This window comes from Kitasatospora sp. P5_F3 (assembly GCF_054049135.1).
This window is the reverse complement of record NZ_JBFUMY010000059.1, coordinates 1-45788: the sequence shown is the minus strand read 5'-3', so window position 1 is coordinate 45788 and position 45788 is coordinate 1. Positions and strand designations below refer to the sequence as shown.

48 protein-coding genes, 1 tRNA gene and 3 pseudogenes are annotated in these 45788 nt (G+C 70.6%); 17 read left to right on the top strand and 35 right to left on the bottom strand.

From position 1 onward, the window contains the following. Nucleotides 1-54: 54 nt before the first annotated feature. Complete coding sequence (locus ACXJMZ_RS27980; RefSeq protein WP_457032814.1) at nucleotides 55-2439, bottom strand: chitinase C-terminal domain-containing protein; 2385 nt, start codon at nucleotides 2437-2439, stop codon at nucleotides 55-57. A gap of 393 nt (nucleotides 2440-2832) precedes the next feature. On the opposite strand from ACXJMZ_RS27980, the gene ACXJMZ_RS27975 reads away from it, so the two are divergent. After that, nucleotides 2833-3693 carry an HNH endonuclease signature motif containing protein gene (locus ACXJMZ_RS27975; RefSeq protein ID WP_457032812.1) on the top strand — a complete coding sequence of 287 codons (861 nt, stop codon included), beginning with the start codon at nucleotides 2833-2835 and terminating at the stop codon, nucleotides 3691-3693. A 24-nt stretch (nucleotides 3694-3717) separates the two neighbouring features. Then, a tRNA-Leu gene (locus ACXJMZ_RS27970) sits at nucleotides 3718-3792 on the top strand. A gap of 64 nt (nucleotides 3793-3856) precedes the next feature. Here ACXJMZ_RS27970 and rdgB read toward each other — a convergent pair. The 4 genes from rdgB to ACXJMZ_RS27950 form a co-directional block, all read right to left on the bottom strand. After that, nucleotides 3857-4465, bottom strand: a complete 609-nt coding sequence (rdgB, locus tag ACXJMZ_RS27965) for an RdgB/HAM1 family non-canonical purine NTP pyrophosphatase (protein ID WP_457032811.1) — start codon at nucleotides 4463-4465, stop codon at nucleotides 3857-3859. Nucleotides 4466-4485: 20 nt separating this feature from the next. Beyond that, nucleotides 4486-4872: a hypothetical protein gene (locus ACXJMZ_RS27960; RefSeq protein ID WP_457032810.1), complete on the bottom strand. Its 387-nt coding sequence runs from the start codon at nucleotides 4870-4872 to the stop codon at nucleotides 4486-4488. A 165-nt stretch (nucleotides 4873-5037) separates the two neighbouring features. Continuing rightward, on the bottom strand, nucleotides 5038-5763 hold the full coding sequence (gene rph / locus ACXJMZ_RS27955; RefSeq protein WP_457032809.1) for a ribonuclease PH: 726 nt from the start codon (nucleotides 5761-5763) through the stop codon (nucleotides 5038-5040). Between the two features lie 104 nt (nucleotides 5764-5867). Next, the gene (locus tag ACXJMZ_RS27950) at nucleotides 5868-6101 is read right to left on the bottom strand and encodes a glucose PTS transporter subunit EIIB (RefSeq protein WP_057237617.1); all 234 of its coding nucleotides are present in this window, start codon (nucleotides 6099-6101) and stop codon (nucleotides 5868-5870) included. Nucleotides 6102-6446: 345 nt separating this feature from the next. Here ACXJMZ_RS27950 and ACXJMZ_RS27945 point away from each other — a divergent pair, with 345 nt between their 5' ends. From ACXJMZ_RS27945 to ACXJMZ_RS27935, 3 genes are all read left to right on the top strand, one after another. Beyond that, entirely contained in the window at nucleotides 6447-7736 is a 1290-nt protein-coding gene (locus tag ACXJMZ_RS27945) for a PTS transporter subunit EIIC (protein WP_457032808.1), read from the top strand. 241 nt (nucleotides 7737-7977) lie between these two features. Beyond that, nucleotides 7978-9228 carry a PTS transporter subunit EIIC gene (locus tag ACXJMZ_RS27940; protein WP_457032807.1) on the top strand — a complete coding sequence of 417 codons (1251 nt, stop codon included), beginning with the start codon at nucleotides 7978-7980 and terminating at the stop codon, nucleotides 9226-9228. 287 nt (nucleotides 9229-9515) lie between these two features. Then, nucleotides 9516-10790 carry a PTS transporter subunit EIIC gene (locus ACXJMZ_RS27935; protein WP_457032806.1) on the top strand — a complete coding sequence of 425 codons (1275 nt, stop codon included), beginning with the start codon at nucleotides 9516-9518 and terminating at the stop codon, nucleotides 10788-10790. A gap of 71 nt (nucleotides 10791-10861) precedes the next feature. Here the strand turns inward: ACXJMZ_RS27935 and ACXJMZ_RS27930 are convergent, their stop codons facing one another. Together ACXJMZ_RS27930 and ACXJMZ_RS27925 are read right to left on the bottom strand one after the other, a co-directional pair. Further along, nucleotides 10862-11608: an MBL fold metallo-hydrolase gene (locus tag ACXJMZ_RS27930; protein ID WP_457032805.1), complete on the bottom strand. Its 747-nt coding sequence runs from the start codon at nucleotides 11606-11608 to the stop codon at nucleotides 10862-10864. Between the two features lie 188 nt (nucleotides 11609-11796). Next, nucleotides 11797-11991 carry a helix-turn-helix transcriptional regulator gene (locus ACXJMZ_RS27925; protein ID WP_457032804.1) on the bottom strand — a complete coding sequence of 65 codons (195 nt, stop codon included), beginning with the start codon at nucleotides 11989-11991 and terminating at the stop codon, nucleotides 11797-11799. Nucleotides 11992-12175: 184 nt separating this feature from the next. Here ACXJMZ_RS27925 and ACXJMZ_RS27920 point away from each other — a divergent pair, with 184 nt between their 5' ends. Continuing rightward, entirely contained in the window at nucleotides 12176-12589 is a 414-nt protein-coding gene (locus tag ACXJMZ_RS27920; protein WP_457032803.1) for a type II toxin-antitoxin system PemK/MazF family toxin, read from the top strand. Nucleotides 12590-12653: 64 nt separating this feature from the next. On the opposite strand, the gene ACXJMZ_RS27915 is transcribed toward ACXJMZ_RS27920, so the two are convergent. The 7 genes and pseudogenes from ACXJMZ_RS27915 to clpS all read right to left on the bottom strand — a co-directional run bounded on the left by ACXJMZ_RS27915 (nucleotide 12654) and on the right by clpS (nucleotide 17145). After that, nucleotides 12654-13622 carry a PLP-dependent cysteine synthase family protein gene (locus ACXJMZ_RS27915; protein ID WP_457032802.1) on the bottom strand — a complete coding sequence of 323 codons (969 nt, stop codon included), beginning with the start codon at nucleotides 13620-13622 and terminating at the stop codon, nucleotides 12654-12656. Nucleotides 13623-13680: 58 nt separating this feature from the next. Next, entirely contained in the window at nucleotides 13681-13953 is a 273-nt protein-coding gene (locus ACXJMZ_RS27910) for a MoaD/ThiS family protein (protein WP_057237604.1), read from the bottom strand. Nucleotides 13954-14045: 92 nt separating this feature from the next. Then, a pseudogene (locus ACXJMZ_RS27905) lies at nucleotides 14046-14114 on the bottom strand (putative leader peptide); the annotation flags it as partial. A 45-nt stretch (nucleotides 14115-14159) separates the two neighbouring features. Beyond that, nucleotides 14160-14591, bottom strand: coding sequence for a Mov34/MPN/PAD-1 family protein (locus tag ACXJMZ_RS27900; protein ID WP_457032801.1), 432 nt, complete (start codon nucleotides 14589-14591; stop codon nucleotides 14160-14162). A gap of 44 nt (nucleotides 14592-14635) precedes the next feature. After that, nucleotides 14636-16078 (bottom strand): amino acid permease, encoded by a 1443-nt coding sequence (locus tag ACXJMZ_RS27895; RefSeq protein WP_457032800.1) that lies wholly within the window; start codon nucleotides 16076-16078, stop codon nucleotides 14636-14638. A gap of 171 nt (nucleotides 16079-16249) precedes the next feature. Then, the gene (locus tag ACXJMZ_RS27890) at nucleotides 16250-16813 is read right to left on the bottom strand and encodes a DUF2017 domain-containing protein (protein ID WP_457032799.1); all 564 of its coding nucleotides are present in this window, start codon (nucleotides 16811-16813) and stop codon (nucleotides 16250-16252) included. A 38-nt stretch (nucleotides 16814-16851) separates the two neighbouring features. Next, nucleotides 16852-17145, bottom strand: coding sequence for an ATP-dependent Clp protease adapter ClpS (clpS, locus tag ACXJMZ_RS27885; RefSeq protein WP_057237597.1), 294 nt, complete (start codon nucleotides 17143-17145; stop codon nucleotides 16852-16854). A gap of 128 nt (nucleotides 17146-17273) precedes the next feature. Here clpS and ACXJMZ_RS27880 point away from each other — a divergent pair, with 128 nt between their 5' ends. Next, on the top strand, nucleotides 17274-18590 hold the full coding sequence (locus ACXJMZ_RS27880; protein ID WP_457032798.1) for a nicotinate phosphoribosyltransferase: 1317 nt from the start codon (nucleotides 17274-17276) through the stop codon (nucleotides 18588-18590). Nucleotides 18591-18688: 98 nt separating this feature from the next. Next, nucleotides 18689-19264 (top strand): annotated as a pseudogene (locus tag ACXJMZ_RS27875) (isochorismatase family protein); the annotation flags it as partial. 18 nt (nucleotides 19265-19282) lie between these two features. On the opposite strand, the gene ACXJMZ_RS27870 reads toward ACXJMZ_RS27875, so the two are convergent. Continuing rightward, complete coding sequence (locus ACXJMZ_RS27870) at nucleotides 19283-20317, bottom strand: hypothetical protein (protein WP_457032815.1); 1035 nt, start codon at nucleotides 20315-20317, stop codon at nucleotides 19283-19285. A gap of 317 nt (nucleotides 20318-20634) precedes the next feature. Between ACXJMZ_RS27870 and ACXJMZ_RS27865 the strand changes: the two genes are divergently transcribed. After that, nucleotides 20635-21066: a hypothetical protein gene (locus ACXJMZ_RS27865; RefSeq protein WP_457032797.1), complete on the top strand. Its 432-nt coding sequence runs from the start codon at nucleotides 20635-20637 to the stop codon at nucleotides 21064-21066. Between the two features lie 225 nt (nucleotides 21067-21291). On the opposite strand, the gene ACXJMZ_RS27860 is transcribed toward ACXJMZ_RS27865, so the two are convergent. Beyond that, the gene (locus ACXJMZ_RS27860) at nucleotides 21292-22290 is read right to left on the bottom strand and encodes a cation diffusion facilitator family transporter (protein ID WP_457032796.1); all 999 of its coding nucleotides are present in this window, start codon (nucleotides 22288-22290) and stop codon (nucleotides 21292-21294) included. A gap of 225 nt (nucleotides 22291-22515) precedes the next feature. On the opposite strand from ACXJMZ_RS27860, the gene ACXJMZ_RS27855 reads away from it, so the two are divergent. Then, nucleotides 22516-22926: a hypothetical protein gene (locus ACXJMZ_RS27855; RefSeq protein ID WP_457032795.1), complete on the top strand. Its 411-nt coding sequence runs from the start codon at nucleotides 22516-22518 to the stop codon at nucleotides 22924-22926. A 119-nt stretch (nucleotides 22927-23045) separates the two neighbouring features. Beyond that, nucleotides 23046-24113 carry a DUF2332 domain-containing protein gene (locus ACXJMZ_RS27850; RefSeq protein ID WP_457032794.1) on the top strand — a complete coding sequence of 356 codons (1068 nt, stop codon included), beginning with the start codon at nucleotides 23046-23048 and terminating at the stop codon, nucleotides 24111-24113. A 9-nt stretch (nucleotides 24114-24122) separates the two neighbouring features. Here the strand turns inward: ACXJMZ_RS27850 and ACXJMZ_RS27845 are convergent, their stop codons facing one another. The 3 genes from ACXJMZ_RS27845 to ACXJMZ_RS27835 all read right to left on the bottom strand — a co-directional run bounded on the left by ACXJMZ_RS27845 (nucleotide 24123) and on the right by ACXJMZ_RS27835 (nucleotide 25842). Then, entirely contained in the window at nucleotides 24123-24656 is a 534-nt protein-coding gene (locus tag ACXJMZ_RS27845) for a DinB family protein (RefSeq protein WP_457032793.1), read from the bottom strand. An 83-nt stretch (nucleotides 24657-24739) separates the two neighbouring features. Continuing rightward, nucleotides 24740-25252, bottom strand: a complete 513-nt coding sequence (locus tag ACXJMZ_RS27840; RefSeq protein ID WP_457032792.1) for an N-acetyltransferase family protein — start codon at nucleotides 25250-25252, stop codon at nucleotides 24740-24742. Nucleotides 25253-25338: 86 nt separating this feature from the next. Beyond that, complete coding sequence (locus ACXJMZ_RS27835) at nucleotides 25339-25842, bottom strand: GNAT family N-acetyltransferase (RefSeq protein ID WP_457032791.1); 504 nt, start codon at nucleotides 25840-25842, stop codon at nucleotides 25339-25341. Between the two features lie 84 nt (nucleotides 25843-25926). Between ACXJMZ_RS27835 and ACXJMZ_RS27830 the strand changes: the two genes are divergently transcribed. Further along, nucleotides 25927-26502, top strand: coding sequence for a GNAT family N-acetyltransferase (locus tag ACXJMZ_RS27830; RefSeq protein ID WP_457032790.1), 576 nt, complete (start codon nucleotides 25927-25929; stop codon nucleotides 26500-26502). A 292-nt stretch (nucleotides 26503-26794) separates the two neighbouring features. On the opposite strand, the gene mycP is transcribed toward ACXJMZ_RS27830, so the two are convergent. The 4 genes from mycP to ACXJMZ_RS27810 all read right to left on the bottom strand — a co-directional run bounded on the left by mycP (nucleotide 26795) and on the right by ACXJMZ_RS27810 (nucleotide 31006). Beyond that, nucleotides 26795-28204: a type VII secretion-associated serine protease mycosin gene (gene mycP / locus ACXJMZ_RS27825; RefSeq protein ID WP_457032789.1), complete on the bottom strand. Its 1410-nt coding sequence runs from the start codon at nucleotides 28202-28204 to the stop codon at nucleotides 26795-26797. A 97-nt stretch (nucleotides 28205-28301) separates the two neighbouring features. After that, a complete protein-coding gene (locus ACXJMZ_RS27820) occupies nucleotides 28302-29630 on the bottom strand; it encodes a WXG100 family type VII secretion target (protein ID WP_457032788.1) in 1329 nt (442 codons plus the stop codon). Nucleotides 29631-29676: 46 nt separating this feature from the next. Next, nucleotides 29677-30159, bottom strand: a complete 483-nt coding sequence (locus tag ACXJMZ_RS27815) for a hypothetical protein (RefSeq protein WP_457032787.1) — start codon at nucleotides 30157-30159, stop codon at nucleotides 29677-29679. 163 nt (nucleotides 30160-30322) lie between these two features. Continuing rightward, nucleotides 30323-31006 (bottom strand): endonuclease V, encoded by a 684-nt coding sequence (locus ACXJMZ_RS27810; RefSeq protein WP_457032786.1) that lies wholly within the window; start codon nucleotides 31004-31006, stop codon nucleotides 30323-30325. Nucleotides 31007-31181: 175 nt separating this feature from the next. On the opposite strand from ACXJMZ_RS27810, the gene ACXJMZ_RS27805 reads away from it, so the two are divergent. Next, nucleotides 31182-31430 carry a hypothetical protein gene (locus ACXJMZ_RS27805; protein WP_457032785.1) on the top strand — a complete coding sequence of 83 codons (249 nt, stop codon included), beginning with the start codon at nucleotides 31182-31184 and terminating at the stop codon, nucleotides 31428-31430. Between the two features lie 69 nt (nucleotides 31431-31499). Here the strand turns inward: ACXJMZ_RS27805 and ACXJMZ_RS27800 are convergent, their stop codons facing one another. Beyond that, nucleotides 31500-32198, bottom strand: coding sequence for an RDD family protein (locus tag ACXJMZ_RS27800; protein ID WP_457032784.1), 699 nt, complete (start codon nucleotides 32196-32198; stop codon nucleotides 31500-31502). Nucleotides 32199-32290: 92 nt separating this feature from the next. Beyond that, a complete protein-coding gene (locus ACXJMZ_RS27795) occupies nucleotides 32291-33550 on the bottom strand; it encodes an RDD family protein (protein ID WP_457032783.1) in 1260 nt (419 codons plus the stop codon). 228 nt (nucleotides 33551-33778) lie between these two features. Between ACXJMZ_RS27795 and ACXJMZ_RS27790 the strand changes: the two genes are divergently transcribed. Continuing rightward, on the top strand, nucleotides 33779-34195 hold the full coding sequence (locus ACXJMZ_RS27790; protein ID WP_057237567.1) for an SsgA family sporulation/cell division regulator: 417 nt from the start codon (nucleotides 33779-33781) through the stop codon (nucleotides 34193-34195). A gap of 112 nt (nucleotides 34196-34307) precedes the next feature. On the opposite strand, the gene ACXJMZ_RS27785 is transcribed toward ACXJMZ_RS27790, so the two are convergent. From ACXJMZ_RS27785 to ACXJMZ_RS27770, 4 genes are all read right to left on the bottom strand, one after another. Beyond that, complete coding sequence (locus ACXJMZ_RS27785) at nucleotides 34308-35699, bottom strand: glycosyltransferase 87 family protein (protein ID WP_457032782.1); 1392 nt, start codon at nucleotides 35697-35699, stop codon at nucleotides 34308-34310. Between the two features lie 166 nt (nucleotides 35700-35865). After that, nucleotides 35866-37407, bottom strand: coding sequence for a cellulose binding domain-containing protein (locus ACXJMZ_RS27780; protein ID WP_457032781.1), 1542 nt, complete (start codon nucleotides 37405-37407; stop codon nucleotides 35866-35868). 332 nt (nucleotides 37408-37739) lie between these two features. Next, entirely contained in the window at nucleotides 37740-39101 is a 1362-nt protein-coding gene (locus tag ACXJMZ_RS27775) for a sensor histidine kinase (protein ID WP_457032813.1), read from the bottom strand. Nucleotides 39102-39145: 44 nt separating this feature from the next. Beyond that, on the bottom strand, nucleotides 39146-39856 hold the full coding sequence (locus ACXJMZ_RS27770; RefSeq protein WP_457032780.1) for a response regulator transcription factor: 711 nt from the start codon (nucleotides 39854-39856) through the stop codon (nucleotides 39146-39148). A gap of 156 nt (nucleotides 39857-40012) precedes the next feature. Between ACXJMZ_RS27770 and ACXJMZ_RS27765 the strand changes: the two genes are divergently transcribed. Then, complete coding sequence (locus tag ACXJMZ_RS27765) at nucleotides 40013-40528, top strand: hypothetical protein (protein WP_457032779.1); 516 nt, start codon at nucleotides 40013-40015, stop codon at nucleotides 40526-40528. Nucleotides 40529-40567: 39 nt separating this feature from the next. Here the strand turns inward: ACXJMZ_RS27765 and ACXJMZ_RS27760 are convergent, their stop codons facing one another. Further along, nucleotides 40568-41098 (bottom strand): VOC family protein, encoded by a 531-nt coding sequence (locus ACXJMZ_RS27760; protein WP_457032778.1) that lies wholly within the window; start codon nucleotides 41096-41098, stop codon nucleotides 40568-40570. 181 nt (nucleotides 41099-41279) lie between these two features. On the opposite strand from ACXJMZ_RS27760, the gene ACXJMZ_RS27755 reads away from it, so the two are divergent. Together ACXJMZ_RS27755 and ACXJMZ_RS27750 are read left to right on the top strand one after the other, a co-directional pair. Beyond that, nucleotides 41280-41762, top strand: coding sequence for an Lrp/AsnC family transcriptional regulator (locus tag ACXJMZ_RS27755; protein WP_057237553.1), 483 nt, complete (start codon nucleotides 41280-41282; stop codon nucleotides 41760-41762). A 146-nt stretch (nucleotides 41763-41908) separates the two neighbouring features. After that, entirely contained in the window at nucleotides 41909-42670 is a 762-nt protein-coding gene (locus tag ACXJMZ_RS27750) for an IclR family transcriptional regulator (protein WP_457032777.1), read from the top strand. 113 nt (nucleotides 42671-42783) lie between these two features. On the opposite strand, the gene ACXJMZ_RS27745 is transcribed toward ACXJMZ_RS27750, so the two are convergent. From ACXJMZ_RS27745 to ACXJMZ_RS27725, 5 genes and pseudogenes are all read right to left on the bottom strand, one after another. Further along, nucleotides 42784-43590 carry a hypothetical protein gene (locus ACXJMZ_RS27745; protein ID WP_457032776.1) on the bottom strand — a complete coding sequence of 269 codons (807 nt, stop codon included), beginning with the start codon at nucleotides 43588-43590 and terminating at the stop codon, nucleotides 42784-42786. A gap of 42 nt (nucleotides 43591-43632) precedes the next feature. Next, on the bottom strand, nucleotides 43633-44283 hold the full coding sequence (locus tag ACXJMZ_RS27740; RefSeq protein ID WP_057237549.1) for an IclR family transcriptional regulator: 651 nt from the start codon (nucleotides 44281-44283) through the stop codon (nucleotides 43633-43635). A 332-nt stretch (nucleotides 44284-44615) separates the two neighbouring features. Then, nucleotides 44616-45023: a DUF2752 domain-containing protein gene (locus ACXJMZ_RS27735; protein WP_457032775.1), complete on the bottom strand. Its 408-nt coding sequence runs from the start codon at nucleotides 45021-45023 to the stop codon at nucleotides 44616-44618. A 71-nt stretch (nucleotides 45024-45094) separates the two neighbouring features. After that, nucleotides 45095-45328, bottom strand: a complete 234-nt coding sequence (locus ACXJMZ_RS27730; protein ID WP_457032774.1) for a TM2 domain-containing protein — start codon at nucleotides 45326-45328, stop codon at nucleotides 45095-45097. A gap of 320 nt (nucleotides 45329-45648) precedes the next feature. Further along, nucleotides 45649-45788: pseudogene (locus tag ACXJMZ_RS27725) on the bottom strand (IS5/IS1182 family transposase); the annotation flags it as partial.

Here is a 45788-nt window from a genome sequence, read left to right as displayed (position 1 = left end):
GCGGTGCACCCCCCGACCGGGTGCACCGCCACCGCCGTCTCTCACCTCGTCAGGTCAGCAGACCCCGAGGTCGTTCCAGACGCCCCACTGACCGGTGGTCGAGGGGTCCTCGCCGGTGGTCCACCACTTGTTGGTGTAGTGGTGGCCCTTCCAGGACACCTTGGTGCCGGTGGTGGCGTAGATGGCGCCCGCGCTCCAGCTCGGAGCGGTGCAGGTCCCGGTGGAGGGGCTGGCACTGGTGCTCGGGCTGGTGCTGGGCGAGCTGGACGGCGAGCTGCTCGGGCTCGACGACGGGCTGCTCGACGGGGAGCTGCTCGGCGAGGAGGACGGGCTGCTGGACGGGCTGCTGCTCGGGGAGGAGGACGGCGAGGAGGTCGCGCCGCTGGTGCCCCGGGTCAGGTCACCGGTCAGGCCGTACAGGGTGCCGCCGACGTTGACCGTCCAGTTGGCGGGGGTCGAGACCGGCAGGTAGTAGGTGAAGTCCATGGTCAGGGACGCACCCGGGGCCAGCGACTGCCAGCTCGGCAGCTTGACCGAGGCCCGGTTGTAGATGCCCTTCAGGCCGCCGACGTTGTTGCCGGTGTGGTCCTGACGGATCGTCGTGAGACCGAAGCCCGAGGAGTCCTTGGCGTTGCCCGGGGCCGAGCTCGAGTAGTCGAACTGGAACTCGGTACCGCCCGGCAGGGTCACCGTGGAGTTGTTGGTGATCTGCAGCTTCGGGCTGATCGGGTAGTTGGCGTCACCCAGCGCGAAGCTGTTGAACTGGACGTCGATCGGCAGGGTCTGGGTCGGCAGCGCGATGGTGGAGCGCTTCGCGCCGTACGCCGAGGCGGCCTTGAACTTGTCGTACATCAGCGAGGTCAGGGTCGAACCGGGGACGTACTGGTTCTTGGCGGCGTCCCACTTGTAGTCGCCGGCCAGCTCCCAGATCATCGCGCCGCCGATGCCGTTGTTCACGACGTAGTCGGCCTTGGCGCCGACCGACTGCTCGTCCTCGGTGGAGAGGAAGACCTTCTTGGTGGCGTTCCACAGCCACGGCGCGACCAGGGTCGAGTCGTAGTTGCGGGTGTAGGTGCCCTGCAGCGCGGTGTCGGTCACGCCGTACTTGGAGAGGTAGTCCGGGACGATGCCCTTCTCCAGGTTCTTCGCGTGCCACATCGGGTTGGAGCCCGCCGGGGACTCAACTCCGTTGGTGTCCTTGTCGTTCCAGATGTTGTCGATGCCGCTCGCGCCGTCACCGCAGGTGGTCAGGCCGGAGCCGGCCGGGCAGGTGTTGGTCGAGGAGGTGCCCCAGAGGCCGTTGGTGCCACCGGTGACGTTCTTGAACCCGCGGGTGTAGTACGGCAGACCGACGTTGATCCGGCCGGCCGTCATCGCGCCACGGAAGTAGTGGTACGCCCAGTCGGTGTTCAGGTAGCCGATGCCGCCGTACTGCGTGGTGCCGTAGACGTTCGCGGCCGCCAGCTCGGCGTCCTTGCCGTCGTCGAACAGCGAGGCGTTCGGGCCGACGTACTTGTTCCAGGCGCCGTGCAGGTCGTACGACATGATGTTGACGTAGTCCAGGTACTTCGCCATCTGGTACGTCTCCATGCCGCGGAGCAGGTACCCGGAGGACGGAGCGGCGACGGTCACCATGTAGTGCTTGCCGTCGGCGGCGCCGGCCCGGTCCATCTTCTCGCGCAGGGTCTTCAGCAGGACGTCGAACGCCTTGACCAGCGAGCCGCGCTTGGCGTTCGCGGTGGTCCAGTCGAGCGGGTTGCCCGCGTCCTTCATCGAGGTGGCGTACTCGTAGTCGATGTCGACGCCGTTGAAGCCGTACTTCTTGATGAAGTCGACGGCCGAGTCCGCGAAGGTGTTGATGCCGGCCTGGTTGACCGAACCGTCCGCGTTGACCGTGGTGGAGTAGAAGCCGCCGGAGTTGACCCGGTTGCCGTCGGCACCGAAGTAGCCGCCGGTCTCGGCCCAACCACCCACCGAGATCAGGGTCTTGACGTTCGGGTACTGCTTCTTGTACTTGGTCAGCAGGTTGAAGTGACCCTTGTACGGAAGCGTCGGGTCCATCTCCGCGCCGGCCACGCCCGGGAAGGTGATCCCGGTGGCCTCGTTGGTCGCGGTGTCGTCGCCGACCGAGAGCTTGTTGTTGCCGTCGATGTGCCCGAACGCGTAGTTCAGGTGGGTGACCTTGTCCCAGGGGATGTTGTTCACCAGGTAGGCGGGCGTGCCGTCCTTGCCGGTACGCCAGCCGGTGAAGTACCCGATGATGCGGCGCTGGTGGTCGGCGCCCATCTTCTCGCGGCCCTCGGCGTCGTACACGCTGCAGTAGGGCACGTCCACGCCGGGCGTGGTGTACATACCGTCGGGGCGACAGGACTGGTTGTCGACAGCCGCGGCAGCCTGCGAAGGCGCCGTGCCGAGCGTGGCGACCAGCAGACCGGCCATCACGGCGGCGGCAGCGGTGGCGAACGCCACCCGCCTGCCGGACGTCTGACGGCCCGCAGCGGTGGGACGCTGCTCCGTCGTGGATCGGATCAACACTCGGTCCTCCAGGGGAGAGTGCCGGCGCGCTGTGGGGGCGCGCAGTGGGGGAGGTAGGGCAGCCTGCACCTGACGACCGGTCAACACCCCGGCTGCCGCGCTGCAGATTGGCGCGAAGCTATGTGGTCTGAACCACATAGGTCAATAGGTCTGTACCAATCGGTAGTCATCCGAGATCCTCGGCTGCCCATGACTCTCATCACACGTTCATCTTCCGGATCGCCCGTGCCCTTTCACCCCAAGGCTCGTTCGTATCCATGGGGGACGGGCGCACAACTTGGCCCGGGAGGCACAGACATGACAGTCAGGTACACCCGCGAGCTGCTCGCCGCAGTGGTCGCCGAATCAACGAGCGTGAACGACGTGATGCGCAGGCTCGGCGTACCCATGGCCGGCGGCACCCACAGCTACCTCAGCAGGCGGATCAGGTACTACGGGATCGACACGTCCCACTTCAACCAGGGCCGGCCCGACTACGGGCGTCACCGCTACCCCCGGGAGCTCCTGGCCGAGGCCGCCGCCAACAGCACCAGTATCGGTTCGATGCTCCGCTTCATGGGCGTCGAACCGTACGACAGCGCGTACTCGTACCTGAAGCAGCGGCTCACCGAATTCGGCATCGACACCTCGCACTTCGCGTTCCGCGGCGCAGCCGACTCGCCGCTCCCGCGAGAGGCACTGGCGCTGGCCGCGACCTCAAGTCGCAGCGTCATCGGCGTCGTCCGTGCCCTGGGTCTGCCCGAGACCAATGCTTCGCGCCGGAAGGTCGCCGACAGCATCACCCACCACCGGCTCGACACCGGCCACTTCACCGGCCAGGCGCACAACCGGGGCTGCCGCGGTCCTCGACTCCGGCCGGACGAACTCCTCAGACGGCGGCCGGAAGGCAGCAACCGGATCCCCGGCGATCGCCTGCGGACCATGCTGCTGTACACCGGCCGGCCGGACCTCTGCGCGATGTGTGGCACACCGCCCACCTGGCAGGGCCTGCCGATGACACTGGAGGTGGATCACGTCAACGGGGACTGGCTGGACAACCGGCCGGAGAATCTCCGTCTGCTCTGCCCGAACTGCCACTCCGTCACCCCGACCTACTGCGGTCGCAACCGGCACAGCCGGAGCATCGCTCGGGCAATCTCAGTACCGGACCAGGCTTGACAGACGGTAGGCTTGCCGCACCAAGCGCCTGTACCCCAGCTGGCTAGAGGGGTGCGGTTTAGGTCCGCATTGTCGTGGGTTCGAGTCCCACCGGGCGCACACGCACAGGGCCCCGGCTGCCGAAGGCAGTCGGGGCCCTGTCGTCTCTCCGGCCGATGCACCGTCAGCCGAGGAGCTCGCGGACCACCGGGGCGAGGCCGCGGAAGGCCTGGCCGCGGTGGCTGATGGCGTTCTTCTCGGCGGGGGTGAGCTCGGCACAGGTGCGGGTCTCGCCGAGCGGCTGGAGGATCGGGTCGTAGCCGAAGCCGCCGTCGCCCGAGGGGGCGGTGCGCAGGGTGCCGAGCAGCCGGCCCTCGACCACCCGTTCGGTGCCGTCCGGCAGGGCGAGTGCGGCGGCGCAGGCGAAGTGCGCGCCCCGGTGGGGGGCGGCGATGTCGCCGAGCTGGGCCAGCAGCAGCTCGAGGTTGGCGCGGTCGTCGCCGTGCTTGCCGGCCCAGCGGGCGGAGAAGATGCCGGGGGCGCCGTTCAGCACGTCCACGCAGAGACCGGAGTCGTCGGCGACGGCGGGCAGGCCGGTGGCGCGCGCCAGCGCGTGCGCCTTCAGCAGGGCGTTCTCGGCGAAGGTCACGCCGGTCTCGGGCACGTCCGGGATCTCCGGGTAGGCGTCGGCGCCGACCAGCTCCACGTCGAGTCCGGCCGCGCCGAGGATGGCACGCAGCTCCGCGACCTTGTGCTGGTTCCGGGTGGCGAGGACGAGGCGTCGGGTAGTCATGCGCCCCAGCCTATGCGGCGTCAGCCGGTGCAGGCCTTGGTCAGGTTGGAGGCCGCGTCGCCGAGCGGCTTGAGGTCGGGGACCTGCTTGGCGTTGATCGCCTGCTGGGTCTTGTCGACCTGGGTCTGCAGGTCGGTGATCGCCTTGCTGACGTCGGTGTCGCTGGAGTTGCGGCCCAGCTCGTCCAGGTCGTTCTTGAGCGTCTGCAGCGCCTGCCCGGCGGCCTGCGGGTCGTTGCCCGCGTTACCCCAAGCCTGGCTCACCGCGGCGAAGTCGCTGCTGATCTTCACCGCCGTGTTGCCGCAGTCGAGTGCCTTCTGGGCCGCCGAGCAGCCCACGCCGAGCGGCAGCAGGAGCGCGAGCGCGGCCACCGACAGGGTGGCGGAACGGTTGATGCTGAGGGGCATCGAAAGGTCCTCCGTTGTGAAGACGCTGGGGCAGGTCCGACGGTCAGGAGGACGACGGCGTGGCCGCCGCCGGTTCCCGTACCGGGCTGACGGCCCGAACCGTACGGGCTCCGGGCCCCGCCTGTACAGCGGCCGGCCCCGGAGCCCGTACGGTCTGACGACCGGTCAGCCCTCGAGCACCTTGCGCTGGATCTCGTCCAGCTCGGCGCAGCCCAGCGTGCCCAGGTCGAGCAGCTGGTCGAGCAGCGCGCGGTTGAACGGCGCGCCCTCGGCGGTGCCCTGCACCTCGACGAAGCGGCCGTCGGCGGTGCAGACGATGTTCATGTCGGTCTCGGCCCGGACGTCCTCCTCGTAGCGGAGGTCGAGCATCGGGACGCCGTCGATGATGCCGACACTGACCGCGCTGACGCCGCCGGTGATCGGCTGGCCCTTTGCTCGGAGCAGCTTCTTGTCGCGGGCCCAGGAGACCGCGTCCACCAGCGCCACGTACGCACCGGTGATGGCCGCGGTGCGGGTGCCGCCGTCGGCCTGGAGCACGTCGCAGTCGAGCACGATGGTGTTCTCGGCGAGCGCCCGGTGGTCGATCACCGCGCGCAGCGAACGGCCGATCAGGCGGCTGATCTCGTGGGTGCGGCCGCCGATCTTGCCGCGGACCGACTCGCGGTCGCCGCGGGTGTTGGTGGCGCGCGGGAGCATGGAGTACTCGGCGGTGACCCAGCCCTCGCCGCTGCCCTTGCGCCAGCGGGGGACGCCCTCGGTGACGCTGGCGGTGCAGAGCACCTTGGTGTCGCCGTAGGAGACCAGGACGGAGCCTTCGGCGTGCTTGCTCCAGCCTCGTTCGATGGTGATCGGGCGGAGCTGATCGGGGGTGCGGCCGTCGATGCGTGACATAGGCACCGAGCCTAGCCGCTCCCGCCGATGGCCCGGGAAACACTGCGGCCCGTCCACCCCTGGCGGGGTGACGGGCCGTCGCGGTGAGACCGCTGCGTCTCAGCTCACATCATGTCCTCGATGTCCGCGGCGATCGGGTCGGCGTCGGTGCCGATCACGACCTGGATCGCGGTGCCCATCTTGACGACGCCGTGGGCGCCGGCGGCCTTCAGTGCGGCTTCGTTGACCAGGGAGGCGTCCTTGACCTCGGTGCGCAGGCGGGTGATGCAGCCCTCGACCTCTTCGATGTTCTCGATGCCGCCGAGACCGGCGACGATCTTCTCAGCCTTGCTGGCCATGTCTTTCTCCCTCTGTCTCGGCTCCCGGCAGCTCTGCCCGGTGCCGTACCGCTCGGTGCTGGTGGCTGTCGTCGGAAGGTGACGCGGACTCAGTTGCCGCGCCCACGACGGCGCGCGACCAGCATCGCCCGAGTTCGACCGACTTGCCACGTTAGTCCACTTTTGGCCCAGCAGGACGCGCGCGCTGCCGATCTTCATCACAGGATGACGATCAGCAGGACCTTGGACCCGGCGCGCCCACTCTGCTCGTAAGTGGTCTACACCAATATTAGGTGCACTTCGGACAACGCGGAAACGCCCGCCGGTGTTCCGGGCCCGGACACATCCGGCACTCGGAGGACGATGATGAGTTCGGCAGGCGCCACCGCCCCACAGACGCAGTGGTGGCACGGGTTCTACGGCGGCCTCCAGAAGATGGGCCGCAGTCTCCAGCTCCCGGTCGCGGTACTGCCGGCCGCCGGCATCCTGAACCGGCTCGGCCAGCCCGACGTCTTCGGCTCGGATGGCCTCGGCTGGGACAACGTGGCGAAGGTCTTCGCCGCCGCCGGTGGCGCTCTGCTCGACTCCAGCCTCGGTCTGCCCCTGCTGTTCTGCATCGGGGTCGCGATCGGCATGGCCAAGAAGGCCGACGGCTCGACCGCACTCGCGGCGGTCGTCGGCTTCCTCGTCTACTACAGCGTGCTCCACGCCTTCCCGGAGGACTGCACGGGCACCACCGTTCTGGTCGGGAACAAGTGCGTGGACTTCAGTTCGCGGAATGCGGCGAGCGCCATCTACCAGAACCCCGGCGTGCTCGGCGGCATCCTGATCGGCTTGGCGTCGGCCTGGCTCTGGGTCCGCTACCACCGCAAGCAGCTGGTCGACTGGCTCGGATTCTTCAACGGCCGCCGCCTGGTCCCGATGATCACGGCCCTGTTCGGCCTGGCGTTCGCCTGCCTCTCCGTATGGGCCTGGCCGCCGATCGGCGACGCGATGACCGACTTCAGCCAGTGGCTGGCCGACCTGGACGCCTGGGGTGCCGGCCTGTTCGGTCTCGCCAACCGCGTCCTGCTGCTGATCGGCATGCACCAGCTGCTGAACACCTTCGTCTGGTTCCAGTTCGGCGACTACACCAAGCCGGACGGCTCGGAGGTCCACGGCGACATCCCGCGCTTCCTGGCGGGCGACCCGACGGCCGGTCAGTTCACCACCGGTTTCTTCCCGATCATGATGTTCGCGCTTCCCGCCGCCGCGCTGGCCATCGCGCACTGCGCCAAGCCGCACCGCCGCAAGGAGATCACCGGCCTGATGCTCTCGGTCGGCCTGACCTCCTTCGTCACCGGCGTCACCGAGCCGATCGAGTACTCCTTCGCCTACATCGCCCCCGCGCTGTACGCCGTGCACGCCCTGCTCACCGGTGCCTCGATGGCGGTCTCCTGGGCGCTCGGCGTGAAGGACGGCTTCAGCTTCTCGGCCGGCCTGATCGACTACTGCATCAACTGGACCCTGGCCACCAAGCCCTGGCTGATCATCCCGATCGGACTCTGTTTCGCGGCGGTCTACTACGCGCTCTTCCGCTTCATCATCACCAAGTTCAACCTCAAGACTCCCGGCCGCGAGGACGACGAGGACGTCGAGGACGTCACCAAGGCCTGACGCTCCGCCAATTCCCAGGAAAGGCCCTCGGACCACTGGTCCGGGGGCCTTTCGGCGTTCCCGGAACGGGACCAACGACCCTATCGGAATCACACCGGTCAATCGCCGGGCATTCGGTGTCGGATTTTTTTCAGTTCCATGTCGGCAGCGTGTTAGAAAAGCTCTGCACCTCGAATTGGTGTAGACCAATCGGCGCCCTGCCGATCGGTGCGCAGAGTCGCCCACCGCCGAAGGACAGCCCATGAGTTCGACCACCGCCCCCGCCAGGAAGCCAGGCGCCGGGCTCCTCCAAGGACTGCAGAAGGTCGGCCGCAGCCTCCAGCTCCCGGTCGCCGTGCTCCCGGCCGCCGGCCTGCTGGTCAGCCTCGGCAACCTGATCGCCTCGTACCTGCACGGTGACTTCTGGGACAAGGTCTCGGCCGTCCTACTGGCCGGCGGCACGTCGATTCTGGACGGGGCCTTCGGCCTGCCACTGCTGTTCTGCATCGGTATCGCGATCGGCTTCGCCAAGAAGGCCGACGGCTCCACCGCGCTGGCCGCGGTGGTGGGTTACCTGACCTTCTCCAAGGTGCTCCAGGCATTCCCGGTCACCGAGGGCCACATCGAGGGCGAGAAGTGGGTCGCCGCGACCTACCAGAACCCCGGCGTGCTCGGCGGCATCATCATCGGTCTGCTGACCGCCGTGCTGTGGCAGAAGTACCACCGCACCAGGCTGGTCGACTGGCTCGGCTTCTTCAACGGCCGCCGCCTGGTCCCGATCATCATGGCTTTCGTCGGCACCGCCCTGGGCGTACTGGTGGCGCTCTGCTGGGGCCCGATCGGCGACGGGATCAACGCGTTCAGCGACTGGCTGATCGGGCTCGGCTCGTTCGGCTCGGCGATCTTCGGTGTGGTCAACCGTGGCCTGCTGCCGGTCGGTATGCACCAGTTCGTGAACACCTTCTTCTGGTTCCAGGCCGGCGACTTCACCGACTCGGCCGGCCAGGTGCTGCACGGCGACATCACCCGCTTCCTGGGCGGCGACCCGACGGCCGGCCAGTTCACCTCCGGTTTCTTCCCGATCATGATGTTCGGCCTCCCGGCCGCCGCCCTGGCCATCGCGCACACCGCCAAGCCGCACCGGCGCAAGGAGATCACCGGCCTGATGATGTCGCTGGCGGCGACCAGCTTCATCACCGGCGTGACCGAGCCAATCGAGTTCTCCTTCATGTTCCTGGCGCCGCTGCTCTACGTGGCACACGCGATCCTGACCGGCATCTCGATGTTCGTCACCTGGGCGCTCGGGGTGCACGCGGGCTTCAGCTTCTCGGCCGGACTGATCGACTACGTCACGCTCTGGCACCTGGACACCAAGCCCTGGCTGGTGATCCCGATCGGGCTCTGCTTCGCGGTGGTCTACTACCTGCTCTTCCGGTTCGTGATCACCAAGTTCAACCTCAAGACCCCCGGCCGCGAGGACGACGAGGAGATCGAGGACGTCACCAAGGACTGACCCCTCGTCAATCCGAAACCCGCTCCCGACGGCCCCGCCGCCGGGAGCGGGTCTTTTTGTTGCGCAACTCGCCAAAATGGCGATTACGGCGGGTAGTCATGATCATTAATCCAAAAGAAGGTTTCGATTTCATAGCGCTTCCCACCTGCACGGCTTCCAGGGGTTCCGGCTCCTCTCCGGGCGTGCTAGAAAACTGGTCTACACCACTAGTGGTGTAGACCAGTTCGCGGTTCGGCCCCCGATGCTCCTCCCCCGACCGATCCGCCCTGCCGTTAGGAACCACCCCCATGACTACGACTGCGCAGGCACCGGCGCCCGCCGCGGCACCGGTCCCCTCGCCCGGCAAGAAGTTCGGGCAGAGCGTGCTCCAGGGCCTCCAGAAGATCGGCCGGAGCCTCCAGCTCCCGATCGCCGTCCTCCCGGCGGCCGGTCTGCTGCTCCGCCTCGGTCAGGACGACGTCTTCGGCAAGGACGGCCTCGGCTGGGACAAGGTCGCCGCGGTGTTCGCCACCGCCGGTGACGCCGTCTTCTCCAACCTGCCGCTGCTCTTCGCGGTGGGCATCGCGATCGGCTTCGCCAAGAAGGCGGACGGCTCCACCGCGCTCGCCGCCCTGGTCGGCTTCCTGGTCTACAAGAACGTGCTGACCGCGTTCCCGATCACCGAAGGCGCGATCAAGGACGGCAAGTGGGTCGCCGCGACCTACGAGAACCCCGGCGTGCTCGGCGGCATCGTGATCGGCCTGCTGAGCGCCGTGCTGTGGCAGAAGTACCACCGCACCAAGCTGGTCGACTGGCTCGGCTTCTTCAACGGCCGCCGCCTGGTCCCGATCATCATGGCCTTCGTCGGTACCGCCGTCGGCGTCGTGTTCGCGCTCTGCTGGGGCCCGGTCGGCGACGCCATCAGCAGCCTGAACAACTCGCTGATCGGTGCCGGGGCCTTCGGTGCCGGTGCGTTCGGCCTGGTCAACCGTGGCCTGCTGCCGGTCGGCATGCACCAGTTCGTGAACTCCTACGCCTGGTTCCAGACCGGTGACTTCACCAAGGCCGACGGCACCGTGGTGCACGGTGACCTGACCCGCTACTTCGCCGGTGACCCGACGGCCGGTCAGTTCATGGCCGGGTTCTTCCCGATCATGATGTTCGCGCTCCCCGCCGCCGCCCTGGCCATCGCGCACGCCGCCCGCCCCGAGCGCCGCGCCGCCGTGATGGGCATGATGATGTCGCTCGCGCTGACCTCCTTCGTCACCGGTGTCACCGAGCCGATCGAGTTCGCCTTCGTCTTCATCGCCCCGGCCCTGTACGTGATCCACGCGGTGCTCACCGCCGTCTCGATGGCCGTCACCTGGGCCCTCGGCGTGCACGCCGGCTTCACCTTCTCGGCCGGCCTGATCGACTACCTGCTCGGCTGGAGCAAGTCCACCAACGCCTGGATGATCATCCCGATCGGTCTGGTCTTCGCCGCCCTGTACTACGTGCTGTTCCGCTGGGCGATCGCCAAGTTCAACCTGCCGACTCCCGGTCGCGAGAGCGACGAGGAGCTCGAGGAGCTCACCAAGGCCTGACCGCCTGACCGCTTCAACGGACGGACCCCGCTCGGCAACTGCCGTGCGGGGTCCGTCCGTTGTCCTGAGGGTCAGAGCTGGTAGACCGCGCCCGGGCGGGCCAGTTCGACCGGGCCGCCGTACACCGCTGCGGCGTCGCGGCGGTTGGTCTCGGGGTCGGTCCACGGCGGGATGTGGGTGAGCACCAGGCGGCCGACCCCGGCCGCGGCGGCGTGTTCGCCCGCCTCGCGGCCGTTCAGGTGGACGGCCGTGAAGGTCTCCTTGCCGTGGGTGTAGGCCGCCTCGCAGAGGAACAGGTCGGCGCCCCGGGCGAGTTCGACCAATTCCGGGCACTCGCCGGTGTCGCCGGAGTACACCAGGCTGCGGCCGCCGTGCTCGATCCGGAAGGCGAAGGTCTCCACCGGGTGGCTGACCCGGGCCGTCGTGACGGTCAGCGGACCCAGCCGGAAGCTGCCCTCTGTGAGGGTGTGGAAGTCGAAGACCTCGGTCATGCCCGGCTGCTCGGGCATGTCGTACGCCCGGGCCAGCCGGTCGGCGGTGCCCGCGGGCCCGTACACCGGGACGGACTCGGGGCAGCCCTCCAGCCGGTAGTTCCGGGCGACCCAGTAGGCGCAGAGGTCGATGCAGTGGTCCGCGTGCAGGTGACTGAGCATCACCGCGTCGATGTCGTACAGGCCGCAGTACTTCTGCAGGGCGCCGAGCGCGCCGTTGCCGAGGTCGAGCACCAGCCGGAAGCCGTCGGCCTCGATCAGGTAGCTGGAGCAGGGCGACTCGGCGGACGGGAAGCTTCCCGAGCACCCCACCACGGTCAGTCTCATGCCGAGCCCCTCCACCCCGATGGGTCATGGTCCGTGCCTGCGGAGCTACCTGGTGGTAGCGGCCGGCTGCCAGACGAGAGTAAGGGCCGGGAGGCACTTTGCCCCCGTCTCCGTGCCGTGCTGTGGCTGATGTCACCAGAACGGGCCGCGCCGGGCGCGGGGCGGAGACGGGGGCCGGGTGAAGCGCCTCAGCGGTTGCCGGGGCGGTTCCGGGCCCAGGCGCGGATGGTGCCCGCGAACCAGCGGGGGTGGCCGCTGCCGTCGATCATGTCCGGATCGGGCAGCAGGCCGTGCCGACGGTAGTTGCGAACAGTGTCCGACTGGACGTTGATATGCCTGGCGATCTCGGCGTACGACCACAACTCATCGCTGTGTGAGGACATCTGGGCCACCTTCAGGGAGGGTTCCGAGGGTTGCTGTCGGGAGGTCGCGATCAGCTTTTCCGGCCCAACGAGGATCTTTAGCCCAGAAGGGACTCTGTGGTTGTTCCGTGACAAATCAGCAGCACCAAACGGATAAATGCTCAACTGTCACAGTCGACCCGAGACGTGGTTGTACGGTCTGCGGATGGAGAAATGGCTGATAGCCGCGTTGGTCGTGCTGGTCCTGCTCGCGGTCCTGGTGGCCGTCCGCCGACGGCGGCCCTCCGCCCCGGCGGGCGGTCCGGCGGGCGGTCCTGCGCCTCGCGAGGTGTGGTGGGCCGAGGTGCCGTTCGAGGACGGGCCCGGCACGAAGGACCGGCCGTGCCTGGTGCTGCGGGTGAACCGGCGGACCGCCACCGTCGCGAAGATCACCAGCAAGCGGCACGACGACCGTGCCGGTGTGCTCGCCCTGCCGCCGGGCGCGGTCGGCGACCGGCAGGGCCGGGCCAGCTGGCTGGAGACGGACGAGCTGCGCGAGGTGCCGCTGCGGGCGTTCCGCCGCCGGGTCGGGCCGCTGGACGGGCCGACCTGGGCGAAGGCTCAGCGGGCGCTGCGCTGAACGACGGACGGCGCGGCCCCCGCCCAGCGGGGACCGCGCCGTACCGCATCCGACTGACGGGCCGTCAGGCCCAGAGCTGGCCCTGCAGCGCCTCGACGGCGGCCTCGGTCGTCTCGGCCGTGTAGATGCCGGTGGAGAGGTACTTCCAGCCGCCGTCGGCGACCACGAAGACCACCTCGGCCCGCTCGCCGGCCTGGGCGGCCTTGCGGCCGACCCCGATCGCGGCGTGCAGGATGGCGCCGGTCGACACGCCCGCGAAGATGCCCTCCTGCTGGAGCAGTTCGCGGGTGCGGCGGACGGCGTCGGCCGAGCCGACCGAGAACCGGGTGGTGAGCACCTGGGCGTCGTACAGCTCGGGGACGAAGCCCTCGTCCAGGTTGCGCAGCCCGTAGACCAGGTCGTCGTAGCGCGGCTCGGCCGCGACGATCCGGACGCCGGGGACCTTCTCCCGCAGGTAGCGGCCGACGCCCATCAGGGTGCCGGTGGTGCCCAGGCCGGCCACGAAGTGGGTGATGTCGGGGAGGTCGGCGAGGATCTCCGGGCCGGTACCGGCGTAATGCGCACCGGCGTTGTCCGGGTTGCCGTACTGGTAGAGCATCACCCAGTCCGGGTGCTCGGCGGCGATCTCCTTGGCGATCCGGACGGCCGTGTTGGAGCCGCCTGCCGCGGGCGAGGGGATGATCTCCGCGCCCCACATCCGGAGCAGCTCGCGGCGCTCCTCGCTGGTGTTCTCCGGCATCACGCAGACCATCCGGTAGCCCTTGAGCTTGGCCGCCATGGCGAGTGAGATGCCGGTGTTGCCGCTGGTCGGCTCCAGAATGGTGCAGCCGGGGGTGAGCAGCCCCGCCGCCTCGGCCCGCTCGATCATGTGCAGGGCCGGCCGGTCCTTGATCGAACCGGTCGGGTTGCGGTCCTCCAGCTTGGCCCAGAGGGTCACCAGACCGTCCCCGTTGCCGGGCACGGCGGCGGAGATCCGGGGCAGCCGGACCAGCGGAGTGTTGCCGACGGCTTCGAGCGGGCTGTCGTACTTCATCTGACGGAGCCTCCGGCAGTCGAGGAGCGGGGCGGGGTGTGGCTGGTCTCGGCGGGTCTCAGCCGCCGGCCACGGCGGGGAGGATGGTGACGCTGTCGCCGTCCGTCAGGCCGGTGCCGATGCCCTCCAGGAAGCGCACGTCCTCGTCGTTCAGGTAGACGTTGACGAAGCGGCGCAGCTCGCCGCCGTCCAGCAGGCGGGCGGCGATGCCCGGGTGCCGGGCGTCCAGGTCGGCGAACAGCTCGCCGAGGTTGGCGCCGGCGCCCTCGACGGCCTTCTGGCCGTCGGTGTACGTGCGGAGGATGGTCGGGATGCGGACCTCGATGGCCATGGCTGCGCTCCTGATCGGGTGTGAGTTCGGGTGGCCGCGGGCGCGGCAGGGGAGGGTGGCCCCGGGGCGGGGAAAAGCGGTTGGTGCCGAGGTCAGCGGACGTCGGCGGGGCCGGGACAGATCGCGCTGGCGAGCCGGCACAGGTCGACGTGCAGGCGCGCCGCCGTACCGGCCTGGTCAGGCGGGTACGGCGGGCCGGGCGTCGGTCAGGCTGCGTACGTCTCGACGATCTCGACGTCTTCCTCCGTGATCACACCGTCCACGATCCGGAACGAGCGGAACTGGAACGGGTCGCCGGGCTCGGTGCCCTCCGCGGTGGAGACCAGCACGTAGTGGGCCTCCGGCTCGGAGGCGTAGCTGACGTCGGTCCGCGACGGGTAGGCCTCGGTCGCGGTGTGCGAGTGGTAGACGATCACGGGCACCTCGTCCCGGTCGTCCATCTCCCGGTAGAGCTTGAACAGGTCACCGGAGTCGAACTCGTAGAAGGTGGGCGAGCGGGCCGCGTTGAGCATCGGGATGAACCGCTCGGGGCGGTCGCTGCCGGCCGCGCCCGCGACCACGCCGCAGGCCTCGTCCGGGTGGTCGGCACGGGCGTGGGCGACGATCGCGTCGTGCAGCTCTCGGGTGATGGTCAGCATGCGGTCAGGATAGCCAGCCGTCCGAGCGGTCCCCACCGACTGTCTCAGTCACCGGACTTGGCGTGGACGTGGTCGTGCCCGTGCGCCACCACGGCCTCCGGCCTGCGGCTCTTGAGCACCTGGTAGCCGATCACCAGCAGCAGGGCCCAGACCGGGAAGACGTACAGCGAGATCCGGCTGTCCTCGTCGATCGCGATCAGCACCACCACCATCACCAGGAAGGCCAGCGAGGCCCAGCTGGCCGTCGGCCCACCGGGTGCCTTGAAGGTCGGCGCGGGCAGGTGGCCGGCCTTCCAGGCGGTCCGGTAGCGGATCTGGCAGATCAGGATCATCGCCCAGGTCCACAGGCCGCAGACGGTGGCCACCGAGGTGATGTACTCGAACGCCTTTGCGGGGGCGAGGTAGTTGAGCACCACGCCGAGGCCCATCAGCAGGCAGGAGACGGTGATCGCGGCGGCCGGGGTCTTCTGCCGGTTGAGCGCGGTGAGCTGCCCGGGCGCCTGGCCGCGGATCGCGAGGTCGCGCAGCATCCGGCCGGTGGAGTACATCCCGGAGTTGCAGGAGGAGAGCGCTGCGGTGAGCACCACGAAGTTGATGATCCCGGCCCCCGCCGGGATGCCCATCTTCTCGAACGCGGCCACGAACGGGCTGACGCCCGGGGCGAACTCCCGCCACGGCACCACGGACAGGATGACCACCAGCGCGCCGATGTAGAACAGCGCGATCCGCCAGGGCAGCGTGTTGATCGCGCGCGGCAGGGTCTTCTGCGGGTTCTCGCTCTCCCCCGCCGTGACGCCGACCAACTCGACGCCGAGGTAGGCGAACATCACGATCTGCAGGGTCATCACGGTGGCGCCGATGCCCTTGGGGAAGAAGCCGCCGTCCGACCAGAGGTTGCTGAGCGCGGCGGTGTCACCGGCGTCGCTGAAACCGAGGGTGAGCACCCCGATGCCGATCAGGATCATGCCGATGATCGCGGTCACCTTGATCATCGAGAACCAGAACTCGATCTCGCCGAACAGCTTCACCGAGATCAGGTTGGCGCCGTACAGGATCACCAGGAAGACCAGCGCGGAGATCCACTGCGGGATGCCGGGCGCCCAGAACTTCACGTACACGGCGGCGGCGGTGGTCTCCGCCATGCCGGTGACCACCCAGAACAGCCAGTACGTCCAGCCGGTCACGTAGCCCGCGAACGGGCCGAGGAACTCCCGGGCGTACTCGGCGAAGCTGCCGGAGACCGGACGGTACGTCAGCAGCTCGCCGAGCGCCCGCATGATCACGAAGATCACCAGACCGGCCACCGCGTAGCTGAGGATCAGGCTCGGGCCCGCCTTGGAGATGGCGGTTCCGGCGCCGAGGAAGAGGCCGGTGCCGATCGCGCCGCCGATCGCGATCATCTGGATCTGACGGCTGCCCAGACCGCGGGCGTAGCCCTCCTCGTCCGGTACCGGATCGGTCACCTCGTCGAACTCCTGCTGGGCCATCGGCCACCGTCCTTGACTCGTGGGGAGTGGCAGTCGTACCACGGTCCGCCCGGATAACGGTGCATATCTGAGCGATATTTGAGCATGTGATGTCAGGTTTGGTGGTGCTGTGCCGGAAATGCCGGAGCCCCCGTCCCAGGGTGTGGGACGGGGGCTCCGGAGCGGTCCTGATCAGTCGGCCATCGCCTCCAGCAGCGACTCCTGCAGGGCGCCGAGCCACAGGTACGCCATCGCCAGCGGCTTGGCCGGGTCGTCGTCCGGCAGCGCGAAGTAGTCGTCCTCCTCGCTGACCTCCAGCCGGGTGCCGAGGATCAGCCGCAGGTCGTTGGTGGCGCCGAGCCAGCGCGGGCACTCCTCGGCCGGCAGCACCAGGTCCTCGCCCGCACCGAGGCCGTCCAGGGCCCGGATCACCGCCAGCACGTCGTCCCGCTTTCGGGTCCGCAGGTCGGGCTCGGTGTAGCGGCGGAACTCGGCCGAGGCCGCCTCCGCCTCCTTGTCGTCCGGCTTGCCGGGGTCGCCGTAGGCGTCCGGGAACAGCCGGGCCAGCGCCGGGTCGGCGGGCGGCCTGCTCGGCCCCTCGGCGAACAGCGCGGCCAGCGGGTCGGCATTCGCGGCCGGCCCGGGGCCGATCATCTCCAGCACCTGCATGAACAGCGAGCGCAGCAGGGTGGCGTCGCCCTCGTCCAGCGCGGCCCGCGCGCCGCCGTCGCCCGTGCTCTCGAACAGCCGAACCATGATTAGTCGTCAACCCGTCGTCGTGGTGGGGTGGTTGGTCAGTCGTGCTGGAGCGTGGCCCACAGGCCGTAGCCGTGCATCGCCTGGACGTCCCGCTCCATCTCCTCACGGGAGCCGCTGGAGACCACGGCGCGGCCCTTCTGGTGGACCTCCATCATCAGCGTCCTGGCCTTCTCCTTCGGGAAGCCGAAGTAGGCCTGAAAGACGTACTGGACGTAACTCATCAGATTGACCGGGTCATTGTGGACGATCGTGACCCAGGGGGTGTCGGGCTCCACCGCTGGAATGCCTTCGACCTCCGGGCGCTCGATCTCCACGGGCGCGACACTCACGGCTGCACTCCTCGTCGGGACACGGTTTACCGTCTCTCATGCTTCCATCCGGGGGACGCACGAGCGAATCCGGGTCGATCGGTGAGAGAAATCGTCAAAGTGACGCTAAGTCCAGTAGCATCATCCCCATGGATGCCGACACCGTGCGCCGCTCCACGGCGCTGCTCACCGACCGCTACGAGCTGACCATGCTGCAGGCCGCCCTGCGCAGCGGCGCCGCCCACCGGCGCTCGGTCTTCGAGGTGTTCACCCGCCGACTGCCCAACGGCCGCCGCTACGGCGTGCTGGCCGGGGTCGGCCGGGTGCTGGACGCGGTCGAGGACTTCCGCTTCACCGCCCCGCAGTTGGACTGGCTGGCCGACCAGAAGGTGGTCGACGAGACCACCCTGCGATTCCTGGCCGACTACCGGTTCTCCGGCGACATCCACGGCTACCCCGAGGGCGAGGTCTACTTCCCCGGCTCGCCGCTGCTCACCGTGGAGGGCAGCTTCGCCGAGGCGGTGATCCTGGAGACGCTGATCCTGTCGATCCTCAACCACGACTCGGCGATCGCCGCCGCGGCCTCCCGGATGACCAGCGCGGCGGGCGGGCGGCCGTGCATCGAGATGGGCGCCCGCCGGGCGCACGAGGACGCCGCCGTGTCGGCCGCCCGGGCCGCGTACGTGGCCGGCTTCGGTGCCACCTCGGACCTGGCGGCGGGCTTCACCTACGGCATCCCGACCACCGGCACCGCCGCCCACGCCTTCACCCTGCTGCACGACAGCGAGCGGGACGCCTTCACCGCGCAGATCGACTCGATGGGCCGGGGCACCACCCTGCTGATCGACACCTACGACCTGAACGAGGCGGTCCGCACCGCCGTCGAGGTGGCCGGGCCCGGGCTGGGCGCGGTCCGGATCGACTCCGGCGACCTCACCCTGCTGGCCCACCGGGTCCGCCGCCAGCTGGACGAACTCGGCGCCACCGGCACCCGGATCATCGTCACCTCCGACCTGGACGAGTACGCCATCGCCGCGCTGGCCGCCGCGCCGGTGGACGGCTACGGCGTCGGCACCAGCCTGGTCACCGGCAGCGGTGAGCCGACCTGCGCGATGGTCTACAAGCTGGTCGCCCGCGCCACCGGCCCCGACGGGCCACTGGTCTCGGTCGCCAAGCGCTCCTCCGGCGCCAAGTCCAGCGTGGGCGGCCGCAAGTGGGCCGCCAGGCAGCCCGACGCCGAGGGCGTGGCGATGACCGAGGTGGTCGGCACCGGTCCGGTGCCGGCCGAGCTGGAGCCGTACCTGCTGCACGTGCCGCTGATCCGCGACGGCAAGGTGGTCGGCCGCGAACCGCTCACCGCCGCCCGGGACCGGCACCTCCGGGCCCGGGACTCGCTGCCGCTCTCGGCCACCCAGCTCTCCAAGGGTGAGCCGGTGCTGCCCACCGAGCTGCGACTGGCGCCTTGACGGGGCGTCGCCCCTTCCGCCTACGCGCGTAACTGCCTACAGTGGCCAGCATCGAGGCCCACCACACCGCCCCTGGTGGCGGAGAAGGAAGCAATCCCATGCATCGGGCACTGATCGTCGTGGACGTGCAGAACGACTTCTGCGAGGGCGGCAGCCTGGCGGTGGCCGGTGGCGCCGAGGTGGCCGCCTCGATCACCGATCTGATCGCCGAGTCGACTCCCGGCTACGCGCACATCTGCGCCACCCGGGACCACCACATCGATCCGGGGTCGCACTTCTCCACCGAGCCGGACTACGTCGACTCCTGGCCGGTGCACTGCCTGGCCGGGACGGAGGGGGTGGGCTTCCACCCGAACTTCTCGCCCGCGGTGATCTCGGGCGCGATCGAGGCGGTCTTCGACAAGGGCGCGCACGCGGCGGCCTACAGCGGTTTCGAGGGCTTCGACGAGAACGGGGCGACGCTGGCCGACTGGCTGCGCGAGCGGGGCGTCACCGAGGTGGACGTGGTGGGGATCGCCACCGACCACTGCGTCCGGGCCACCGCACTGGACGCCCGGCGGGAGGGCTTCACCACCCGGGTCCTGCTCGACCTCACCGCAGGTGTCGCGGCCCCGACCACCGAGGCCGCGCTGACCCAACTACGGGAAGCCGGAGTCGAGTTGACCGGGACGCCGGGGGGGGGCCGCGGCCGTTCACTCATGACCGGTCACCAGCAGCTCGACCACATCGGTACCGCCCGCCAGGAACGCCTCCCGCAGCTCGTCGCCGACCACGTCCGGCTCGGTGGCGAGCCGGGACCCCGACACGTACACCACCCGGACCCCGAGGTACTCCATCCGGTGCTGGCCGCCGCGCACCCAGGCCGCCTCGCCCTCGCTGACGCAGCGCAGCTCCGAGTCCACCTCCACCGCAACCGCGGCGGCCGGCCAGTACAGGTCGGGTACGGCCACGAAGGTGCCACCGCGCATCCGCAGCTCAGGACCGGTCAGCGGGGTCGGCAGCAGCCACTCGTCCACCAGCTCGCCGATCCGGCCGAGCACCGACTCCCGCTCCGCCGCCAGCAGTTCGTCCACCGCGGCCCGCACCCGCTCCTCGCCGAGCAGGTCGGCCTCCCGCAGCTCGGCCAGCAACTCCCGTAGCGTGCAACCCGGTTCGGTCTTCGCCAGCGCCTCCCGGAGCACCGCCCTGAGCTGCCCGGCCGGCACCTCGCCGGTGTCGAAGGCACCCGCGTCGGTCCACTCCCGGAGCGTGTCGGCCACCGCCCTGGCCACCGGAGCGCAGGCCAGACCGTGCACCGATCGGGCCACCAACTCCCGTTCCGTACGCCGGATCCGGACCTCCCCGGCGTCCTTCAGCCGACGCTGCCGGGGCACCAGCACCTCCACCCCGGTCACGGCGGGCAGGCGGGGCGCGGAGCTGAATCCGTACAGGGCGAGCGCGGCCGCACCGGTGATCACCGCGCCGTCCCGGCCGCCCTCCTCGCGCCCGTTCTGCGCGGCGTACAGCAGTGCGGCCCACATCCGCTGCTCCGGCGTCGGCTCGCCGCCCTGCAGCAGGTAGACCTTGGGCAGCAGCCGCTGCCACGGGCCGCCCTCGCGACAGTGGCCGCTGACCACCCTGGTCGGCACCCCACGGGCACGGAGCTGGCTGGCGGTGATCACGTTCTGCTGGCGGCGGGCCAGCTCCTCGAGGGAGGGCGACTGCGACGGAATCTGGTAGCTGCTCATGCCGACAACCCTCCCCACCCACCCCCGCTCCGCATCCACGACCTGACGCACCGTTACCCAACCGTCGCGAAACCGGGACTCACCCGCACTAAAGTCCCCATACCCTCACCCATTTGGACCAATGGATGTTCAGCCGTATGCCGGTATGGATCGGAGTTGGCCTGTACCATCCGATTTTCCGCACGGCGGTTGTACGGCCATCCCACCCCGCCGAACACCCTTCCACCTGCAGTGGCTGACCCAGAGTGACGAGCGCCATACGCCTCCCCCCCGTCCGGGGGTCACGGCAGCCCCTCAGGATTGCCTAACATCGCTTCATGCCACGTGACGAATCCGCCACCCTGCGGGCTGCCCAACTGCGCCTCGGTCGCCTGCCCGGCTACGTCCGCCAGCCGGACCTGGCCCGGCGCAGCGGCGACGACGGCCACATGTACAAGAAGGGCTGGGAGGTCCGCTTCACCGCGCGGACCGAGGAGGAGATAGCCGAGATCCGAGACCTGGTGATCGCGGCGGGCTTCGCCCCGGCCCGGCCGTTCTTCAAGGGCAACCAGCTCATCCAGCCGGTCTACGGCATCGCCGCCGTGCACGCCTACCTCGAAGCGCGGGAGGCCGCCGAGGCCACCGGCCTCCCGGAGCAGCCGAACCGGCGCGCCGCCGCAACCGCTGCGGCCGCAGCCGCAGCCACCGCAGCCGGCTCCGCCGCCAAGCGCGCCCGCCACAAACCCGAGGAACCCAACCGCACCTGCTGAACCTTCCGCAGCTGCCCAGCCAGGTGAGCCCAGGGGCTCGGGGCTCCGCTGATGTGCGGCTCCGCCGCGTGGGCGACGCCGACCTCGTACAAGGTCACCCGTACGTAAGTGGCCAGGCACTTTCGCAGCGACCCGAACGCCAGATCTCCTCGCCCCGCGGCGGAGCCGTAAATCAGCAGGGCCCCGAGTCCCTGGACCGTAGACGGTCAAGCACGTGCGGACGCATCAGGAATACGGGTCCAGGTGGACAGTGGCCGCGCGGAGGCGGGGGACGGCGCGGATCAGGGCGCGCTCGGCGGCTTCGGCGACCTGGTGCCCGGCCGCCACGGTGAGGCTGCCGTCGACCAGGACGTCGGCCTCGGCCCGCAGCGAGTGCCCGATCCACCGCAGCCGCAACGCACCTACGCCCCGCACCCCCTGAACCGCCCGCAACTCCCGTTCCGCCGCATCCATCAGCGCCGGGTCGACGCCGTCCATCAGCCGTCGCCCGACCTCCCGCGCGGAGCTCCGCAGCGCCAGCAGGATCGCCCCGGTGATCACCAGACCGACCACCGGGTCGGCCAGCCGCCAGCCGGCCGCGCTGCCCGCCGCGCCGAGCAGGACGGCCAGCGAGGCCAGCCCGTCCGCCCGGGCGTGCAGGCCGTCGGCGACCAGCGCGGCGGAGCCGATCCGCCGCCCGGTGCCGATCCGGTAGCGGGCCACCCACTCGTTGCCCAGACAGCCGACCAGCGCCGCGCCGACCACCGCCCACAGCTGGCCGACCGGCTGCGGGTGCAGCAGCCGGTGCACGGCGGTGACCGCCGCGAACACCGCCGAGACGGCGACCACCACGACCACCGCCACCCCGGCCAGGTCCTCGGCCCGGCCGTAGCCGTACGGGTAGCGGCGGCTGGCCGCCCGGCGGCCGAGCAGGAAGGCCAGCCCGAGCGGCACCGCGGTCAGCGCGTCGGCGAGGTTGTGCACCGTGTCGCCGAGCAGCGCGACCGAACCGGAGAGCGCCACCACCGCCGCCTGCACGCCCGCCGTGAGCGCCAGTACCACCAGCGAGATCCAGAGCGTGCGCAGACCCTCGGCGGAGGACTCCAGGGTGCTGTCGAGCCGGTCGGCGGCGTCGTGCGAGTGCGGCCGGAGCAGATGCGACGGCCGGTGCTGGTGCGAAGGTCCGTGGGAGTGGTCGTGGTGGTGCTCGTGCGGGTGTCCGTGAGGGTGTCCGTGCGGCTCCATGGGGGTACGGTGGCACATCAACTCCCTTGCAGCCACTGCCGTTCTACCCACTCTGACCAGGTGCGCAGCGCTCGCAACTGACAGACCGTCACACAACGGCTCAATCCCACCGCTTCCCGAGTATCTGATGGGACTTGTCACTCAAAGCAGCCGCCCGAGGCCCTAGAGTGAGCATGGGCACCCGTCACCCGCCATCCGCCACCCCGTCCGAATCGAGAGGCTGATATGACCAACCGTCATGACCCGGCCTCCTCAGTGGAGTTCATCGCTTTTCGGGAGCTGCACCACCCCCGGTACCTGAGCTATGCCCGGGTCTGGTTCCGCGAGGGCGGGCTGGCCGCGTCGGTGGTGGAGGAGGCCTTCGGGGCGATGGCAGCGGGCTGGGCGGAGATCCTGGGCAGCCCCAACCCGACAGCCGCCGCCTGGCGGATCCTGCGGGCCACCGTCGCCGACCGGTTCGACCCCACCCGGGTGCCGGCCCAGGCCCAGCGGGTCAGCACCGCCGACGAGGACCTCGCCATCCTGCACTACGTGGTCGGCCTGGCCACCCCGGAGATCGCCGACGTGGTCGGCACCGACACGGCGAACGTGGCCAGCCAGCTCCGGCACGCGCTACGGGCGGCGGCCGACTGGTGACGGTGACTGCCCACCGGTGATCGTCGTCACCCCGGTGGAGGCTTCACCTCGGCCGCACGCAGGCCAATGATGGGAGACACCGCCCCTGACGGGTGGTCACTCGACCGAGGAGCCCGCCGGTGCCACTCCCCCACGCCGCCGCAGTGATCGACCGGCAGGCCACCGCATGCGGTGAACTCGGCTCCCCGCTCTACGAGTTCCTGCTCCGCCGGGCTGCACTGGACGTGGCGGCGGGCGGCCCGTGCGCGGCGGCGATCGCTGGTTACGAGCAGGCTCCCGAGCCGGACGCGATCGCGCTGCGGCTGCTCGGCGGGGTGCACGCGCTGGTGCTGACCGGCCGGGCCCCGGCCCTGGCGGCGTACTACCCCAGCGCGGGCGGACAGTTCGCCCTGCCCGTCCCGGAGGCCGCCTGGACGGCCTTCCGGGCCACCGTCGCCGAGCATCTGGACCAGGTCAGGAGCTGGCTCACCAGGCCCCCGCAGACCAACGAGACCGGCCGGGCCAACCTGCTGATCGCCGGGCTGCTGCACGTCCTGGCGGACGCCCCGCTGCCGGTCCGGCTGTTCGAACTCGGCGCCAGCGCCGGTCTCAACCTGCTCGCCGACCAGTTCCGCTGCGAGTGGTCCGGCGGTGCCCATGGCCCGGCCGACTCTCCCGTCCAGCTGACCGACGCCTGGCGCGGCGACCCGGTCTTCCCGCTCGACCGCCCGCTGCCCGACCTCGAGTTCACCGAGCGGCGCGGGTGCGACCTGACCCCGATCGACCCGCTCTCGCCGGAGGGCGCGCTCGCGCTGCGCTCGTACGTCTGGGCCGACCGCCCCGAGCGGGCCGCCCGGCTGAACGGTGCGCTCGCGCTGGCCGCCAAGCACCCGGTGGAGGTCGAACGGCTCGGCGCCGCCGAGTTCCTCGGCCGGGTCTCGGTGGCCGAGGGCACGCTCACCGTGGTCTGGCACTCGATCATGCGGCAGTACGTCCCGGCAGCCGAATGGGCCCTGGTGGAGGCCGAGTTGGCGCGCCTTGCGGCCGCCGCCACCCCGACCGCCCCGTTCGCGCACGTGGCCTTCGAGCCCAGCCGGGTGGCCGGTTCGGACCAGCGCCGGTTCGTGCTCACCGTCCGGACCGGGCCGGGCCCGGAGCAGGTGCTCGCCGAGGCCGTACCGCACGGGCTGCCCGCCTGGGCCTGGTAGTGCGGGCGGCTACCCCTTGGCGGCGGTGACGTCGTACAGGTGGTGCACCGGGTCGTGGATCAGGTACCGGGCGAACGACTCGACGGTGAACCTGGCGCCGTCGCTGCGGTCACCGGTGCGCTGCCACTGCTCCACGCTCACCGACTCGAACCCCTGCGCCAACTGCTCGGCGGCGGGCAGCAGTTCGGCCGCCACCAGGTCCGGGTCCTGCTCGCCGTAGCGTTCGGCGACCGCGGTCTCGTCCTGGTTCCAGTTCGGAAAGAGCGGGCCGTCCTGGTCCAGCATCAGCCGCAGCCGGACGTGGAACAGCCGGAAGACGTCCCGGACATGGCAGGCGTACTCGAGGTCGGACCACACCTCGGGCGCGGGCCGACAGCGCAGCTCCACTTCCGGGCGCTCGGTCAACAGGGCCACCCAGGCGGCGGCGTTGGCCCGGACCAGTCCCGCGACCTCCTCGCGCACGACCGCCGGCGTGTCGAAGCCGCAGTCGGGGCAGGGGCGGTGCAGGACCCAGGTCCAGTCCTTGGTGTCAGGAGTGATCATGCCTCCAGAATGCTGGCCGGGCACCGCCCCGGCCAGGGCCTGGATCGCCAGGCACCGCCGAAATACCGCCAGATACCGCTACTTCAGCCGACGGGCGGCTCGGCCCCGGTCAGCGGGAGGTACATCACCAGCAGGTCGACGTAACCGAGCTCCGGGTGCAGGAACCCCTCCGGCACGGCCGCCAGCACCGTGAACCCGAACGACTTCCACAACGCCACCGCCCGGGTGTTGCTCGACGCCACCGCGTTGTACTGGATCGCCCGGTAGCCGTCCGCACGGGCCTGCTCGATCACGTGCGCGCAGAGCGCCCGGCCGACCCCCCGGCCCGCGTGCGCCTCGTCCACCATGAAACCGGCGTTGGCGATGTGCGACCCCGGCCCCATCTGGTTGGGGTGCGTCTCGGCGCTGCCCAGCACCGTGCCGTCCGCCGCCACCGCGACCACCGTCCGGCCCGGCAGCCGCTTCATCCAGATCTCCCGGGCGAACTCCTCGGAGATGTCCCGGGGCCAGGTGAAGGTGTCGCCGGCCGCGACGATCCGGTGCAGGAAGGGCCAGATGGCGGGCCAGTCGGCCGCGGTCGCCTCACGAATGATCACCCTGGCAGTCTGCCCCGCGCGGGGCCCCGGGGCGAGCGGATTTCTCAGCGGTACCACTCTGCTCTGGTCCGCTCTGTCCGCTCTGCTCAACCGAGGGACTTCGCGAACCAGACCTCCGCATACGGGTCGTCACCGTACGGATCGACCGGCCGGTAGCCGAGGCTGCGGTACAGCCCGATCGCCTCGACCAGGTCCTTCCTGGTGTTCAGCCTGATCACACCCGCCCCGCGCACCCGGGCCAACTCCTCTGCCGCGCCCACCAGTCGAGCTCCTGCCCCGCCCCGCCGGGCCGTCTTCCGGACGTACATCCGGGTCAGCTCGGCGTCACTGTCCGCCAGCCCCACGCCCTGCCAGCGCAGCCCCACACAGCCCACCGGCACCGCCCCGTCCCTGGCCACCAGCAAGGTCCCCTTCGGCTCCCGCAGATCCGCCCCGTCCCCCAACGCCTCCGCAATCTCCTCCGGGGTCGCCGGACGCCCGTAGTAGCGGCTGGCGAGCTCGTCGATGTACTCGTGCAGAACCGTGGCCGCATCCGGGTGGTCCACGGCGATCGGGGAGACGGTCCAGCTCAAGGGTGCTGCTGCGTTCATGCCGCCATTCTCCCGGTCGCGCCGCCCCTGGCGGCAACGCATTTTCCGGTGGCGTCAGCGACCGCCCGCCGATAGAACTGCCAGGTGATCAACGACGCAGCCCTCCTCCGCAAACCCACCCTGACCGGCGAAAACCTCCGCCTGGTCCCGCTCTCCGCTCGCCACGCCGAAGACTCCTGGCACTCCACGCTGGACCCGGAAGACCGCCGACTCACCGGCACCCGGCGGGAGTTCACCCTCGCCGACATCCAACACTGGTGCGCCACCCGAGCCGACCAGCCCGACCGCCTCGACCTCGCCATCGAGGACCTCGACGGCCGCTACCTCGGCGAACTCGCCCTGATGGACCTGGACCGCGACAACCGCTCCGCCGCCTTCCGGATCGCCCTCGTCCCGACGGCCACCGGCCGAGGATTCGGCACCGAAGCCACCCGCCTGCTGCTCGACCACGCCTTCACCGCCGTCGGCCTGCACCGCATCCACCTGGAGGTCTTCGACTTCAACCCGCGCGCCCAACGCGCCTACCAGAAAGCCGGCTTCACCCTCGAAGGCCGCCTCCGCCAAGCCCACCACTGGAACGGCCAGTGGCACGACACCCTGCTGATGGCCGCCCTCGCCACCGAATGGCGGGCGGCCACCCCGACACCCGCCGCTACCTGACCGTGCAACTCGAGTCGACCGACGTGGCCGGCAGCCCCACGAGCGACTGCGCCCACCCCAACAACTCCGAACAGACCTTCGCCTCCTCGGCATTGGCCGGCGGATGCCCCTCACCGCCACCGGCCACCGCCGGAGAAGCAAGGCTCAGCGCAAGCAGGAACGCGGGCAGGGCGGACTTCAGAAAACGACTGCGCATAACAGAACGGCCCTTCGGGATGATGGCTTACTGACGGGCCATCAGTACCCGAAGGGCCGCCCCCATAGCGGGGATTATGCGCCGTTCGTGGGCGTGTCAGCGGTACGGATTGCCGCCTCCGCCGTCACCGCCGGGCTGGGGCGGGTACTGCTGCGGAGGGTACTGCTGCGGATTGCCACCGTACGGCTGCTGGGGCTGGTGGGGCGGCTGCGGTGCGCCGTACGGCTGCTGCGGCGGGTACTGCGGCTGCGGCACACCCCCACCACCCCCGTACGGAGGCTGGCCGCCGCCACCGCCCCCCTTGTTACGCCGGGCCAGCACGATCACGCCGCCGACCACCACAACGGCCAACAGACCGACGATGGCCCAGACATACACCGGGACCCCGCTGTCACTGTCACTCTTCGGCGCTGCGGCCTGGTCATTGCCACCGACCGTGCTCCCACTGGCCGGAGCGGACGGCTGCGGTGACGCGGAGGATCCCTCGGGCTGGCGCTGCGACTCCGGCCGCGTCAGCAGCGGGTTCTCCTTCGGGCCGTTGTCCACGGCGGGGTTGGCGGCCAGCGCCTTCTGCGGTGAGGCAATGCCATAGCCGTAGCTGTCGTTCGGCCGCTTTTGGCCTTCGGGCATCACTGCCGAGGTGATCAGCCGGTTGATGACCTGCCCTGCCGACAGTTCCGGATACTTCGACCGCACGAGAGCCGCAATGGCAGAAACATAGGCAGCCGAGTCGGAAGTCCCATTCGCCGCGCGATAGTCGCTCGCCGACTTGTAGCCGGCCGAGTAGATGTCGACTCCAGGCGCAACCACCGTCAACTCCGGGCCTCGGTTCGACTTCTCCCAGACCTGGCCAGGCTCGTCAACCGCGCCCACGGCGATGACTCCGGGAATGGCCGCCGGATAGCTGACCGGAGTGTCGTGATTGCCCAGGTTTCCCGAAGCTCCGACCAAGACCACGTCCTTGTCGATGGCGTACTTGACGGCTGCTCGAACGTCCGCACCCGACCCCGCCCCAAAGGACATGTTGATGACCTTGGCCCCGTGATCCACGGCGAAGCGAATGGCGTCAGGAACCTCATTGTCCTTGCCAGTCACGATGTCGGTACCACCGCCAAGGTTGATCCTGATCGGCAGGATCTTCGCCTTCGGCGCAAGTCCGATGATGCCGTCCTGGCCTCCATGGCCATGCCCTGCGATCAAGCTCGCCATCGCCGTGCCATGGCCGTCTTTGTCGGTGCGGCCATCAGTCTGCTCACCCGTGAAGTCAGCCCCGGGCAAAACCTGTCCCGCGAGGTCCTGGTGATTAGCCGAGACGCCACCGTCGATGACGGCAACGATCACGTTCTCACCCTGGGTCACCGGCCAGACCTTTTCTACAGCGGCGTACTTCCTGATAGCCCACTGGTGCTCACGGATATTGTCAGCGGAAGCCGCAACAGTGACAGCTCCCCATAGCAGGGACCCCAGAACGAGTACCGCTGCTCCCCGAACCTGCCGACTGGACATCAAGTCTCGCTACTCCGCTCACTGGAACCGTTGCACTGCCATGTCGGAGGGGCAGATCGTCAGTCGACAGCCCTGCCCCTCCGAGTCAGCAACCCTGTTACTCCACCACGTTCGGGTTGGTCGACGCTCCGGTTGCCCAAGTCTCCTCGTCCTCGACGAGGTAGTCCGGACGCCGCTTGTCCTTCTTGTCCTTATTGCCGGACTGCCCAGCAGCTGGCATCCCGCCGCCCTGGCCTCCCGTGCCCTGTCCAGCCTGGCCTCGGCCCCGACCGATGCCAGAACCGCCCTCGGTAAAGGCCCCCCGGCCTGATCCACCCGAGCCGACCGCGCCACCAGCACGGCGAGCCGCGCCAGTTCCAGCTGCGCCACCACCCGCCCCCGGCATGCCGGACGCTCCGAACGCGCCTCCCGGTCGACTGCCGGAACCTGTGGCACCCTTCCGGAATTCCGACCCCTGCGAGCTACCGGAACCGGCAAATCCACCAGAGGCCCCAGCCTTAGAACCTCCACCTGCCAAGCCTCCGGTCCCACCGCCGAAGCCACTCCCGGCGCCAGTACCCGACGCGGGGGACCCGACATGTGTGCCGGAGGCGGACGTACTGGTGGCTGCCGGCCTGGGGCTAGCGTTCACTCCATCGATTCCGGTTCCTGGCCCGAAAGTGCCCGGGGACTTCGGCTTGGGCGGCGGGTTCGCGGTGCCACCCTTGATGCCCGGGTCTGTTGGACCGCTTGGCTGGAACTTGTTCGGAGACTGCGTGCCGACAGTGCCCACCGAACTGGTGGAGCGAGATTGGACCGACGTACCGCCCGAGCGGCCGCCACCGGCCAAGCCTGCTCCGCCTCCCATGATCAATGCGCCGATCGCTGCGGAACCCGACGAGTCGGGAGCAACAGAATCCACGAGCTCGTCAAGGCGGCGCGGCGGCGGCTTGAGGTAGTCAGTGGCCGTCCGGTATCGGGTGGCGAGGAGGTTCATAACCGCCACCGCCTGTGCCTTCTTCTCATCGGTAACGGCGGTCTTGGTGTCCTCGTTCTCGGTTCCCGTGGCAGAAGCAGCGGTATCGCCGATTGCGTCGGCAGCCTTGGACCAGAAGCTGGGTTCCTCTGGCATCGTACGCTTGGCCTCGTCAATGGCGGTCGACATCAACTCGAGGGTGACAGCAGCATCGTTCGCATAGGCAGCAGCATTGTTGATGCCGTTGGCCAGCGTGATCATCTTGGTATGGAACGCGTCGCTGCTGTTGCCTTCCCAGCTGGAAACGGCGTCGCCCGAGGCGGTGCTGAGGGACGTACGAATCTGCTTGAGGGTGTCGGAAGCACGACGCCAGGGATCAGCTGCAGACATGACTCCGCCGGAATCCATGCTGCCTACCATGCGGCGGAGATCGCCGTGGCTGTAGCCGTTGAAGTTGGTGTAATCGCTCACGAGTGGGCGCCTCCTGTCCGCTGCGGGTACCTGGGTGCTGGGATGCTCACCATGTCGACTGGGGTTCGCCGCTGCCAGCTGGCGTCACACCTGTGGGGGCCTTAGGACTCGACTGAGTGCCACCCGGACGGGGAGACGACGAAGCATAGGAAACCGGCGTGACCGTGGCGGCGCTACCGACCGACCAGCCATCGGCGTTGAGCTTGAGACCACGGGTGGTCTCAAGCTCCTGTTCCTCGTAGTTGGTCGCGGTGAGGTCCGCTTTGCGCTGGGCATCGTCGATCGCGTCCTGAAGCATGTTCATGACGTCCCGAAGGCTGTCCCGCATGACCTCGTACTTGTCGAACAGCGCCTGCGCCTCAGGAAACGTCCCGAAGGCGGACCGCCCGACCCCGCTCTGCCCGTGCGTCCGGCTGCCGTCCGCACGTGCCTGGAACTCGTCTAGCAGTCCCCGTACCTGCGACGCGAACGCCCGTAGGTTGTCGACCTCGACGCGGTAGCCGGCACCGCCGCCGTTCCCCGTGCTCACGACTGTCCTCCCCCATGGAGCCAGGGCTGGACTGGTATGCCCTGGTATCAACTGTTCCGGTACGACCCGGTCTTGAGAACACGGGCCTACAACCCTCATGTCTAACACATACCGCCGTCGGCCTGAACGGCGACGTGACACCGTGCAAGCGATTGGTACCGAATCAGGACACGGCCGCCGCCAGCGCCCGACGGCAGAGCGAGTCGGCCCGGCGGGTCGTCTCAGGTTGGCGGTAACCGGCCGTCAGGCTCAGGGTGGTGGCCACTGATTCGGCCAGGCCGATGCGGTGGCCGACCGAGACGAAGACCGGCTTGGTGCCCGCTCGGGTGCGGAGGGCGGCGCCGACCTGTTCTCCGGTTTCGGGGTCGAGCAGCGGCGCGGTGGCGCCACGTTCGGGACCGGGCTGGGTGAACGTGAAGGTGAACGGGGTCTTGGCGACGCCGAGGGTGCGCAGGCCGGTGAGCACGCCCAGGTGACTGGCGAGCCCGAGGCGGCGCGGGTGGGCGAGGCCGTAGCCGTCGCAGACCACCAGGTCGGGGGTGTGCCGGAGGTCGGCCAAGGCGTCCAGCACGGTGGGGAGTTCACGGCAGGCGAGCAGACCGGGGACGTACGGGAAGCTGATCCGCCCGGTCGCGGTGGTCTCCTCCAGCACGGCCAGGGTGGGCAGCGAGAGCAGGACCGCCGCCGCGACCACCACGTCCCGGTCGTCGTCGTAGGCCACGTCCACACCGGCGACCAGGGCATCGGGGGCCGGGCCGGGACCGGACGGTTCGACCAGGCCTCGCAGGCTCTGCTGCACGGCGAGAGCCTCGGCCTCGGTGGTGGGCCAGTCGGCGGGCACGGGCATGGACTTCCCCCAGATCACTACGGCTGTTCGATACCACCGTACCGAGCGTGCGAGTGAGCCTGTGCGCCCCCGGCATCGGCCGAAGGCGTACTTGTCCCGGACGAGCGCTGGGTACACCTTGGTAAGGCAAGGCTTCTCCCGGCAGCGCAAGGCTCCTGCGAAGGACGGTCCCGTCATGTCGCGTCCCACCATCGCCCAACTCACCACCGGCACCCTGACCGTGGTGGCCGCGGCCGCGGTGCTGCTCGCCGTCTCCGGGTCGCGGGGGGTGTTCGAGATCGCGGTACTGGTGGCCTTCGCAGTGGCGCTCGGCACGCTGGCCACCGCGCTGCTGGTGACCGTCGCGGCGCAGCGGCCGGCGGCCGGCTCGCACCGGCCGCAGTCCGGTCGGACCAGTACCCCGGAGTACGCGGCACATCGCTGACGAGCGCGGTGCGGTCGGACGCACCAGGGCCCGCGAGCCGACCTGCTGCTCACGGGCCCTGAGGTGCGGTCAGACGGTGGAGACGACCACGGTCTTGGCGGCCTTGTCGTGGATGCACTGGCGGTACGGCTTGTCGAAGACGCCGAACAGGCCGTCCACCGGCCACCACAGCCCGGCGCAGCAGATCACCGCCGGGAGTACGAAGGTCGCTGCCCGGGTCCAGGCGGCCGCACTGGTCGGGGCACTGCCGTCGACCAGCATCGCGACCCGGACCTTCATCAGCTTCTTGCCGAAGGTCTGGCCGTCCCGGCTGAGCATGATGCCGCCGTAGACCAGGTACAGGGCATAGCCGAGCCAGGCCGCGCCGACCCAGCCACCCTGGTCGCCGAGGTTGGCGAACGGGAGCACCACCAAGATCGCGACCGCCTGCACCAGCAGGAAGTCGACCAGGGTGGCCAGGATCCGGGCACCCCAGCCACCGAGCGGCGGCATCCCGGGGACCGGACCGGGACCCGTCTGGTACGGGGCACCGTAGGCGGGCGGCGGCGGCGCGCCGTACGGGCTCCCGTCGTAGCCTCCGGGCGCACCGTAGGGGCCACCGGGGGGCGGCGTGCCGTAGGGGTCGGCCGCCGGCGGGGGCGGGGGCGGTGCGCCGTACGGATCGGACGGCGCACCCTGCGGCCCACCCGGTTGCGGGGGCTGCTTGTCGAAGGAGGGCGTGTCGCCCCCCTCCGGTGCGGGGTCTGACGAAGGGTCATGGGTGCTCATGACCCGAGTAGAACATCACAGATACTACGATGTTGGGATATTTAGTCCGTTTTGACCCATCGGACCACCCGCAACGGCGTACTGAAGGACCGTCAGCTGCGCGCCACCCCGGTCCGCGCCGCCCGGGTCCGTACCACCCTGGTCCGCGCCGCCCGGTCCGGCCAACCCCGCCGGGCCGGACGGTCCCACAGCGGCGCCAACAGGCCGACCAGCGAGAGCAGTGCCACCTGCCGGACCAGCCACCGCACCGCCGAACGGCCGAAGGTCGGCGCCAGGGCCGCGCGGGTCGTGTCGGCGACCCGGATGCCGACCAGGCGCTTGCCGAAGGTCTGACCGGTCCGGGCGACCGGCAAGACCTCGTAGAGCAGCGCGGCCAGCACCAGGATGCCGAGCAGCGCTCCGACCCGGCCGAGCACCAGGCCGTCCACCAGCCAGACCCGGACCTCCTGGCCGTCCTGCCCGACGCTCGCCGCTCTTGCCTGATCGACCTTGGTCTCGATGTGCGCGATCACCGAACCGATCATCGGTACGCCCGCCGCGACGGCGACGACGGCGAGTGCAAGCGTGTCGACCAGCCGGGCCACCGCACGGCGGCCGAGACCGGCGGGGAGCGGGGCAGGCGGCTTGCGGGCGGCACTCCGACGCGGCGCAGGCGTCCGTGCGACGGTAGCGGGCGTCCGTGCGGAAGCCGCCGACTTCAGCACGGCCGGCTTCAACACGGCGGGCTTCGCCGCGGCCGGCGGCGGCACGGCGACCGGCGGCACCGCCACGGGCTCCGGCACCACAGCGGGCACCGGCACCGCCACGGGCGTCGCCTGCGCTGTGGGCACCGGCAAGGTCGCCGGCTCCGCGACCGGCGTCGGCTCAGGGAGGGTCGCAGCAGGTGCACCCCAGGAGACCACCTCGGGCTGCGGGGTCGGCATGGCCTGCCACCCGGTGGCCGCCGGGGGCTCCTGAGCGTTCAGCAACTCCCGCTCCGCATAAGGCGCCAGCACGAAGGACGCACCACCCGTGGTCTGGTCGAAGAAGACCGGTCCGGTCTCCTCGACTGCCAGGACGGACTGCGGGAACGGAGCGGACGGAGCCGACTGCAGTGGCTCCGTCCGAGCGGGTGGCCCGACGACCGGCCGGGGCGGCGGCGCGGCCGGGGCGAACGTGGTGGCCGCCCGATGAGTGGCCCCCCGGGGTGGCGCCGGCGATTCACCGGCGGGCGGGGCCGGGCGGCTGGTGCCTGGCACCCAGGCGGAGCCACCCCAGTAGCGGACGAAGCCGGGGACGGACGGGTCGGGGTAGTAGCCCGGCGCCGGGTCGAGGGCTGTGTCCAGGTCACCGGCGAGGGGCCGTTCCGTCATGGGGGTCTCTTTCCTGGCAGCACCGTGGAGCGGACGACCCGTCAGCACCCGTACGCGGGCGGACAGTCGTCGAGCAGTCACAAAGGGTAGTGCCTCGGGGGCGCGGCAGCGGGCAGTTGGTCAATTCCAGGACGTTGGGCGAATGCGTGTAAGAGCTTCGCCGGAGCTCACTCTCTCCTGATGCAGGGGCTCGGAGGCGGGCCCCACGACACCGAGAGGAACCCCGTCATGGAGCGGTCCACGAGCGTCATCGAGCACGAACTCGAACTCAACCTGGTGCTGTCCCCCGAGCGCAGCGTGCCCGTCCCGGCCCGGCTGTCCTACGGCAGCCACGACCCGTTCGCCGTGCACATCACCTTCCACCTGGACACCGGCACCCCGGTGACCTGGGTGTTCGCTCGCGAGCTGCTGGTCGAGGGCACCTTCCGGCCGTGCGGCCAGGGGGACGTGCGGATCTGGCCGACCCGGTCGGGGCGGCGCAGCGTGCTCTGCATGGCTCTCAGTTCCCCGGCCGGGGACGCCCTCCTGGAGGCGCCGCTGCCCGCTGTTGCGGCCTGGCTGGAGCGGGCGCACCGCCTGGTGCCGCCGGGCGCCGAGCTGGCCGCCCTGGACCTCGACCACTCGCTGGCCGAACTGCTCGCGTGAACATAAACGCCGACTCAGGCATGAATGCCACATCGAACGTGAACGCCGCCCCGAACCTGAACGCTGCCCCCGGCATGAACGCTAACGCCGGCGTGAACCCCGGCGCCGACCCTCAGCGCTGCCGCAGCGGCTCAGGCGCCCCCGCCGCCCCGGCGGAAGTGCGCTGCCGAGGCAGCCGGATCAGCGGCGCCCCCGCCGCCCGCCGCCGCGAGCGGGTCCGCAGTGCGGCGACCAGCAGGAAGCACAGACCGGTGAGCGGGTAGACCGCCGCCGGGAGCTGGGCCGGCAGCGAGAGGTGCAGGTCGAGATCGCCCTTGTGCGGGACGACCCACATGCCGAACGAGAGGAAGGCGAGCAGCGTGGCAGCGAAGATCAGCCGCCACCGCAGCCGCCGGACCGCCGCCGGCCGGGAGCGCTCGTGCGCGGCCTCTGCGGCCAGCAGCACCAGCACCGGCACGCACCAGACCCAGTGGTGGGTCCAGCTGATCGGTGAGATCAGCACAGCCGTGACGGCCGCGCAGCAGACACCCCAGGCCTCGGCCCGGGGCAGCCAGCGGGCGCTGCGGACCACCCAGGCCGCGGTGGCCAGCCCGGCGATCGCGACCAGCGCCGCGACCGCGGTGGCGACGGCCCCCGGGTGGGCGGTGTGCAGCAGCCGGGCGACCGCGCCGCTGATCGACTGGTTGTCGACGATCTCGGTCTTGCCGACCCGCGAGGAGTCGTAGAGGTACTTGGTCCAGAAGCCCCAGGTCGCATCGGGGAGGATCAGCGCGCCGAGCAGGAAGGTGCCGAGGAAGGTGGCCCCCGCCACGAAGGCGGCCTTGATCCGGCCGGTGATCAGCAGGTAGACCGCGAACAGGCCGGGGGTGAGCTTTATCCCGGCCGCGATGCCGATCGCCACGCCCTTGGACCGGCGCGAGTCCGGGCGGGTCAGGTCCCAGAGGACCAGGCAGGCCAGCGCCAGGTTGATCTGCCCGTACCGGAGCGTGGTGAAGACCGGTTCCAGCCAGACGCCGAGCCCGGCCACCAGCACCACGCCGACCGCGCGCAGGTCCCGGCGCGGCCAGCCGACCAGCTTGAAGCAGAGGTGCGCGAACAGGGCCAGCAGCGCGACGTTGCCGCCCGTGATCGCCACCCGCAGGAAGCCGATGCCGAACCAGGTGGTCGGCACGAACAGCATCGCGGCGAACGGCGGGTAGGTGGCGGGCAGGCCCCACTCCGTCACCCGGAGCCCGTACAGGTCCTGGCCGTTCGCGACGGCAGCGCCCTCGGCCCGGTAGACGATCATGTCGACCATCGAGGTGCCGACGAAGTGCCGCACCGTCGCGTACGTCAGCAGCGAGAACAGCGCCACCGCCGTGGCGATCGCCAGCGGGCGACGCGGAGCCTCCCGAAGCGCCCGGACGGGGGTGCCGAGGGCAGCGGTGACCCGCTGCCCGGGCGTGACAGGGGCAGCTGGGGCAGGCTCCTGGGGGGCCCTGCGCTGCTCTTGCGCCGTTGTCACGTGTTAGCTCCGTCCGCCGGTAGACCAGCTAGCGACCTTACCGGACCACCGGAAACCCGCGACTTGGCGCGGTCCCCGCAGTCCGGGCCCGGGCGCAAGGTACGGAAAGAGGTACGGAAAAGGGTGCCCCTGACCCCCCGTGGGTCAGGGGCACCCCGACCCAGCGTCAGCCGGTGTAGGCGCCGAACGCCCGGGTGAAGTCCAGCGGCTGCTGGGCGATGCTGCTGCAGCTCGCGTCGGCGTACGGCTTGGCGCCGCCCGCGCAGGCCTTGTCGCGGGTGCCGGACCACATCGCCAGCCAGGCCAGGTGCTTGGTCTTGGCGAACTCGGCGAGCTGGGTGGCGTCGGCCACCGTGAAGATCTCGCTCGCCACGTCGTTCACGCCGATCATCGGGGTGACCGCGACCTTGGCCCAGGCCGCCGCGTCGGCCAGGCCGAGCACGCTCTTCAGCTGCGCCTGGGTCGCGGTGGCCGCGTCGATCGCGTACTTGCCCATCCGGCCCTGCGGGCTGGGGGCGGCGCCGTCGCCGTAGTCCATCGCCATGATGTTCACCGCGCCGATCGCGACACCGTTGCTCTTGGCGTTGGCGACCAGGTTCACGCCGTCCTGGGTCAGCCCGCTGGGCAGCGCCGGCAGGGTGTAGGAGACGTCCAGGGTCTTGCCCTTGGCGGCGGCGTTCCTCTGCAGCTGGACGATGGCCTGGGCGCGACGGGTGTTGGCGGCGGTGTCGCCGAGCGCACCGCCCTCGACGTCGAAGTCCACCCTGGTCGCGCCGTACGCGTCCACGGTCTTCTGGTAGGCGGCCGTCAGGTCGGCCACCGAGGAGCAGGCGGTGGCCAGTTCACTGCCGTTGGCGCCGCCGAACGAGACCCGGACGTCGCCACCGATCGCCCGCAGGGCGCCGATCTGCGAGGCCACCGCGTCGGTACCGAGGTCACTGACGCCGCCCCACTTGGGGGTGCAGCCGCCGCCGGAGACCACGAAGGCGAGGGTGTAGTTCTTCACGCCGGTCGCCTTGGCGGTGGCCACCAGGTCGAACGGCGGGTAGAGCGAGGTGTCCACGTACGGGGCGAAGTGACCCGTCGTCACCACCGGCGGCGGTGTGCTGGCCGAAGCGGTGGGGGTGGGCGAAGCGGTCGGGGTCGGGGTGGGCTTCGCCGAGGTGGGAGCCACGGTGGGGGTGGGCGTCGCGGTCGGCGGGACGCTCGGGGTCGCAGTGGTCGGGCGGCCCGAGGGGGTGGGCGGAGTGGTGGAGCCCGCCGTGCACGGGGCGTCGTTGATCAGACAGTTGGCGGGCTCGGCCTGGGCGGCGCCGCTGCCCTGCACCACGAAGCCGACGTCCAGCGACTTGCCCGGCTCGATCCGCTTACCCCAGTCCTGCGGCTTCACGGTGACGTGCTGGCCGGTGGCGGTGAAGGTGGCGTTCCAGAGCGAGTCGATCCGGGCGCCGGCCGGGAGGTCGAAGCTGAGGGTCCAGCCGTCGATGGCCTTGCTGTCCGGGTTGGTCACCAGGTACTGGCCGGTGTAGCCGGTCTCCCAGGTGCTGGTCCGGCTGTAGACCGCACCCGGGGACGCGGCGCTGGCGGAGGCGGCGAAGGTCACCACGGCGCCCGCGACGATCGCGGTGGCGATGGCGGAGACTCCGATCACCGTGCCCTTGCGGCTGCGGCGGCGGTGCCCGGAGCGGCGGGTGGGCTGGTTCGTCATGGGCTGAGACCTCCGGCTGAGTGACCGTCAACCGGGGCTCCACGCCACCGGCCCGCCCGACGCTAGCGCCGCCCCACCGGCCTCAGGCCCCGCCTCAGCCACCCGAACACCTCTGTTAGGGATCCCTTAAGGCAGGGGGCTCGAAGCTGCACCTTTTGCAGGGCGCTCAGATGCACTTTCCAGGGGCTCGGGGAAATGCGAGGAGATCTGACGCCGGGGTCACATGCGAAAGTGCCTGACCGCCTATGTACGGATCACCTTGCAAGGGTCGGCGTCGCAGTTCCCCGAGCCCCTGGGCCGTAGATGCCTCAGCAGTCGCCGATGCCCAGCGTTCAGCGGCGCTTGCGCGACAGCCGGGGCAGGGCGGGGCGGGTCTCCAGGCGGAGGCGGAGTTCGGCGCCGCCGAGGACGGCGGAGCGGCCGAGGGCGAGGTCGCCGCCGGTGGTTTCGGCGAGCTTGCGGACGATGTCCAGGCCGAGGCCGGTGGAGCCCTCGCCGCCCTGGCCCTCGCCGCGGCGGAGGGCGGCGTCGGGGTCGGCGAAGCCGGGGCCGGCGTCGCCGACCAGGACGATCACCGACCCTTCGGTGACCAGGACGTCGACCGAGAAGGCGGTGCCGATGGCGGTGTGCCGGAAGACGTTGCCGAGCAGGGCGTCCACGGCGGCGGCCAGGTCGCCGCGCTGGACGGGTACGGGCGCGGTGCCCTCGGCGCCGGCCAGCTGCCAGCGGCGGCCCTCGTCCTCGGCGAGGGCGGACCAGAAGCCGACCCGTTCCCGGATCACCTCGGCGGCGTCGCAGCCGAACGCCACCGAGGGGACGTCCTCGGGCGCGCGGCGGGCGGTACGGATGATCAGGTCGACCTCGCGCTCGAGTTGGGCGACGGCGTGCCGGGTGGCGTCGGCGGCGTCGCCGGTGCCGAGCGAGGCGGTGTTCAGCCGAAGGACCGTCAGGGGGGTGCGCAGGCGGTGCGAGAGGTCGGCGGCGAGCTCGCGTTCGGCGGCGAGCAGGTGGACCACCCGGTCGGCCATCGCGTTGAAGGCGAGGGCGGCCTCCCGGAGTTCCTCGGGGGCACCGTCGGCCTGCCGTCCCTCGACCGGGACCCGGACCGCGAGGTTGCCGCTGCCGAGCGAGCGGGCGGCGGCGGCCAGCCGACGGGCGGATCCGACGATCCGGGCGCCCATCCGGTCGGCCACCAGGACCGAGATGGCGACCAGGGCGAGCGCGACCAGCGAGAGCACCAGCCAGGCGGTGCCGACGCCCCGGGTGAGGTCTCCCCCGGCGACGTACACCTCGACCACGGCGACCCGGTCGGCGTCCACGGCGACGGGCTGGAGCAGGACGAAACCGCCGGGTGCCTTGTCGATGAAGGACTGGCCCTGGCCGGCCGCGGTGGCGACCGCGAGCTGGGAGGCCCGGCCGTTGCCGACCACGGTGCCGGGGCCGAAGCCGGTGATCGGGAGGTGGACGGCCATCTTCTCCTGGGCGCCCGCGTCGGTGCTGGCCAGCGCACGGGCGATGGCGTCCTGCTCGGTGGTGATCGCCAGGGCCGGGCCGAGCGCGGCGGCCTGGCGTTCGGAGGAGGTGAAGGCGCGGTCCCTGGCGGTCTGTTGGACCATCAGGCCGAGCGGGATCAGGAAGGCCAGCGCGACCATCGTGGTCCCCGCCACCGCCGCCTTGATCAGCGCCCAGCGCAGCGAGTGCCCACTGCGAGCGGCCCCTGCGGAGACGATGCTCCGGCTCACGTCGGCTCTCCGCCGTCGAGCTCGGCCACCGGGGCCTCCAGCCGGACCCCGACGCCCCGGACGGTGTGCAGGTAGCGCGGCTTGGAGGCGGTCTCGCCGAGCTTGCGCCGCAGCCAGGACAGGTGCACGTCGATGGTCTGGTCCCCGCCGTAGGTCTGCCGCCAGACCTCGGCCAGGATCTCCTTGCGCGGCACCACGACACCGGGCCGGGCCGCCAGGAAGGCCAGCAGGTCGAACTCACGCCGGGTCAGATCCAGCGGCCGGTCGTCCAGTACGGCCTCGCGGCGCTGGGCGTCGATCGCCAGTCCGCCGACCCGGAGCACCTGGGCGACCGGGGCGGTGCCGCCGCTGAAGCGGCGCAGCACGGCGGTCATCCGGGCCGTCAGATGCTCGACGGAGAAAGGTTTCACCAGGTAGTCGTCCGCGCCGTCGTTGAGCAGCCGGACGATCTCGGCCTCGTCGTCCCGGGCGGTGGAGATGATCACCGGGACGTTGGTCAGCCCCCGGATCATCTTGAGCGCCTCACTGCCGTCCAGGTCCGGCAGGCCGAGGTCGAGGATCACCAGGTCGCAGCCGACCTGGGCGACCTCACGAAGAGCTTCCAACGCGGTGCCGACACTGCGGACCGCATGGCCGGACTCGGCCAGGTGCCGGATGAGGGCGGAGCGTACGAAAGGGTCGTCCTCGACCACGAGCACTGTTGCCATGGGGCCGCAGGGTACGCCATTCGGGTCCAGTGGTCTGTACCGCGGGGCGGTTCCGGGACGTTCGACGACCGCCCCGGTGTCATTTGTGCAACTTCCCTGCCGATTCGCTGACCTGCACTCCTGCCGGTCCCGGCGGTACGGCAGGATGTGCACGCGATGCGGAACGGACTGGTACAGCTCGGCGCCTGGACGGCGGCCACGGGGGCAGCGGTGGCGCTGTCCTGGCTCGGCGTGCACGCGGTGCTGACCGACGCCGCGTTCGAGCAGCCCTCGGCCCTGCCGCTGCCTTCGGCGGCGGTACGGACCTCCGACACACCGTCAGCCCCGGTGCCACCGCCCGCGAACACGGCCACCCCGACGCCCGGTTCGGCCGGCCCGACGCCGGCGGCGGCGACCACGCCGGTGGCCAGGGCGAGCAAGAAGCCCACCACCGCCCCCGCCAGTCCCACGGCCTCGGTGAAGAGCTTCCGGGTCCCGGGCGGTCGGGTCGCCCTGGACATGCAGCCGACCACCGCCGAGCTGGTCTCCGCGACGCCCGACCAGGGCTGGCAGATGCAGCTCTGGCAGGGCGACCAGTGGCTCCGGGTGGACTTCTCCAAGGACGGCAGCACCAACTCGGTCTTCGCCACCTGGAACGGCCACCACCCCGACGTGCAGACCGTGGTGCGCTGACCCCTCGCAGCCCGGGCCCCGGAGCGGGCAGACCCAGGCTCAGCCCAGGATTCCCGGCGGCGGCGCGAGGTACCCCGGCAGGTACGGCCCCGGGTACGCGGTCCGCTCGACCAGCAGGTGGTGAGCCGGCCCGGGAGTGCCCAGGGTGGCCAGCACGGCGGTGCCGTAGCGGTCGGAGAGCTCGGCCGGTTCGGCCACCGAGAGGGCGCCCCGGTCCACCGCGTAGTCGTACGCGGCGTAGGTGTCGGGCACTTCGATGACCAGGTCGAGGATGGTGTCGCCGTACCGGGACACGTGCCGGGCGATCCGTTCGGCCCGCGCGGTGAAGGGGTGCAGCGCGGAACTGACGATCAGTCGGGTCGCCCCGGACTCCAGCACGAAGGAGAGGGTGTCCGGCTGCCCGGTCTCGGGTCCCGCGTACGCGGTACAGCGCATGGCCAGCGCGGCGCAGTAGTAGCGCGCGGTGCGGCGGGCGTCCCGGACGGCGAGCACCGCGTCGGTGCGCAGGGCCGGCAGCGGACCGGTCTCGTCCGGGTGGAGGGCGAGCGGTGCAGTGGAGACGTCGGTCAACGAGAACCTCCCCGGTTGGCCTCGTGGCACGGTGTGGGGGCCCGCACCACGAGGCGGTGGGGGGAGCGTGCCGTCCGGACCGGCGTTGCGCAACTGTTCCGATTTCCGCTGGGCAAGCTGTGCGACCGGGCCGGACAATGACAGGCGCAGCTGGACACATTGCCCACCGGAAGGAGTGGCCGTGCACACCCCGAACGACGCGATCGACGCGCTGGACGGCAAGTTGATCAGACTTCTCAGCGAGGAGCCCCGGATCGGGGTGCTGGAGTGCTCCCGCCGGCTCCAGGTCGCCAGGGGCACCGTGCAGGCCAGGCTGGACCGGCTGCAGGCCCGGGGCGTGATCGGCGGCTTCGGCCCCCAGGTGGATCCGGCGGCGATCGGCTACCCGGTCACGGCCTTCGCCACCCTGGAGATCTCGCAGGGTCAGGGGGTGGACGTCCGGGCCCATCTGACGTCCGTGCCCGAGGTGTTGGAACTGCACACCATCACCGGGCACGGGGACATGCTGGTCCGGATCGTGGCCAGGTCGAACGCCGATCTCCAGCGGGTGATCGACCGGGTGGTGGGTTTCGACGGGATCGTCCGGGCCTCGACCGCGATCGCGCTGGAGAATCCGGTGCCGTTCCGCGTCCTGCCGCTGGTGGATCAGGCCGCCCGGGAGTGAGCCCGCGCCGGTGTTTGCAACACGGGCCGGAATGGCATATGCCAAAGGCCTGTGCGCGTAAAGATCACAGCTATGAGACCCGTACCTGAGCAGTCATCATGTTCCGCCCCGTCAACCACGGCTCCCCGTCCGGCCGGAGGAGCACGGTGAGGCCCGTCGTCGGCGCTCCGCCGACCCTGATCGCCTCCGCCCAGCGCGCCCTGCGGCTGCTGGAGGCGGCCGCCCGCTACCCGCGCGGCGCCACCGCCAAGCAGCTCGCCCGGGACACCGGGCTGGCGCTGGGCACCGCCTACCACCTGCTCCGCACCCTGGTGCACGACTGCTACCTGGAACGCCGGGAGGGCCGCTACCTGACCGGCCCCGCAGTCGCCGGGCTCAGCCGGGAGGAGAGCCCGGCCGCCGGGCAGCGGCGGCTCGACCGGCTGCTGCGGCGGCTCAGCGACGAACTGGCCGCCGCCGTCTACCTGTCCAGGTACTGCCAGGGCGAGGTGGTGATGGTCGCGGCCCAGGCCGCGCCCGGCGCACCCACCGTCGACGTCCGGGACTTCCCGGCCGGCGCGCACGCCACCTCGGCGGGCAAGACCCTGCTGGCGCTGATGTCCGCCGAGGAGCGCCGGTCCTATCTGGCCAGATACCCGATGGTCGCCTTCACCCAGTACACCCTGCGCGACCCGGCCCAGCTGCCGCTGCTGCCCCGGCAGGGGCCGCMGCGGGCCGCACCGATCACCCAGTACCAGGAGTTCGTGCTCGGCACCGCGGCGGCGGCGGTGCCGATCGTGGCCGGCAGCGGACTGGCCGCGGTCTCGGTCTCGCTGCCGATGACCCAGGCACACCGGTTACCGCAGATCGCCGCACAGTTGCGGACCAGGCTGAGCGACGACTTCGCGGCCGTCGCCTTCGGGCTGTGACCCGACGGGTCTGAGCCGAGCCGGCCGCCGGAACGGCGGCCTGACGGCCGGGCGAACGGGGACGCGCCCGGCCTCCACGAAAGACCGGACCGGCACAGCACGCCGACGGAGCGTCAGCAGGCGGGCACCGAACCACCGGTGTTCAGCGCGGTCAGAGCAGCGACCGCGTCCGCCAGGGTCTCCACCGGCACCAGCCGCAGTCCGGCCGGGGTGTTCACCTCGGCCGACGAGCACTCGCTCCTCGGCACCAGGAAGACGGTCGCGCCGTCCCGGGCGGCCGCCTGGGTCTTCAGCGGTACGCCGCCGACCGCACCGATGTTTCCCTGGTCGTCGATGGTGCCGGTACCCGCGATCACCCGGCCGCCGGACAGGTCACCGCCCTTGCCGTCGCCCGCCAGCTTGTCGATGATGCCCAGCGCCAGCAGCTGGCCCGCGCTCGGGCCGCCGATCGAGCCCAGATCGACCTTCACCTTCACCTGGTCCGGTGAGAGCTTCAGGTAGCTCAAGGCCGCCACGGTGGCGCTGTCCTGGGACTCCGTCATCTGCTCCGCCGTCACCTGCTCGGCCTTGACCGGATCCCGCTGCGGGTAGACCGCCTCGGACGGCAGCACCGCCTCGTCCGGGTCCAGCCAGGCGCCCAGCGCGGTGAACATGGTGGTCCGCTCGCCCGGGTTGGTCGCCGAGATGGTCACCATCCGCAGCTGCCCGACGGTCTGCCGGACCGGCGCCCCGGTGACGGTCAGCACCGGCTGTCCCTCGTACGAGCCGAGCACGTCCGCGGTGGTCCCCGGCAGGGTCAGCGTGAACGGCAGCGGCACGAACGCCGCCGTCCCGAACAGCGCCGCGACCAGCACCCCGCACAGGGTCAGCGCGCGGGTCTTCGGACGGGTCAGCACCGGGGGCAGCTTCGCATCGGACACACCGGAATCGTACGGGGCAACCCCGCCGGGCGGAGGCACCGACTACCGCAGGGCGTCGGCCACCTCGGTCGCGGCCTCCACCACCCGCGGGCCGACCCGCTCGGGCACCAGCCCGTTCAGCATCACCACGCCGACGCTGCCCTCGATCCCGCTCAGCCCCAGCAGGGCCGCCGCCGCACCGCTGGCGCCGGACTGCTCCTCCGCCCGGGTGATCACGAAGCCCTGCTCGGGCCGCCGCTGACCGGGGAAGTTGCGGGCCTCCAGGATCGCCCGGCCGGCCGCGCTCTCGTCCAGCGGGTGCCGCAGGCCGGTCCGGTACGCGACGTGGAAGTCGGTCCAGCTCGGCTCCACCACGGCCACCGCGAGCGCCTCGGCGCCGTCGACCAGGGTCAGGTGGGCGGTGGCGCCGAGATCCTCGGCCAGGCTGCGCAGCGCGGGCAGCGCGGCCTCCCGGAGCAGCGGGTGGACCCGGTGGGCCAGCCGCAGCACGCCGAGGCCGACCCGGGCCCGGCCGCCGATGTCGCGGCGGACCAGCCCGTGCTGCTCCAGGGTGGCCAGCAGTCGGTAGACGACCGTCCGGTTGACGGCCAGGCGGGCCGCCAGCTCGGTGACGGTCAGGCCGCGCTCGGAGTCGGCCAGCAGTTTGAGGACCCGGACACCACGGTCCAGGGTCTGGGAGGTCTCGGCAGTCACGACGCGCGTTCCTTTCTGCGGCGGTCACCGGCTTCCGGGCAGGCCGGGGCCTGACCCGGAGTCCGGGTTGTACGCGCAGGTGGGGTTTCCGCCCTGGAGCGGTCCGTCGGCGTCGTCGACGAACGGACAGCCCTGCGGTGCCCGTCTCGGGGTGGGGTGGGTCGTTCGAGAGAGCGTGTGGAGAAAGTAGTGAAGGAGGGGCACGCTGCGGAAGGGTCTGTCCAAAATTCGGGCAAGATCTGTTATCGAACGGAACGCAAATCCGGACAACAGGGCCATTTAATCGGGCCTTTTCCGACCACCTGTTCGAACAGAGTCCGGAGTCCGGACAGTCACCAGAGGTTGCGGCCGACCGTCCAGAGCACCGCGACGGTCAGAACGGCGACCGTCCCACGGGTGCCGAGCCGGACCCGGAAGCGCCGTCCGGCCAGTCCGTGCCGGAGCCAGTTCCCGTAGAGCACCGCGAGCAGCGGGAGAGTGAGCAGCAGCGCCGCGTTGTCCGCCCAGGCGGCGGCGAGGTCACCGTGCAGCAGGTCGTACGTCATCCTGGTGCCGCCGCAGCCGGGGCAGGACAGGCCGGTCAGCCGGCGCCAGGGGCAGAACGGCAGCAGCTGCCCGGACAGGTGCGGATCGCGCGACCAGAGGTACCAGGCGCCCAGCGCCCCGGCGGCCGGCAGGGCCAGCGGCAGGGCGGCGGTGCGCAGCCGGTCGGCCCTGCTCGGCCGACCGGCCCCGGGCATGCCGGAACCCCCGGCCCGGGTGAACTCACCGGACCGGGGGTCGGGACGCCGACGGCGTACCTGGGGCATCGTCAGCCGGCGAGCTTGCGGCCCTGGGCGTCGGTGCGGTCGTTGCTGACCAGGAAGATGATGCCGTCGATCAGCGACCAGAAGCCGAGGCCACCGCAGGTGAAGAGCTGGGCGAGCGCCATGCCGGTGTGGCCGGTGTAGAAACGGCCGACGCCGAAGACACCGAGGAAGAGCTGCAGAACGCCGGCGACAATCTTCGACTTGTCGGACAGCTCGGGGGAGGCGGTGTTGGCCACTGTGGGTCTTCTCCTTCATGGCGGCCAGCCGAAAAAGGGCATGGTGAGGCCGCGTCAAATCAATGGGATCGCCAAAGGATCGCGTAGGAATCTCGCCCTGCGACCTGGCATCCGGAACGCTAGCGGACCCGCGCATCCCATGTCTCGGTAAAATCTGACCAGGAAACGACATTGTCATAACATTTCCACAACGGACCGTCAGAACACCTGCGGCAACCCGTCCCTGAGGGCCGCCGCGACCGCCGCGAACCGGCTCTCCACTCCGAGTTCTGCGTAGATATTGGCGAGATGGCTTTTCGCCGTTGCTTCACTGAGCCTTTTCAGCTGTAGACCGTGAGGGTGAGGATCGCTGCGACGGCTGACGTGAGCCAGTTCGGGCTGCAGCGGGCGTGGCGGAAGATCCGCCAGGTTTTGAGCCGGGCGAAAGCGCGCTCGACGGCGACCCGCAGGCGGGCATGGA

Excerpts from the sequence above, each read along its gene's own strand:
- ACXJMZ_RS27980 (WP_457032814.1), bottom strand. The coding sequence starts at position 2,439 with ATGGCCGGTCTGCTGGTCGCCACGCTCGGCACGGCGCCTTCGCAGGCT.
- ACXJMZ_RS27975 (WP_457032812.1), top strand. The coding sequence starts at position 2,833 with ATGACAGTCAGGTACACCCGCGAGCTGCTCGCCGCAGTGGTCGCCGAA.
- rdgB (WP_457032811.1), bottom strand. The coding sequence starts at position 4,465 with ATGACTACCCGACGCCTCGTCCTCGCCACCCGGAACCAGCACAAGGTC.
- ACXJMZ_RS27960 (WP_457032810.1), bottom strand. The coding sequence starts at position 4,872 with ATGCCCCTCAGCATCAACCGTTCCGCCACCCTGTCGGTGGCCGCGCTC.
- rph (WP_457032809.1), bottom strand. The coding sequence starts at position 5,763 with ATGTCACGCATCGACGGCCGCACCCCCGATCAGCTCCGCCCGATCACC.
- ACXJMZ_RS27950 (WP_057237617.1), bottom strand. The coding sequence starts at position 6,101 with ATGGCCAGCAAGGCTGAGAAGATCGTCGCCGGTCTCGGCGGCATCGAG.
- ACXJMZ_RS27945 (WP_457032808.1), top strand. The coding sequence starts at position 6,447 with ATGAGTTCGGCAGGCGCCACCGCCCCACAGACGCAGTGGTGGCACGGG.
- ACXJMZ_RS27940 (WP_457032807.1), top strand. The coding sequence starts at position 7,978 with ATGAGTTCGACCACCGCCCCCGCCAGGAAGCCAGGCGCCGGGCTCCTC.
- ACXJMZ_RS27935 (WP_457032806.1), top strand. The coding sequence starts at position 9,516 with ATGACTACGACTGCGCAGGCACCGGCGCCCGCCGCGGCACCGGTCCCC.
- ACXJMZ_RS27930 (WP_457032805.1), bottom strand. The coding sequence starts at position 11,608 with ATGAGACTGACCGTGGTGGGGTGCTCGGGAAGCTTCCCGTCCGCCGAG.
- ACXJMZ_RS27925 (WP_457032804.1), bottom strand. The coding sequence starts at position 11,991 with ATGTCCTCACACAGCGATGAGTTGTGGTCGTACGCCGAGATCGCCAGG.
- ACXJMZ_RS27920 (WP_457032803.1), top strand. The coding sequence starts at position 12,176 with ATGGAGAAATGGCTGATAGCCGCGTTGGTCGTGCTGGTCCTGCTCGCG.
- ACXJMZ_RS27915 (WP_457032802.1), bottom strand. The coding sequence starts at position 13,622 with ATGAAGTACGACAGCCCGCTCGAAGCCGTCGGCAACACTCCGCTGGTC.
- ACXJMZ_RS27910 (WP_057237604.1), bottom strand. The coding sequence starts at position 13,953 with ATGGCCATCGAGGTCCGCATCCCGACCATCCTCCGCACGTACACCGAC.
- ACXJMZ_RS27900 (WP_457032801.1), bottom strand. The coding sequence starts at position 14,591 with ATGCTGACCATCACCCGAGAGCTGCACGACGCGATCGTCGCCCACGCC.
- ACXJMZ_RS27895 (WP_457032800.1), bottom strand. The coding sequence starts at position 16,078 with ATGGCCCAGCAGGAGTTCGACGAGGTGACCGATCCGGTACCGGACGAG.
- ACXJMZ_RS27890 (WP_457032799.1), bottom strand. The coding sequence starts at position 16,813 with ATGGTTCGGCTGTTCGAGAGCACGGGCGACGGCGGCGCGCGGGCCGCG.
- ACXJMZ_RS27880 (WP_457032798.1), top strand. The coding sequence starts at position 17,274 with ATGGATGCCGACACCGTGCGCCGCTCCACGGCGCTGCTCACCGACCGC.
- ACXJMZ_RS27870 (WP_457032815.1), bottom strand. The coding sequence starts at position 20,317 with ATGAGCAGCTACCAGATTCCGTCGCAGTCGCCCTCCCTCGAGGAGCTG.
- ACXJMZ_RS27865 (WP_457032797.1), top strand. The coding sequence starts at position 20,635 with ATGCCACGTGACGAATCCGCCACCCTGCGGGCTGCCCAACTGCGCCTC.
- ACXJMZ_RS27860 (WP_457032796.1), bottom strand. The coding sequence starts at position 22,290 with ATGGAGCCGCACGGACACCCTCACGGACACCCGCACGAGCACCACCAC.
- ACXJMZ_RS27855 (WP_457032795.1), top strand. The coding sequence starts at position 22,516 with ATGACCAACCGTCATGACCCGGCCTCCTCAGTGGAGTTCATCGCTTTT.
- ACXJMZ_RS27845 (WP_457032793.1), bottom strand. The coding sequence starts at position 24,656 with ATGATCACTCCTGACACCAAGGACTGGACCTGGGTCCTGCACCGCCCC.
- ACXJMZ_RS27835 (WP_457032791.1), bottom strand. The coding sequence starts at position 25,842 with ATGAACGCAGCAGCACCCTTGAGCTGGACCGTCTCCCCGATCGCCGTG.
- mycP (WP_457032789.1), bottom strand. The coding sequence starts at position 28,204 with ATGTCCAGTCGGCAGGTTCGGGGAGCAGCGGTACTCGTTCTGGGGTCC.
- ACXJMZ_RS27810 (WP_457032786.1), bottom strand. The coding sequence starts at position 31,006 with ATGCCCGTGCCCGCCGACTGGCCCACCACCGAGGCCGAGGCTCTCGCC.
- ACXJMZ_RS27805 (WP_457032785.1), top strand. The coding sequence starts at position 31,182 with ATGTCGCGTCCCACCATCGCCCAACTCACCACCGGCACCCTGACCGTG.
- ACXJMZ_RS27800 (WP_457032784.1), bottom strand. The coding sequence starts at position 32,198 with ATGAGCACCCATGACCCTTCGTCAGACCCCGCACCGGAGGGGGGCGAC.
- ACXJMZ_RS27795 (WP_457032783.1), bottom strand. The coding sequence starts at position 33,550 with ATGACGGAACGGCCCCTCGCCGGTGACCTGGACACAGCCCTCGACCCG.
- ACXJMZ_RS27790 (WP_057237567.1), top strand. The coding sequence starts at position 33,779 with ATGGAGCGGTCCACGAGCGTCATCGAGCACGAACTCGAACTCAACCTG.
- ACXJMZ_RS27780 (WP_457032781.1), bottom strand. The coding sequence starts at position 37,407 with ATGACGAACCAGCCCACCCGCCGCTCCGGGCACCGCCGCCGCAGCCGC.
- ACXJMZ_RS27770 (WP_457032780.1), bottom strand. The coding sequence starts at position 39,856 with ATGGCAACAGTGCTCGTGGTCGAGGACGACCCTTTCGTACGCTCCGCC.
- ACXJMZ_RS27765 (WP_457032779.1), top strand. The coding sequence starts at position 40,013 with ATGCGGAACGGACTGGTACAGCTCGGCGCCTGGACGGCGGCCACGGGG.
- ACXJMZ_RS27735 (WP_457032775.1), bottom strand. The coding sequence starts at position 45,023 with ATGCCCGGGGCCGGTCGGCCGAGCAGGGCCGACCGGCTGCGCACCGCC.